At 37.9% G+C, this 57,671-nt stretch carries 48 protein-coding genes (2 of these 48 cut by a window edge); 16 read left to right on the forward strand and 32 right to left on the reverse strand.

Annotated elements, in window-relative coordinates; all coding sequences use genetic code 11:
- The 10 genes from ACAN52_RS01785 to ACAN52_RS01830 form a co-directional block, all read right to left on the reverse strand.
- Positions 1-740, reverse strand: the 5' portion of a protein-coding gene (locus ACAN52_RS01785) for an L-fucose/L-arabinose isomerase family protein (RefSeq protein ID WP_378951303.1). Its footprint begins 691 nt before the window's first position; the window shows 740 of its 1,431 coding nt (coding positions 1-740); its start codon is at positions 738-740; its stop codon lies beyond the left edge, outside the window.
- 30 nt (positions 741-770) lie between these two features.
- Positions 771-1,790, reverse strand: a complete 1,020-nt coding sequence (locus tag ACAN52_RS01790) for a LacI family DNA-binding transcriptional regulator (RefSeq protein ID WP_378951306.1) — start codon at positions 1,788-1,790, stop codon at positions 771-773.
- Positions 1,791-2,104: 314 nt separating this feature from the next.
- Positions 2,105-2,713, reverse strand: a complete 609-nt coding sequence (locus tag ACAN52_RS01795) for a guanylate kinase (protein WP_378951309.1) — start codon at positions 2,711-2,713, stop codon at positions 2,105-2,107.
- A 17-nt stretch (positions 2,714-2,730) separates the two neighbouring features.
- A complete protein-coding gene (locus ACAN52_RS01800) occupies positions 2,731-4,203 on the reverse strand; it encodes an aminotransferase class I/II-fold pyridoxal phosphate-dependent enzyme (RefSeq protein ID WP_378951312.1) in 1,473 nt (490 codons plus the stop codon).
- A gap of 191 nt (positions 4,204-4,394) precedes the next feature.
- Positions 4,395-5,525 carry a sensor histidine kinase gene (locus ACAN52_RS01805; protein ID WP_378951315.1) on the reverse strand — a complete coding sequence of 377 codons (1,131 nt, stop codon included), beginning with the start codon at positions 5,523-5,525 and terminating at the stop codon, positions 4,395-4,397.
- A gap of 155 nt (positions 5,526-5,680) precedes the next feature.
- Positions 5,681-6,880: a CpaE family protein gene (locus tag ACAN52_RS01810; protein WP_378951318.1), complete on the reverse strand. Its 1,200-nt coding sequence runs from the start codon at positions 6,878-6,880 to the stop codon at positions 5,681-5,683.
- Between the two features lie 257 nt (positions 6,881-7,137).
- On the reverse strand, positions 7,138-8,283 hold the full coding sequence (locus ACAN52_RS01815; RefSeq protein WP_378951321.1) for a type III PLP-dependent enzyme: 1,146 nt from the start codon (positions 8,281-8,283) through the stop codon (positions 7,138-7,140).
- 158 nt (positions 8,284-8,441) lie between these two features.
- Complete coding sequence (locus ACAN52_RS01820) at positions 8,442-9,134, reverse strand: response regulator (protein WP_378951324.1); 693 nt, start codon at positions 9,132-9,134, stop codon at positions 8,442-8,444.
- Between the two features lie 39 nt (positions 9,135-9,173).
- Positions 9,174-11,864 (reverse strand): ATP-binding protein, encoded by a 2,691-nt coding sequence (locus ACAN52_RS01825; RefSeq protein WP_378951327.1) that lies wholly within the window; start codon positions 11,862-11,864, stop codon positions 9,174-9,176.
- 100 nt (positions 11,865-11,964) lie between these two features.
- The gene (locus tag ACAN52_RS01830) at positions 11,965-12,276 is read right to left on the reverse strand and encodes a helix-turn-helix domain-containing protein (RefSeq protein ID WP_378951330.1); all 312 of its coding nucleotides are present in this window, start codon (positions 12,274-12,276) and stop codon (positions 11,965-11,967) included.
- A gap of 319 nt (positions 12,277-12,595) precedes the next feature.
- Here ACAN52_RS01830 and ACAN52_RS01835 point away from each other — a divergent pair, with 319 nt between their 5' ends.
- Both ACAN52_RS01835 and ACAN52_RS01840 read left to right on the forward strand, forming a co-directional pair.
- A complete protein-coding gene (locus tag ACAN52_RS01835) occupies positions 12,596-13,288 on the forward strand; it encodes an ATP-binding cassette domain-containing protein (protein ID WP_378951333.1) in 693 nt (230 codons plus the stop codon).
- On the forward strand, positions 13,281-14,030 hold the full coding sequence (locus tag ACAN52_RS01840; RefSeq protein WP_378951336.1) for an ABC transporter permease: 750 nt from the start codon (positions 13,281-13,283) through the stop codon (positions 14,028-14,030). Before ACAN52_RS01835 ends, ACAN52_RS01840 begins: the two co-directional genes overlap by 8 nt.
- 5 nt (positions 14,031-14,035) lie before the next feature.
- On the opposite strand, the gene ACAN52_RS01845 is transcribed toward ACAN52_RS01840, so the two are convergent.
- From ACAN52_RS01845 to ACAN52_RS01860, 4 genes are all read right to left on the reverse strand, one after another.
- Entirely contained in the window at positions 14,036-15,058 is a 1,023-nt protein-coding gene (locus ACAN52_RS01845) for an alpha-hydroxy-acid oxidizing protein (protein ID WP_378951339.1), read from the reverse strand.
- An 81-nt stretch (positions 15,059-15,139) separates the two neighbouring features.
- Positions 15,140-16,264, reverse strand: a complete 1,125-nt coding sequence (locus ACAN52_RS01850) for an ABC transporter permease (RefSeq protein ID WP_378951813.1) — start codon at positions 16,262-16,264, stop codon at positions 15,140-15,142.
- A 2-nt stretch (positions 16,265-16,266) separates the two neighbouring features.
- Complete coding sequence (locus ACAN52_RS01855) at positions 16,267-17,178, reverse strand: ABC transporter ATP-binding protein (protein ID WP_378951341.1); 912 nt, start codon at positions 17,176-17,178, stop codon at positions 16,267-16,269.
- Positions 17,178-18,149: an HlyD family secretion protein gene (locus ACAN52_RS01860; protein WP_378951344.1), complete on the reverse strand. Its 972-nt coding sequence runs from the start codon at positions 18,147-18,149 to the stop codon at positions 17,178-17,180. Before ACAN52_RS01860 ends, ACAN52_RS01855 begins: the two co-directional genes overlap by 1 nt.
- 222 nt (positions 18,150-18,371) lie before the next feature.
- On the opposite strand from ACAN52_RS01860, the gene yedE reads away from it, so the two are divergent.
- Together yedE and yedF are read left to right on the forward strand one after the other, a co-directional pair.
- Positions 18,372-19,571: a selenium metabolism membrane protein YedE/FdhT gene (yedE, locus tag ACAN52_RS01865; RefSeq protein ID WP_378951347.1), complete on the forward strand. Its 1,200-nt coding sequence runs from the start codon at positions 18,372-18,374 to the stop codon at positions 19,569-19,571.
- A 4-nt stretch (positions 19,572-19,575) separates the two neighbouring features.
- Positions 19,576-19,812 (forward strand): sulfurtransferase-like selenium metabolism protein YedF, encoded by a 237-nt coding sequence (gene yedF / locus ACAN52_RS01870; protein ID WP_378951349.1) that lies wholly within the window; start codon positions 19,576-19,578, stop codon positions 19,810-19,812.
- A gap of 61 nt (positions 19,813-19,873) precedes the next feature.
- On the opposite strand, the gene nirJ1 is transcribed toward yedF, so the two are convergent.
- Positions 19,874-21,040 (reverse strand): putative heme d1 biosynthesis radical SAM protein NirJ1, encoded by a 1,167-nt coding sequence (nirJ1, locus tag ACAN52_RS01875; protein ID WP_378951352.1) that lies wholly within the window; start codon positions 21,038-21,040, stop codon positions 19,874-19,876.
- Between the two features lie 232 nt (positions 21,041-21,272).
- Entirely contained in the window at positions 21,273-22,025 is a 753-nt protein-coding gene (locus ACAN52_RS01880) for a YdcF family protein (RefSeq protein WP_378951355.1), read from the reverse strand.
- Between the two features lie 114 nt (positions 22,026-22,139).
- On the opposite strand from ACAN52_RS01880, the gene ACAN52_RS01885 reads away from it, so the two are divergent.
- Entirely contained in the window at positions 22,140-23,207 is a 1,068-nt protein-coding gene (locus ACAN52_RS01885) for an HD-GYP domain-containing protein (RefSeq protein WP_378951357.1), read from the forward strand.
- A gap of 59 nt (positions 23,208-23,266) precedes the next feature.
- On the opposite strand, the gene ACAN52_RS01890 is transcribed toward ACAN52_RS01885, so the two are convergent.
- Positions 23,267-24,520, reverse strand: coding sequence for an NAD(P)/FAD-dependent oxidoreductase (locus ACAN52_RS01890; RefSeq protein WP_378951360.1), 1,254 nt, complete (start codon positions 24,518-24,520; stop codon positions 23,267-23,269).
- A 260-nt stretch (positions 24,521-24,780) separates the two neighbouring features.
- A complete protein-coding gene (locus ACAN52_RS01895) occupies positions 24,781-26,166 on the reverse strand; it encodes an NAD(P)/FAD-dependent oxidoreductase (protein WP_378951363.1) in 1,386 nt (461 codons plus the stop codon).
- Positions 26,167-26,539: 373 nt separating this feature from the next.
- Here ACAN52_RS01895 and ACAN52_RS01900 point away from each other — a divergent pair, with 373 nt between their 5' ends.
- From ACAN52_RS01900 to ACAN52_RS01910, 3 genes are all read left to right on the forward strand, one after another.
- Complete coding sequence (locus ACAN52_RS01900; RefSeq protein WP_378951366.1) at positions 26,540-27,964, forward strand: ammonium transporter; 1,425 nt, start codon at positions 26,540-26,542, stop codon at positions 27,962-27,964.
- A gap of 25 nt (positions 27,965-27,989) precedes the next feature.
- Positions 27,990-28,358, forward strand: coding sequence for a P-II family nitrogen regulator (locus tag ACAN52_RS01905; RefSeq protein WP_378951369.1), 369 nt, complete (start codon positions 27,990-27,992; stop codon positions 28,356-28,358).
- Between the two features lie 291 nt (positions 28,359-28,649).
- Complete coding sequence (locus tag ACAN52_RS01910) at positions 28,650-28,904, forward strand: hypothetical protein (RefSeq protein WP_378951816.1); 255 nt, start codon at positions 28,650-28,652, stop codon at positions 28,902-28,904.
- Positions 28,905-29,139: 235 nt separating this feature from the next.
- On the opposite strand, the gene ACAN52_RS01915 is transcribed toward ACAN52_RS01910, so the two are convergent.
- The 5 genes from ACAN52_RS01915 to ACAN52_RS01935 form a co-directional block, all read right to left on the reverse strand.
- Complete coding sequence (locus tag ACAN52_RS01915; protein WP_378951372.1) at positions 29,140-29,742, reverse strand: nitroreductase family protein; 603 nt, start codon at positions 29,740-29,742, stop codon at positions 29,140-29,142.
- A 31-nt stretch (positions 29,743-29,773) separates the two neighbouring features.
- Positions 29,774-30,472 carry a pirin family protein gene (locus tag ACAN52_RS01920; protein ID WP_378951375.1) on the reverse strand — a complete coding sequence of 233 codons (699 nt, stop codon included), beginning with the start codon at positions 30,470-30,472 and terminating at the stop codon, positions 29,774-29,776.
- Positions 30,473-30,547: 75 nt separating this feature from the next.
- On the reverse strand, positions 30,548-31,174 hold the full coding sequence (locus tag ACAN52_RS01925) for a nitroreductase family protein (RefSeq protein WP_378951378.1): 627 nt from the start codon (positions 31,172-31,174) through the stop codon (positions 30,548-30,550).
- 273 nt (positions 31,175-31,447) lie between these two features.
- Positions 31,448-33,604, reverse strand: coding sequence for a DNA topoisomerase (locus tag ACAN52_RS01930; RefSeq protein ID WP_378951381.1), 2,157 nt, complete (start codon positions 33,602-33,604; stop codon positions 31,448-31,450).
- Positions 33,605-33,606: 2 nt separating this feature from the next.
- On the reverse strand, positions 33,607-33,816 hold the full coding sequence (locus ACAN52_RS01935) for a hypothetical protein (protein ID WP_378951384.1): 210 nt from the start codon (positions 33,814-33,816) through the stop codon (positions 33,607-33,609).
- 273 nt (positions 33,817-34,089) lie between these two features.
- Between ACAN52_RS01935 and ACAN52_RS01940 the strand changes: the two genes are divergently transcribed.
- On the forward strand, positions 34,090-34,230 hold the full coding sequence (locus ACAN52_RS01940) for a hypothetical protein (RefSeq protein ID WP_378951387.1): 141 nt from the start codon (positions 34,090-34,092) through the stop codon (positions 34,228-34,230).
- A 13-nt stretch (positions 34,231-34,243) separates the two neighbouring features.
- Positions 34,244-34,981: an oxygen-insensitive NADPH nitroreductase gene (gene nfsA / locus ACAN52_RS01945; protein ID WP_378951390.1), complete on the forward strand. Its 738-nt coding sequence runs from the start codon at positions 34,244-34,246 to the stop codon at positions 34,979-34,981.
- A gap of 38 nt (positions 34,982-35,019) precedes the next feature.
- Here the strand turns inward: nfsA and pgaD are convergent, their stop codons facing one another.
- Genes pgaD through ACAN52_RS01965 form a run of 4 tightly spaced genes read right to left on the reverse strand, consistent with a single transcriptional unit; the run spans position 35,020 to position 43,859 of the window.
- A complete protein-coding gene (gene pgaD / locus ACAN52_RS01950) occupies positions 35,020-37,758 on the reverse strand; it encodes a poly-beta-1,6-N-acetyl-D-glucosamine biosynthesis protein PgaD (RefSeq protein ID WP_378951393.1) in 2,739 nt (912 codons plus the stop codon).
- Between the two features lie 40 nt (positions 37,759-37,798).
- The gene (gene pgaC, locus ACAN52_RS01955) at positions 37,799-39,031 is read right to left on the reverse strand and encodes a poly-beta-1,6-N-acetyl-D-glucosamine synthase (protein WP_378951395.1); all 1,233 of its coding nucleotides are present in this window, start codon (positions 39,029-39,031) and stop codon (positions 37,799-37,801) included.
- 37 nt (positions 39,032-39,068) lie between these two features.
- Positions 39,069-40,952 carry a poly-beta-1,6-N-acetyl-D-glucosamine N-deacetylase PgaB gene (gene pgaB / locus ACAN52_RS01960; protein ID WP_378951398.1) on the reverse strand — a complete coding sequence of 628 codons (1,884 nt, stop codon included), beginning with the start codon at positions 40,950-40,952 and terminating at the stop codon, positions 39,069-39,071.
- A 12-nt stretch (positions 40,953-40,964) separates the two neighbouring features.
- Positions 40,965-43,859 carry a tetratricopeptide repeat protein gene (locus tag ACAN52_RS01965; protein ID WP_378951401.1) on the reverse strand — a complete coding sequence of 965 codons (2,895 nt, stop codon included), beginning with the start codon at positions 43,857-43,859 and terminating at the stop codon, positions 40,965-40,967.
- A gap of 283 nt (positions 43,860-44,142) precedes the next feature.
- Between ACAN52_RS01965 and ACAN52_RS01970 the strand changes: the two genes are divergently transcribed.
- The 3 genes from ACAN52_RS01970 to ACAN52_RS01980 all read left to right on the forward strand — a co-directional run bounded on the left by ACAN52_RS01970 (position 44,143) and on the right by ACAN52_RS01980 (position 47,018).
- A complete protein-coding gene (locus tag ACAN52_RS01970) occupies positions 44,143-44,697 on the forward strand; it encodes a hypothetical protein (RefSeq protein WP_378951404.1) in 555 nt (184 codons plus the stop codon).
- 196 nt (positions 44,698-44,893) lie between these two features.
- Positions 44,894-46,111: a tyrosine--tRNA ligase gene (gene tyrS, locus ACAN52_RS01975; RefSeq protein WP_378951407.1), complete on the forward strand. Its 1,218-nt coding sequence runs from the start codon at positions 44,894-44,896 to the stop codon at positions 46,109-46,111.
- A gap of 40 nt (positions 46,112-46,151) precedes the next feature.
- Positions 46,152-47,018: a fumarylacetoacetate hydrolase family protein gene (locus ACAN52_RS01980; protein WP_378951410.1), complete on the forward strand. Its 867-nt coding sequence runs from the start codon at positions 46,152-46,154 to the stop codon at positions 47,016-47,018.
- Between the two features lie 166 nt (positions 47,019-47,184).
- Here ACAN52_RS01980 and dcuC read toward each other — a convergent pair whose 3' ends face one another.
- The 4 genes from dcuC to ACAN52_RS02000 form a co-directional block, all read right to left on the reverse strand.
- Entirely contained in the window at positions 47,185-48,456 is a 1,272-nt protein-coding gene (gene dcuC / locus ACAN52_RS01985; protein ID WP_378951412.1) for a C4-dicarboxylate transporter DcuC, read from the reverse strand.
- A gap of 19 nt (positions 48,457-48,475) precedes the next feature.
- On the reverse strand, positions 48,476-50,812 hold the full coding sequence (locus ACAN52_RS01990) for a hydratase (RefSeq protein ID WP_378951415.1): 2,337 nt from the start codon (positions 50,810-50,812) through the stop codon (positions 48,476-48,478).
- A gap of 288 nt (positions 50,813-51,100) precedes the next feature.
- Complete coding sequence (locus ACAN52_RS01995; RefSeq protein ID WP_378951418.1) at positions 51,101-51,778, reverse strand: GntR family transcriptional regulator; 678 nt, start codon at positions 51,776-51,778, stop codon at positions 51,101-51,103.
- A 109-nt stretch (positions 51,779-51,887) separates the two neighbouring features.
- Complete coding sequence (locus ACAN52_RS02000; RefSeq protein ID WP_378951421.1) at positions 51,888-52,571, reverse strand: GGDEF domain-containing protein; 684 nt, start codon at positions 52,569-52,571, stop codon at positions 51,888-51,890.
- 662 nt (positions 52,572-53,233) lie between these two features.
- Between ACAN52_RS02000 and ACAN52_RS02005 the strand changes: the two genes are divergently transcribed.
- The 3 genes from ACAN52_RS02005 (at position 53,234) to ppdK (ending at position 57,388) form a co-directional block, all read left to right on the forward strand.
- Positions 53,234-53,839, forward strand: coding sequence for a helix-turn-helix transcriptional regulator (locus tag ACAN52_RS02005; RefSeq protein WP_378951819.1), 606 nt, complete (start codon positions 53,234-53,236; stop codon positions 53,837-53,839).
- Between the two features lie 61 nt (positions 53,840-53,900).
- On the forward strand, positions 53,901-54,731 hold the full coding sequence (locus ACAN52_RS02010; RefSeq protein ID WP_378951424.1) for a pyruvate, water dikinase regulatory protein: 831 nt from the start codon (positions 53,901-53,903) through the stop codon (positions 54,729-54,731).
- Positions 54,731-57,388, forward strand: a complete 2,658-nt coding sequence (gene ppdK / locus ACAN52_RS02015) for a pyruvate, phosphate dikinase (RefSeq protein WP_378951427.1) — start codon at positions 54,731-54,733, stop codon at positions 57,386-57,388. The genes ACAN52_RS02010 and ppdK overlap by 1 nt, the downstream gene beginning before the upstream one ends.
- A gap of 65 nt (positions 57,389-57,453) precedes the next feature.
- Here ppdK and pgl read toward each other — a convergent pair whose 3' ends face one another.
- On the reverse strand, positions 57,454-57,671 hold the 3' portion of the coding sequence (gene pgl / locus ACAN52_RS02020) for a 6-phosphogluconolactonase (RefSeq protein ID WP_378951430.1). 526 nt of this gene lie beyond the right edge of the window; only the last 218 of its 744 coding nucleotides appear in the window; its start codon lies off the right edge, out of view — the gene reads right to left on this strand; the stop codon is at positions 57,454-57,456.

Consider the following 57,671-nt stretch of genomic DNA (forward strand, 5'->3'; position numbering starts at 1 on the left):
GCTACCCGTTTGATAGAAGATTCATCAACTTCACTGCAATCTAGTTTTGAGACAATCAATTCAATTGTATTTTTCAGTTCTATACTATTTTCAGCTTCCGCCTCTTCTGTTAAATCTTTAATATCTTGTAACGTGACTGGATAAATTTCCACACCAAATTTTTCGAGAAGTTCCCCTTCATTACAAATCATTGTCCAAAAGCCAGCAGGACGTGTTGATACTTGCAATATTCTTAAATTTCTGATTTTTTTAACGACATTACTGGCAGCAATAAAATTCTTAAATCCTCTAGTGAACACTGGGTCTTCTAAGGTGCTATTTACAATATAAGTATATGGGACATTAAAACGTCGTAGTACTTTACCTGTCGCGAATAATCCACATTGAGTATCACGCAAACGACTACCATCTGCCAGAGGCGCCTCATCTCTTGGTCCCCATAAAAGCACGGGTTTTTGCAAGGCTTTAGCAATTCGTGCTACAGTATCTTCTGTACCAAAATTACAATGGGGGAAGAAGACGGCATCAACATCGGCTTCTTTAAAACGTTTGATAATTTTTTTTGCATCCTCATCATTATCAAAGAGCAAACCTTCTTCATTGATGCCTTCAAGATCGATAATTTCAATATCAAATTGAGAAATTTTATCTAATATTAGGTTCTTAAATTTATGGGCATCTTCTTTACTAAACACGAAACGTCGTGTAGGTGCATAGCCAAGCTTAAACTTTTCTCCCATATCATCTACCCCTTCTATATTTTTTTACATTCATATTGATGATTTCAATTCTAATACACTATCTCGAATCATCAGTTCTGTATTAACCTCAATCTTTTGTGTAATTCGGTCTCTGCCAAATTCGATATTATAAAGTAATCTTCGAACGGCTGCTCCGCCTATATCCTGTTTGAACACTTTAATTGTCGTCAGACGCGGGCTCGTAATTTCACAAAAAGGCATATCATCAAAACCCACAATGGATACATCCTGGGGAATTTTAATGTCTCTCTCCTTCATCGCCCGCATAGCACCAAAAGCAATAATATCATTATCGGCAAAAAATGCTGTCGGCAATTTGATGTCGTCTTTTTCCAATTGTATCTTCATATCACGATAAGAACCTTCCATAGTAGGTTCTAAAAAGAAATCAAACTGTGGATTAAAATCGATTTTACAATCATATAATGCATCTCGAAAGCCCATTTTACGCTCATTGAAGTTATTAATAAAAACTGCGCTATGAAGATGGCCAATTTGCCTATGACCCTTTTCAACTAGATATTTTGTAGCTTTATAAGAAGCATCCATATTATTAATCAGCACACAATCAAAATCTTCGCCTTTAAAATGGCTATCCAATAATACGATTGGTATGCTAACCTCGCGGAAAGAAGTTAAATCATCTAGCGACATTTCCGTGGCTAGGATAATCAGCCCTTGAGAATGATCGGCATGAACCATATTGATAATGTCTTCACACTCACTATGATATACATGGGAAATCAATAGATGATATCCTTGGTTTCTACACTCATTTTCTATTCCTTCAATCAATGATGAAAAGAATGGGGTATCAGAAACAACAAGACCATGTTTTTTGTAAATGATAAAGCGAATACTTTTTTGTGTGTTATTGATAGTAGATTCTTTAAAATAACCTGACTCTTTAGCAATTTTTAAAATTTTTTGTTTGGTGTCCTCACTCACACCTTTTCGATCATTCAATGCATTGGATACTGTCGCTGGCGATACGCCGACTATATTTGCTATATCGGTAATATTCATCATCTTGCTCCTCTTAATTTGGATAGTCATACTACACATATATTAGCATTTATCCATACCGCCCACCAACCAATATTTAAAAACTAGCAGGCAAACTATAAATCCACCTCCGTTAATTATTAATTCTTTTTATTCACTCAATTCAAACTATTTTCTTGTTGACTTCATTATAAAATATAAACTAAAAACTAGCAATACTTTTAATTTAAATTTTAGTATTTTTTAATCTTATTTTTAGTGTATTTTTATCTTTTTTTAATGTTATTTTACATATTTCACTACAACTACTCTTTATAAAGAAAAACCACCATTTCCCATTAGGGATAAATGGTGGTTTTAATCACTCGCGAGATATCGAGCTTAATACGATTCATACATTCTTTCAATTTTTCATTCCGATAACGCTTTACGATTCCACAATCCTGTAATCTTTTAGTATTAAAGTCAATACTATCCGCCAGAAATCTTCGACATAATTCATCATAATTAGGAACTTCTTGTTTCTTCTCTCTTTTTAACGCTCTTTCGAGCCTGACTCCATCATCAACTGTAATATAAAAGGGAACCACTTGTTCAGGACCAAAATAACTACGTAGGCTTTCATATGCTTCCAGGGTTACAATCAACAAATAAAAGGCCTGCTCCTTTAAATCAATTTGTCCATCATCAATTGTGCAATAAGACCACGTACCATTGATGGTTTTATACTCCCTTTTCTCAATAATTTTTCCTGTTTCTTCATACTGTCTTAGCATTTCTTCATCGATGAAATTGTATTCAATACCTTGTTTTTCATTTTGTCGAATGGGTCTTGTGGTATAAGATATGACAGGCTTTAAGTTTAAGTCTTTTTCTTTTACTAATTTTTTAAAAATCGTATCTTTCCCAGAACTACTTTTACCAATGATGCAAAATATTTTCCCCATAAAAACCTCCTTATTTTTCAGGTGCAACTTACTACTTTTATGATCTTTAATGTACAATCTTCTGGTCCTGAAATATGCATACCACCTTGTTGTAACCGACGACAGTAATCAATAATCTCTTGAGTAATACGTTCACCTGGACATAATAAGGGAATACCTGGCGGATAAAAGGTCACGATTTCGGCACAGATCATACCCGCTGATTCATCAAAAGGAATCATATGGGTACTACCAAACAAAGCATCCCGTGGCGATAAAACACCTTGAGGAGCTGCGGGATAATGAGTATTCTCCCATTTTTCTTCTATAGGTTCAATTGGTTTTGTATACTTTAGAGCTAGATCGGCCAAAGCTGCTAGAAGCACCCTCACTTCATCCTCATCATCACCTAAGGTTATCATAAAAAGAAGATTATAAATATCGGAGAGTTCCGCTTGAACTTTATATTCATGACGTAAGATTTTCTCAGCTTCAGCCCCTGTTAATCCTAGGCCTTTCACTGTCACTGTCACTTTTGTTGGGTCAATCTCAAAAACACCAGGATTACCGATCTTTTCATTACCAAAACAATATAAACCAGCAATTTTATTGATTTCTTCTCGCACCCAATTTGCCAAATCAATGGATTTTTCTATTAGTTTTTCCCCTTCTACCGCCATTTGCATGCGAGCGACGTCTAAGGAAGCTAACATAATATAGTTTGGACTACTGGATTGGGTCAGTTGCAACATGGATTTTAAATGTGGAACACGAATTCGTCCTTCTCGGCAATGAACTAAAGACGATTGAGTCAAAGCACCGATAATTTTGTGACTACTCTGAGCACAAATATCAGCTCCAGCATCAAGAGCTTGCAGCGGCAAACGAGGACTAAATTTAAGATGCGGCCCATGAGCTTCATCCACCAAAACCACCATCCCACTCTGATGAACAATCTCCGCAATTTGCTTTAGATCCGTTGCGACTCCATAATAAGTCGGATTGATGATAAGTACAGCTTTGGCATCAGGATGCTCAGCCACAGTCGCCTTTACTGTTTCTGGCGTAACCCCCATGGCAATCCCCAAATCATGATCAATTTCCGGTTGCATAAATATCGGAATAGCACCGCTTAAAATAATACCACCAATAATAGAACGATGAGCATTGCGTGGCACAATAATTTTTTGGCCTGGCCCAGCCGTTGCTAAAATCATAGCGTAAATACCGCCTGTTGTACCATTAATGACAAAAAAACTATGATCAGCACCATATAACTGAGCGGCTAGTTCCTGGGCATCTTTTATACAGCCGTAAGGTTCATAAAAATCATCTAATTCTTCAATTAGCGCTAAGTCTAAAGCCAAGGCCTCTTTGCCAATTAATTGTTCTAACTTGGAATGCATACCCTTTCCTTGCTTATGCCCTGGCGTATGAAAAGGAACGACCCCATCATTTACATAATATTGCATGGCAGCCAGCAGAGGAGTATCTGTTTGCTTAAACCTCAAAATCTTGCCTCCCCGAACAGTTAATTTTTTTACTTTGCATATTATACCCTAAATAAACTCCAGAATGATACTCTATCTACATTGATTTTAATATTATCGATGGAATACCAATAAAACTATGGGATATTCCAATCATAACCAGAGCAAACTGGCTGACTAGAATACCCCATATCAATCTCCTACTACTATTTCTATTGCAATTTTACTTTAATTGTTATTTTAGTACCTGTCCCCTTGACAGATTTAATTTGTAAATCACCATTTAAAAGAGTGATTCGTTCACGCATTCCAACTAGACCAAAACTCTCACTGCCTACATTCTCTACTGTATCAAAACCTTTTCCATTATCTTCAATAGTCACAATAAACATATCCCGTCGAAATTCCATTACAATATTAATGACACTGGCCTCTGCATGCTTCTCAACATTATTAATCGCTTCTTGAATGGTTCTAAATAAACCAACTTCCACATAGGAATCCAGCCGCCGTTCTTCCCCAAGCACTCGCACTGCTGAGATAATACCACTACGCTCTTTACCCATATCCAAAAACCGCTTGACAGTAGGTATTAATCCTAAATCATCTAATGTCATCGGCCTTAGATCAAAGATAATTTTACGTGTTTCTTTAAGACAGACTCTTACTTGTTCTCTTAAATCAGCAAGTTCCTTTTTGGTCCGTACCATATCAATGTCAATCAGTCTTTCGCAAACTTCTGCCCGAAAAACGATATTAGCCATGGCCTGAGCTGGTCCATCATGAATTTCTCTAGACACTCTACGTCGTTCTTCTTCCTGTGCTTTAATAATTTTGGAGCCAAATAGCTGACTTTGCTGCATGGACTCAATTTTCAGTACCACACCGCCCATCTGATCTCCTAAATAACCTAAAACTGCCCCTACTTGAGTTGTTAACCCTTCAGCCTTGGCCACAGTTTCCTTCATCGAACGTAGCCTAATTTCCATTTCATCTCGTTGCCGGCGTAAATATTGCTCCTGAGCTCTGGCTACTGCTAATTCCACCTGAATATTTTTAGCATCATCATAAGCTGCCTTAATATCATCTTCTGAATTTACCCGAAAATTGCGACTGACCTCCATTAACCTAAGCCTGGTACGTCTTTCTTTTTTTTCTAATTCATCCACGATAAAAATAACGTTAATGGTTTCTTGCTTGATACGTTCTACATCTTTTTTTACATTTTCTACTTCATTGCGTGCAGCTTCATAAATTTCATAAATCTGATTCTTACTTGCTTCTACAGCAGTGATTGTTTTTTTTACAATAGCATCTAGTGTCTTTGTATCTAATTTTTCCATAAAGTCACCCTAACAATCATTTATATTAATAAATTGCCATTCGCTAAAATATAGCTTTATACCTGCTAGATTTTCTACAATATAATACTTCATCATCACTATTTTATATTATATATCAATATTAATAATTTTTCGAATAACCTTTATGATTTTCCTTAGCAAAATAGCTGTTTCATTCGACTAACTACGCCTTCTGAACCTACTGAAGCCAATGGAAAATCCAACTCTACATTGGCAATTACCATCGCCAGTTTTAATACTTTCTGGGCGATTAAAGTTTCTGGATGACTCATTACAAAAGGAATTCCTCTGTTGACCGACCCTAATACGGTTTTACCGTCGCTAGGTAAGGTAGCAATAAATTCATAGTGTAAATTTTCTTCTACCTCATGCGTCTGTATACCACCTTCAGAGTTTTCTCGATTAAGCACCACTTTTATCCGTTCTGATGAATAGTTTAGAGATTCCATAATTTCTAAACATAACTTTACATTTTTTATCGATGGCAAATCAAGAGATGCGAGCACTAATATACAATCAGCAGCATCGAGGGAACAGAGAACTGTCTCGTTAAAAACTGGAGGAGTATCAATAATGATGTAATCAAACATATGACTCATTGTTTTTAAAATCATTGCCAGATGCTTACCTGTAATAAAACCAGCCTGTTCAGGGCGCAAAGGCGCTGCGAGAACTTTGACCTTATCATTGTAATCAGTCAAATATTTTTCTAGGAGACTAGGGTCTAGCTGATCAATATCTCGTACCAAATCAAAAATCGTGACCTGTGGTACGATATTTAAAAATAAAGTCACATCACCAAACTGTAAATCAGCATCAATAATTCCTACACGGGCCCCTAAGCGATTGGCTAACGCAGCTGCCAAATTAGTGGTAATTGCGGTTTTACCCACACCGCCCTTCGTACTGAATACAGTAATGATTTTACCCTTTTCAGGGTTTTTCATTTCATTTTTTGATCTATCTCTACATATTTGCTTTATCGCATGTATCAATTCATCACCAGCAAATGGTTTAATTAAATAATGTTTAGCACCAGCAATCATAGCACGCCGTAGATATTCTTCTTCTCCCTGTACACTCATCATAATAATATTAGTACTAGGCACCTCAACACTGATGATTTCAGTAGCAGTAATACCATCCATACCAGGCATATTAATATCCATTAAAATTACATCAGGTTGAGTTTGTTTTGCTTTTTCAATTGCTTCTACAGCTGTTGCAGCCTGCCCAATCACAGTTACTTCTGAATGAAATTCTAATAATTTGCAAATATTTTCTCGAATATCTTGGACATCATCAACAATTAAGATCTTTATTTTTTCCCCCATCTTTGTTCCCTCCTAAAAGGTCCTCTTTTTGAAATTTTTTTATTTCAATTTTAGCTTATTATCAATATGTATTTTCATTTCTTTCGATCTGTCCTTCTTTATTATAAATGTTTAGTAACATTTAATCATGAACATATGGTCTTAATTTTCCAGAAAATGATAGGTCTTTTATCCTGATCTAACATAATTTTTTTATTAAAAGGATACTAAAAAAGGGAGCAAATCCCTTAACGAAATTTGCTCCCTTTTTTAGTATCTTATTTTAAGCCCAAAGTATCTTTTACTTCTTCCCATATCACGATTGGTGTTTTGGCAAAACCGTTAAAGACAGTTGCTGATGCGGAGGTATAAGCCCCACAATTTGGTACCAAAATTAAATCACCAATATCAAGAGGTGTAATCATCTTATCAAAAAACATAATGTCGAGAGAATCACAACTTGGTCCAGCAAAAGTAGCTGGTATTTTCTCTCCACTTTTAAATGTTTCTAACTCAAAATCCCAATGATCAAAAATAACCCCAGAGAAAGTCCCATATAAACCATCATCTAAAAAATACCACTGATTTCCATCACGCCGTTGAGTTCCAATGACACTGGTAATCAAATTAGATACTGTACCACACATAAATCGTCCTGGTTCAGCCCATATTTCAGTGTCTGGAAAATACTGAGTAACAGTTTCACGAATCACTTTAATCATGGCACTTATGTCAATGGTCTCAGTAATGGATGGAATCGGAAAGCCGCCTCCAATATCAAGGATACGCATATTAAATCCTGCTAACTTTGCTTCATCAAATAAACGACGGCAAATTTTCAATGCCGCAACATATGCATTTGCACTAGAAGATTGACTCCCTACATGGAAACATAAGCCTGCTACATCAAGGCCTTGCTCTCGAGCTAGTTTAAGTAAATGCAGCGCATCATCAGGATGAGCACCAAATTTTTTATTTAAATCAACTAATGCTTTTGGATTATCCACCCTTACTCGTAAAAGCACACTGCCACCAGGTATGGCCTTAGCCATTTTACTGATTTCACTCTCACTATCAAAGGTAAATTTATAGATACCCGTTTCTTTAGCGACCTTAAGTCCATTTGGAGTTTTAACAGGATTCGCATACACCATACGTTCTGGTTCAATACCAACCTCTGTCAAGAACTGCATCTCTCCATCTGAAGCCACATCAAAATACGAGCCGAGTTCAGCTAACTTCCGAATAATTCCTTCATTAGGATTGGCTTTTACCGCATAATATAACTTAACGCCTGGTAAATTTTCCTCCATAAAAGCATAGTTGCGTTCCACTTGTTCTGTAGACACCACTAGTAATGGTGTACCATATTGCTCAGCTAATTTTTCAACAGCCACTTGTGATAATTTCAAATAACTATTCATATCCCTCTCCCATCCTCGTTGTTATTTTTTTCTGCATAAAAGTCTCTTTGTCTATGTTGTCCATTCTATAAAAAAGTAACGATATGATTGTACCATACACCGCCAAAAGTGCAATAAAAATTTCATAAATAAAAGACTTCCATTTTCATGGAAGTCTTTTATTTGCCGGTCATTAGCCGATAACCAACACCAGATTCAGTAATGATGTATTTGGGCTGAGCTGGATTTTCTTCAACTTTGCGACGTAATTGCCCAATATACACTCTGATATAATGGGTATCTTCATTATAGGCATTACCCCATACAGTTTTTAATAAATACTTATGAGTTAAAACCTTGCCAATATTTTGAGCAAGAACTTTCAAAATTTCATATTCTGTAGGTGTTAATTTAATTTCCTTATCGCCTCTCATCACATGCCGTGCAACTAAATCAACAACCAAGTCACCACAGGTTAATATAGGAGCATTATCAGCGATTACAGCATGACGCAAAGCAACACGTAATCGCGCTAACAATTCGCCCATACTAAAAGGTTTTGTCACATAATCATCGGCTCCAGCATCAAGAGCCTCAATTTTTTCACTTTCCTGATCGCGGGCTGTCAGAATAATAATAGGTACCGTTGACCATTCTCGAATAACGGCTACTACTGATTTTCCATCAACATCAGGCAAGCCTAAATCTAGTAAAATTAAATCAGGTTTAAAAACGGCTGCTCGGTTAATTCCCTCCTGCCCAGTTTTAGATTCGTCTACTTCATAACCATGGGCAGTTAGGGATACTTTAAGTAGTCTCCTGATTTGGGGTTCATCATCAATGACTAAAATACGTGCCCCTTTTTCCAACATTCACACCACCTGTTTATATACAAAAACTACTTTTTCTTATTATAACATATGAAAATCTGGTTGTTCACCTAAGGGAATAGAAAATGTCATGATCGTCCCACCACCAAGCCTATTTTTCGCATGAATGTACCCGCCATGAGCTTCAATAATTCCTTTGCAAATTGATAAGCCAAGCCCTGTACCACTGACACTCTTAGGTTGTTCAACACGGTAAAATTTATCAAAAATTCGATTCAAATATTCAGGTGGAATACCCGCCCCTCTATCTGCTACGGACACTTCGACGACTGTTTCTTCCTGACTCGCGGTAATGGTAATTTCGCCACCGTTCATTGAGTACTTACAAGCATTATCCAGTAAATTAATCAGCACTTGTTCCAGTAAGACACAATCAGCTTTTATCAAGGGTAAATCTTCAGGTATATTAATTAAAAGTGATCGACCTTCAATACACTCTGCCACCCTCCTTAAAGCAATACCAATCACATCTTCCATATCACACCAATCCTTTTTCAATTGCATCATACCACTTTCCAAGCGAGCAGTATCCAAAAGATTAGCGATTAATCGATCCATGCGATTGGCTCCCTCTTTCACAGTTTCTAACAATTCTTTGCGATCTTCACCAGAATACACACCATCTGTATCGAGTAAACTAGAAATAGCACCAATAATGGATGCGAGGGGAGTTCGGAGTTCATGAGAAATCGAATTAAATAATGCCGTCCGCAGTTGATCAGAAGCTACCAATAACGCCGCTTGCCTTGCTTGTTCAGCTAAATTAACACGTTCTACAGCAATAGCTGCCAAACCCGCCCATGCTTCAATTAATCGTCTCTGAAAAGGATTTAGCATCTTGCCTTGAATATGAATACCCAGTACACCGACAGTATTGCCACTTGTCATTAGGGGCACATACATATACCTAGCACCTGGTAGTGTTTCAGTACAACTTCCAGCAACTTCGCTATGTTCATAAGCCCAACTGGCTACGGATAGTTCATTTTCGTCAATCCCAGTTCCCCTCGTACCAGCTTCTGCTGTTAACATCAATTTATTATTTTTTTGTGGTAAAAATACAGCAATAGGCCGTTCCAAGGTTTGTAAAGCTTGGTCAACTAAATTGCGTACAATCACATTAACATCTACGACAGCTGCAATTTCACGACTGAAATTATATAATCCTCTTGTGGAAGTTTCTCTTTGTCTGGCCAGTATAGCTTCTGTTCGCAATTTTTCAGTCTGTTTGCCAGTAATAAAAGCTACCAACAAAAAAATCGGCAGATTCCAAATATAGCGAAAATCTGAGATAGTAAAACTAAAAATAGGCGGAATAAATAAAAAATCAAAAACCAATACACTTGCGAATGCAGTTAAATAAGAAGGGCCTTTCCCCCACCAAACTGCTGATAACAGCACAGGTAATAGATATAACATGATGATATGTACAGGCTCTACATAATCAAACCACCACCAATTGGCAATGGTAACTAAAATGACCATCAGTAATCCTGTAACATAATTTCGCCATGGAACAGCAGGAGAAACTGGTAACGTTTTAACTTTAGGCTCATCTTTCGCCTCTGTTTCACCCTGGATGACATGAATATTCATCCCGCCGCTGTAGCGAATCAGTTTGTCAACGACAGCTCCGCCACTTAACCACTCCTGCACGCGCCCTTGCAAGGGTTTACCAACGACTAAATGAGTGACATTATGTTCCCGAGCAACAAATAAAATTTCCTCCGTCAAATCCTTACCACACACACTGAGGGTTTTTGCACCCAATTCTTCTGCCAACTGCATATTGCGAAAAATACGATCTCGTTCCTTCTCACTCAGACCTAATCGTCGCGGTGTATCAATATGTACTGCCAATAATTCTGCCTGCAACCCTCTAGCCAAACGTCGGGCAGCTCTAATGAGCTGTGCTGAAAAGGGACTGGCACTCACACAAACCATGACTCGCTCACCAGCTGGCCATGGTCCTGTAATATCATGTTCCTGCATATATTGATGTAAATCTTTATCTACACGATTTGCTGTAAATCGCAGGGCTAATTCTCGTAAGGCGTTAATATTACCTGGCCGAAAAAATTTATCTAACGCCACCTCTGCCTGCATAGGCATATGAATTTTGCCTTCTTTTAACCGTTTAATCAGTTCATTGGGAGGAACATCAATCAGTTGAACTTGATCAGCCTGTTCGACAATACGATCAGGAACGGTTTCTAGGACTGTTACACCAGTAATCTGAGCCACAATATCATTTAAGCTTTCAATGTGCTGTATATTTAAGGTGGTGTATACATCAATCCCTGCATTTAATAATTCTTCCACATCCTGAAACCTACGAACGTGGCGTGATCCAGGCATATTGCGATGTGCGAGTTCATCTACAAGCACAACCTTGGGTCTGCGCTCCAAAATAGCATCAATGTCCATTTCTCGCAATATTTCACCTTGGTATTCCATCTCTTTGACGGATAGACAAGGTAAGCCCTCAACCATTCTTTGTGTCTCTGGACGATTATGAGTTGTTATCCAACCAATAACAACATCCATACCATCTTCGAGCATTTCATGAGCCAACTCTAACATAGTATAGGTTTTACCCACACCTGCCGCCGCTCCTAATAACACTGTCAGTTTACCTCGACTATCCTTATTCCCTTTACATGATGACGAATCAAAATCGGTATATGGATGTTCCTTACTCTCGTCAGACATATTATGGCCTCCATCTTACTTATAACCAAATACAAATAGCACAAAGGAGAAAATTATCACGTTCCTTTGTGCTTTGTGGCTTTTCATTCAATTATACTACTTAATTTTCAATTAGGCACATCTTTTGCATTTCTTCTTTTATTCGACCTAGAACTTTTATTTTGTTGCCAGTATTAGTACAAACAAGAAGCATTTCACCATTTTCATTATGAAAAATGGTACATTCTTCAACAAGCTCGGTTAATTTCACGCCAAAAGCATGAGCTAAGCGTACAATGATCTCAGTGCCAGGACGCCACTTATTTTCTTCATAATAATGAATTGCCATGGCAGAAACACCTACTACCTCAGCCAATCCTTCCAATTCCAATTTTCTTTCTAATCGGAACATGCGTATCTTATCACCTAACATCTTTAAGCCTCCATATTTTCATCAAATGGTACGGATTAACAGCATACAAAATAACAATGGATAAAGACAACTGTTAAGTCTCAAAATCTATCTCATTTAATCTTAATTACAATAAACTCTTGGAGTTTATTGTAACCTAATTTTCAGTAAAGATGACATCAATAAAACTCCTATTGATGTAAAGAAAACATAAAGATTGCCTTCTTTATGTTCAGAATTTTATGTGAAATTACGTTTTTAACCAATGCTAAGCCTTCTTTATTATCTACTATAATTGACTATGGTATTATATAGTAAACTATGTCTATGAGGTGCTAAGATGAATCTTCTTGAATGCAACAATGTCGAACTGATCAAAAACAACCAAAGGATTCTCACTGATATCTCCTTTACAATACAGTCCGGTGACAGCATCGGTATTATGGGTCCCTCAGGTTCAGGTAAATCTTCCCTACTTCGCTTACTTAACCTACTCACAAGTCCTACCCAAGGTCAAATCATGTACAAAAATAAAAATATACAAGACTATGATCCTATTGAACTTCGCCGTAACATTGGCTACATTCCACAAAAACCTTATTTATTTGGCACAACTGTACAAGAAAATGTAACCTATCCCTATGAACTACGTGAGCAAAGACCTGACTTCATAGAAATTCACCGTTATTTAGATCAACTAAGACTCGAAAAAAATATTTTACAAAAAAAGAACACCGCCCTCTCTGGCGGTGAACAACAACGCATTGCACTCATTCGTTCTTTATTAATGAAACCTAACATTATACTCCTCGATGAAGTAACAGCTGCGCTTGATGAAGAGAATACTCTACTCCTTGAACAATTTATTCTTCAGGAACAACATCTTCATCACTTAACCCTCTTATTCATTACCCATAATTTACAGCAAGCGAGGCGCCTAGGGCACAAAATGCTCTACCTCGAAGCAGGGCGCATTACTTTTTGGGGCTCGGTAATGGAATTTACTAAAGAAAAAGGAGAACAGAATGAATAATCTATCACTTGCTCTCACATTTAGTTTAGTCCTCATTGCTCTATTTTTATCTTATAAAGAAAAGCTTGGCCTAGAAAAGGATATGCTCATAGGTAGTGCCCGAGCTGTCATTCAACTCACAGTCATTGGTTTTATTCTCAAATTTGTCTTTAATCTCGATAACATATTATTTACAACTCTTATCCTACTCGTTATGGTTTATAATGCCTCTACGGTCGCTAGGAAACGTGGGACAAGTATTGAAAATTCTTTGCTCATTTCCTTTGTATCCATCCTCAGTGGCCTTGTTATCACTTTGGGAAGTCTGCTCGCTTTTGGTGCTATCACCTACCAACCTAGCCAAGTCATCCCCATCAGCGGCATGGTGGTAGGCAACTCCATGGTTGCCATCAGTTTATTATTTAAAAGTTTATTGACCAATTTCCAAACCAAAAAAGATGAAGTTGAGGTCAAACTATGCCTCGGCGCTCCAGCAAAAGAAGCTTCAATCAATCTTATTCGTGACAGCATCAAAACTGCGATGCTCCCCACTTTTGATTCCATGAAAACCCTTGGTATCGTTCAGCTGCCTGGTATGATGACAGGTCTCATTCTAGCGGGAGTAGCTCCAGAATCAGCTATTAAATATCAAATTATGGTCGCTTTCATGCTCGCTGGTGCAGTCACAATTTCATCCTTTGTTGCCAGCTATTGGGCCTATCGCAGTTTTTTCACGACACTATCACAACTTAAAGACATATAAGATTTTTATTTATGTTTAAATAAGACTTCCGGGCTGATATCTTTAAGATTTTTACAGCCTGTTAAAATCATGGCAGCCCGCAATTCTGCTGTATACTTTTCTAACAAGGTTTGTACACCTTCAGTTCCTCCACCATAGGCAGCCACAATCAAAGGTCGACCAATTAGAACACCTTCTGCCCCAAGCGCCAACAATTTCAATACATCGGCCCCTGAACGTATACCACCATCAACAAGAATGGTAATTTTACCTTTGACAGCCTTAACGATCTCAGGCAAAACATCTGCAGCACCTGGAGTATGATCCAGCACTCGACCACCATGATTTGATACGACAATTGCTTTTGCTCCTGCCTTCACACATTTGATGGCATCATCAGCAGTCATAATTCCTTTCACAATAAAAGGTAAGGAAGTCGCTTCAATTAGTTCTTTTAATTGCGACTTGGTTTTCGGACCGACAGGTTGTCCTTTAAGAGCCATTGTTACGAGACCAGCTCCATCAAGATCCACGCCAAGTGCCACTGCGCCAGCTTCTTCTGCTAATTTAAATAAGGCTAGTATTTCTTTACTATCAATCCGTGGTTTTATAATTGCAATCCCTTGTTTACCGGCTCGAATCGCTGCTAAACCATCTTCATACAGACTAGCATTTGCTGGATCACCAATCCAACCTAGGCTACCTGCTAAGGTACTTCCTTCTACAATGGCTGTAACCATTTCCAGTTCACTAATTGCGCCCCCTGCATTAATTCCTGAACCAGTGATGGGTGCCCCCATAATGGGTGTTTTAAGCAGCTGACCAAACATTGATACCGTCGTATCAGGTTCTAAGGCATCATGTATGGTGCGCATATTCAATTTGATATTTGCAAGGGCTCGTACATTTTCTGTGAAGGACTCACCAGTACCAGTCCCCCCCATTCCAGGCACTTCCCCAGCACAAACCCTACCATTACAAATAGGACATACTCGGCAAGTTCCATTCATGTTTTTTTTAGCAGTTGCACGTATTGTTTTTAAATCCACTGAAATCACCCTCCTGTTGTCATTTTAAATTAAATAGAGTACCTTTCTATTATACTCCCCTATCTAAATTTTTCCTGCCTTTTACAATTTCTTTTGAAATTTCATAATGCTAGCCATCAATACAGCAATAATAAAGACTGTCAAAGCAAAGAGCTGAGACATGAGATACTGAATACCAATTCCTTTTAAAATAATACCTCTTACAATCTCCAAGTAAAAAGTGAGAGGTAATACATAACCCATAGCGTAAAAGATATCTGGCATAGCGGCACGCGGGAACATAAAACCTGATAATAAAACACTCGGCATAAAAATGAAAAACGACATTTGCATGGCCTGCATCTGAGTTTTAGCAAGATTGGAAATCAGTACACCTAAGGATAGAGAAGCAATAATAAATATAGTTGTCAGTCCATATAATAGTCCAATACTGCCGCGCATCGGTAAATCAAAGACTAAAATTCCCACAATAAGAGCTAAAGTCGCCTGTACATAACCTACAAAAATATAAGGGATAATTTTCCCAAGCATGAGCTCATACACTTTTAGCGGTGTGACAATCAATTGTTCAAGAGTACCTCTCTCTCGCTCTCTTACGATCGCCATAGAAGTAATCATCACCATGGTCATGGTGAGTACTACCCCCATAATTCCCGGCACCATATAATAGGCTGTGATAAAATCCGGATTATACCAAGGACGAATTCGTACATCATAAGGAATATCAACTTTACTCCCCGCAGATCCACCTTGACTACGGCGTAGAAGTATTTCTTGAGATTTATTGAGCCCCACAATTTGAGCTGTATTAATAGCCGAAGAGGCTGACATAGAATCAGAAGCATCAACAATCACCTGTACAGCAGCGCTACGTCCATGTTTCAAATTCTGAGAAAAATCGGGCGGAATCACAATACCCACTTTTGCTTTCCCACTATCGATTGTTTCATTCACTTCATTAAAATTACCAGCAATATACTTAATATCATAATATTCGCTAGCCGTTAAGGCTGAAACAAAATCTCGCCCTTCTTGCTGCAAAGATTGATCGAAAATGACTGTAGGCAGATGTTTGACATCTGTATTAATGGCAAAACCAAATACCAATAACTGTACAACGGGAAGCATGACCATCATCGCAAAGGTCACTCGATCCCGCCCCATCTGGATAAATTCCTTAATTAATACAGCCTTTAAACGTTCTATCGTCATACCGTCAGCTCCTTAGAATTCAATTTTGCATAATAAACAAATACATCCTCTAAGGTCGGACTCATGACTTGGGCTGAAAATTTTTCGAAATCCCTTTCCTGCCCATTGTCCACTAATATCCGCAAGCTAGCTCCACATATATAAGCATCTTTAAAGACTACCTGGCTTGACCGTAACTCTTCTAATAATTTCATAGGGTTTTCTGTCCCAATTTCAAGCATTTTTCCCGGGATAGTCTTTTTAAGTTGTCCAGGCGTCCCTGTAGCAATCATTTTACCTTCATAAATAAACCCTAACTCATCACAATGCTCCGCTTCATCCATAAAATGTGTACTTACCATAAAGGTTGTACCTGTTGCCGCTAAACGATAAATAATTTCCCAGAACATCCGTCGTGATAAAGGATCGACTCCTCCTGTGGGTTCATCTAAAAATACCATAGCAGGTTTATGAATAATAGCGCATCCGAGGGCTAATCGTTGTTTCCAACCACCTGATAAATTACCCGCTAGTTGTTTCTGCCGCGCTGACAGTCCTGCCATCTCTAGCATTTCCTCAATTCGCTTACGCCTTACATCTTTGGATAAATTATATAAACCCGCATAAAACTGCAAATTTTCTAAGATTGTCAAATCCTCATATAAACCAAACTTCTGAGACATGTAGCCAATCTTACTTTTTATGGCTTCACTCTCCCTTGCGATATCAAGACCTAGCACCTGACCATTTCCAGAGGTGGGTTCTAAAATACCACATAACATGCGAATCGTCGTTGATTTTCCCGAGCCATTAGGTCCCAAAAAGCCATAAATACTACCATGCTTGATCTTCATGCTGACTTCATTAACAGCAATTATATTGCCAAATTGTCGTGTTAGTTCATCCGTAGTGACTGCATATATACTCATTACTGAATCACCACATCTACAGGCATACCTGCCTTCAAGATGCCCTCCGCATTATCGATTCTCACCTTCACTGCAAATACCATATTAGCCCGTTCTTGAGCAGTAATACTTTGGCGAGGTGTAAATTCCGCTTGCTGGCTAATTTCTTTAATTTCTCCATTAAATTCACGTTGCGGGAAGGAATCAACCCGAATCTCTACCTTTTGTCCCACCTGAATAAGCCCCAATTGAGCAGAAGAAACATAAACTTTGACCCAACAATCCCGCCAGTTACAAACAGTGCCAATTGAAGATCCAGCATTGACATACTCGCCTTGCTCAAAATTTTTACTCAAGACCAAACCATCAAGAGGACTCTGAACGATCGTATCATCTAAGGCAATTTTCGCCAGCTTCACAATGGCTTGGGATCGTTCTACTTCAGCCTGTTGAGTTGCAATGGCATCAGGGCGATTTCCTTCCGCCACTAGATTGGCACGAGCTTGATAAGCATTGAGCGTACTGAGAGCCACTTCATAAGCCGAACGGGCAGCATCTAATTGCTGAGAAGAAATCGCCCCCTGCTGAAATAACTCCTGTTGCCGAATATAGTCTTTTTGAGTTTTTTCATAAATGGCTTGCCCACTGGCAACCGTCGCTTGCGCTTCACTTAATTCTTGAAGGCGAGCACCCTTTTTCAAATCCACTAATTGCAGCTCAGCCTTAATCAACGCTGCTTCATCCCGAAGTTTTTGCGCCTCTAAATCCGGTCTGGAAATATGGGCTATGACCTGACCAATGGTTACAGAATCCCCTTCCTTAATGCTTAATTCTCCAATATATCCACTGACTTTGGGCGCGATATCTGCTCTCGTGATTTCAATTGTCCCCGTGGCTGCAATACCTAGAACTTTATGGCTTTGTATCTTATAGATCGCAAACCCAGCAAACACTATAATGATACCAATGACGGCCAATAGTTTTTTAGACACCCAAATCCCCTCCGCATATTTCTATTTGTGTTACTGTATATGCCAAAAATTCTAAAATCCCTGCCGCCAACTAGAGAATTCATGATCACTATACAACACAACTAAGATTATTGATTGTGCAAATAAAGATTCTGATATAAAATGGTTTAACATCTGCATATTACATCTATTCATACAAATTAATGAGTAGTATTAATTTGTATGCGAAAGGAGATTCATTCTGTGTTATTGTTATTAAAAAAATATTATGATCATGTAGTCGTCGGATTCTGGAATCAGTTATTTGCTATTGTTGCTTTAGGGATCCTAGGAGGTTTATACTTTGGTTCTTTAGGGATAGCTTGGGCCGTAACTGGAGAATTCACCCGTTGGGGAGCTCATCTATTGCAGTTTATGAACTTAGATGTCAGCCAGTATACTTATTTAAAATTGATTAATTTTACAGGTACCCCTCTAACTCGTATTGATGGTGTTATGGTGATTGCAATGTTTGGCGGAGCATTCGTTAGTGCTCTACTCGGTCAAAATGTAAAATTTCGGATCCCCACTGGCCGAAGAATTGCCCAAGCACTCGTTGGCGGAATCATTGCAGGCTTCGGAACGCGGCTTGCTATGGGTTGTAATCTGGCAGCTTTATTTACTGGTATTCCACAATTTTCTTTTCACGCATGGTTATTTACTCTGGGGACAATTGCAGGTACTTATTATGGTATAAAATTAAGTCTTCATCCTTTGATTATGGGGAAACCTAAGTTAGTCGCAGTAAAAAAAGTGGGAGAAACAATTGAAAACCCTGCTTATTATCGCATTCAACCTTATTTAGGCATGATTGGACTGGCCTTCTTTGTTTATTTTTTATTAAATTTAGTCAGTGAAAATTATCCCCTCAATTTATTTCTAGCTATTATCTTTGGTTTTTGCTTTGGTTTTTTAATTCAAAAAGGGCAAATTTGTTTTACATCAGCCTTTCGCGATTTATGGCTGATCGGACGTGCTAATACGGCTAAAGCCTTGGTATGGGGCATCGTTGTACAAACCCTAATTACCGCTGTGTTTTTAGCTAAGGGAATGCCGCCAAAAGTGATTTGGTGGGCTGGACCAGGTGCTTTACTTGGTGGTGTACTCTTCGGTATCGGTATCGTAATTGCTGGTGGTTGTGAAACAGGTTGGATGTACCGCGCTGTCGAGGGACAGATTCAATTCTGGTTTGTAGGTCTTGGCAATGTAATTGGTGCTACGATTTTGACAATTGGCTGGGATTCTGGCGTCTTTGCTCTCTTAGTCGAACCATTTCCTCGAATTGATCTTGCGAAAAATTTCGGTTATGCGGGAGCAATCACATTTACAATGTTGATGTTATTTGCTGTATATCTATGGGCCGACTGGCGTCAAACATCCAAACGTCGTATGCTTGGGAGGTGATCATATGAATAATAAAATGTATCTATTAGATTTACGCGGAGAACCTTGCCCTTATCCTGTGGTTTTTTCATTGGAAACTCTGAAAAAACTTGATAAAGGGACCATTGTAGAGATCCTAGCAGATTGCCCACAAAGTTTTATTTCAGTACCGGAAGAAGTTCTGAAAGCAGGATACGAAATGATTGAAGCACCTCAGAAAATCGGTCCTACATTACGCTTTCTCGTTAAAATTCCAAATTAGTCGCTAAAAAGAGGGATTTTCGAACCATGATGGTTCGAAAATCCCTCTTTGCAACTTTTATTTATCGAATCCCAATTTCTTCATCGGTTAAATAACAAGCAGGATCTGATTCCCAGAAGTCGCCGGTTGTCGCTTCAGCCCTAGCACGGAAATTACCATTGCAGACATTGAGCCACTTACAAATACCGCAACGGCCTTTAAGTAAACCTTTACGATCTTTTAGGCCAGCAAGAATTGGATTTGATTCATCAGTCCAAATTTCGCCGAAAGCTCTCTCTCGCACATTACCGAAAGTATAATTTTGGGTAAACTGATCTGAATGAACATTACCTAAAGGATCAACATTCCCAAAGGCAATACCAGAGCGATTGCCCCCATTGCGCATCATAAGTTCCCATATCTTTTCAGCACGAACTGGATCTTTCTTCAAATACTGTAAATATAAATAGACAATATCAGCATGATTATCAACGGTTAGAATTTCACACTTATCTTTAAACTCTTCAGTTTTTCGAATAATAAGGTCCATCGCTGCGCGAGATTCAGCATGACTGACATCATGTTGCATCATCTGAGAAGCTCTGCCAGAATAGACTAAATGATAAAAACAAACCCGTGGAATTTGTTCTTCTTTAATCAGCTTAAAAATATCTTCAAGATCATGAAAATTATAACGATTGATCGTGAAACGAAGTCCAACCCGTTGGCCAACTTCTAGACAATTTCGAATCCCTTGAAGCGCTCTGTCAAAAGCACCAGACTTACCGCGAAATTTATCATTCGCCTCGCCTAATCCATCAAGACTAATTCCTACGTATCCTACCTCTAAAGCTTTGATATCTTTAGCCATTTGCTTATCAATCATGGTACCATTTGTAGAAAAAGTAGCGCGGATATTTCGTTTTTTCGCATGTTCAACAAGTTCAAACACGTCGGGCCTGATTAGCGGTTCCCCACCTGACATCAATAGTACAGGAACTTTAAAGTCAGCACAGTCATCAATAAATTTTTTCGCTTCAGCAGTTGTTAACTCACCATCATAATTTTTGCTATCAGAATCAGAATAACAATGAACACATTTAAGATTACAGGTTCTTGTGATATTCCAAGAAAGTACTGGTCCCATACCAGCGGCAGCACCATGACGCTGACCGTGGACGCCTTTGGCATAACGAAGACTATCTCCGAAATTCTCTGTATCACAAAGCAATTTGCTTACACCAATCATTTTCTCACTTCTTTTCTTTATATATTTTCCTACGAAAAGACTCGGTTCATGCCAAATCCTCAGACACAGGCAAAAGCCTTAGTCATTCCTACTTGAAATCAAAAAACTATTCTCTTTTCCGATTCCATCATGAAAGTTCATTCTTTCACACCTTATTGTAACAGCCTTGCATAGAAATTGTCTAGACAAGATCCGACTATACAGAGTAAGAATCGACAGTTATATTTTATTTCTAATACCATTTTATAGCTAAAATTCCTGTATATTCTTTTAATGCCAAACTCATATCTAACAATGCACTTGCTGAAGGCCACAACTGATAGAGTTCAAAACTCCAGTGAACATTCGTCTGATAATCCGTCGGATAAGGAATCACTGATAGACCCGCTTTTGAAAATTGCAATATAGATCGTTCCATATGAAAAGCCGATGTAACTAAAATCGGTTGTACAAAACCATGCTGATCGATTATTTTTTTTGTGTAGGTAGCATTTTCTGTCGTATTTAAACTTTGATTTTCTGCTATGATCTGATCGGCTGGAACACCAAGGCCCATCAAAATTACTTTTGCAATATCCGCTTCTGTACCTGTACTCTCTAGTACCTTGCCACCAGACACTAAAATCGGAACATGCAGGCTATGATAAAGCTGAGCACAAGTCAATAAACGGTTGGCTGCAAAGCCTGATAAGTGCCCTAATCCATGAACATTGGGAGTATCAAGAGTAGCTCCACCACCAAGCATAACAATTACATCTCCTTGTACGTAGCTAGGAGGCTCATGTCTCGCCTCTAAGGAGCGAATCAATTGACCAGAAATCAAAGGAATTGACGATAAGTAAAAAATAAAGAGTAGTAAAAAGCCGACTCGTACACCACTGCACCGTCTTTTATAGAGATGAAGGAACAGCAATAGCAAGGCGATAATGATAATGCCAGGGGGAAATAAAAAAGTACTGTACAAGAATTTAATAAAATATACCAAGATCTTTTCCTCCATGTTACAATAGTACTACATATTACATCTATTATAAACTTTTAAATTACAAAGGTAAAATAAGCAGGCACTTAATTTAAAAGGAATAAAAAGGAGTTGATTGTGATCCCAACGATAATGATTGCAGTTAAAGATTTAACACCGGGCCTCATGTTAAGCCATCCTATCATCACTCCTGATGGCAAAATCCTCTTAGATCGCGGTGGTATCATCAATCAAAGGACAATCGAACTCCTGACCATATGGGACATCAACTACGTACACATTAATAGCAATGATCAGGTATCAGAAACCTCACTTCAAGAACAATTTCCTTCGTATTCTACAGATATCTCTGTAGAATGTAGACGTTTTTTAAATAATTATGATACCCTTGTTACTTCGGTAGCAAATTCATTTGATTTTATACGCAATCAAAACAAATTACCTATTCTTGAATTAAAAGATACTTCCTTTACGATCTATTCATCGATTTTGACTACCGGTCCTGCAATTATGGATTATCTGCTCATCGGTGATCACCAATTAGCAAACGAAGTCAGCCAACATAATGTTATGGTGGCCTATATCAGCGGACTCATTGGGCGCCAATTAAAAATGAACGAATCCGAATTACAAACATTAACCTTAAGCGGTTTACTTCACGATATAGGAAAAATGGTGATTGCTAAAGAAGGTCTTGCTGAGCCCCACGCCCACGTCGTGAATGGGGGACAATTATTACGAAATGTAAGAGGGCTCCCTGAAGAAGTCATGCTTAGCTTACTGCAACATCACGAATATCTAGATGGCACTGGTTTTCCCATGGGCGTTACGAGTCATAAAATCCACCCTTATGCCAAGATTATTACCATTGCTAATATTTTTCATGTTGAAACATATAAAAACGATCTCTGCAATCCTTTTGCTGCCCTTACTATTTTATCGAACGATTTATTTGGTAAAATTGATCCAATCATCTGCCAAATTTTAATCCAACAAATTAGGGCTTCGTTACTACATACTCACGTCATGCTCAGCGATGGTCGGCAAGCAGAAGTATTTTACTTTCCTCCATCTAATTCAAATTCTCCCATTGTACAAACGCTTGATAAAGAAATCATTGATCTTTCAGAATCTGAAGATCTTACAATTCATTACTTAATGAATTCAGATTACATGACTTCATAAGCACCTAAAAGAAAAGTAGCAGTAAATAGAATTAAATTCTATTTACTGCTACTTTTCTCTTATTTGCGAGTAATAATACGTACTACGCGTTCATAGACCAAATAATCCCATACCCATTTTGAAAATACGACTGCCCGATTGCGGAAATTGATTAAACGTAAAACATGTACAAAACACCATATCGCCCAAGCAAAGAAACCGTGAGTTTTAAAGTTACCCATTTGTACAACTGCGGCATTACGACCAATTGTTGCCATACTACCAACGTCGCGATAGGCAAATTTTTTGAGTTCTTTATTTTTAAGAAGATTATCGATATTCTTAGCAGCCACATCAGCTTGTTGCATAGCCACTGGAGCAATCATTGGCAAAGGACGTTCATCTTGCATAAAGTGTGCAGCATCACCAATAACAAAAGCTTCTGGATGATTTGGGATTTGCAAATACTCATTGACCACGACCCGTCTCATGCTACCTTGTTCAACACCTAAGTTATCCATCAAATCAATGGCACGTACTCCAGCTCCCCATACAACGGTATTAGTTGGAATGACCTCGCCACCTTTTAAAGTTAAACGTTGGCCATCATAATCTGTTACTTGCACACACATGCGCACTTCAACACGTTTACTGATTAAGGTTTCAACAGTGGCTTCCCGCAAACTTTCCGGCATAGCAGCAAGCAATTTATCTGATGCCTCAACCAATACAATTCGAGCTTCTTTGAAATTGATATGGTGGTATTCTTTCGTTAATACATGATAAACCAATTCTGAAAGAGCACCTGCCGACTCAACTCCAGTAGGACCACCACCAACAATCACGAATGTCAAGAAAGCTCTCCTCTTGTCTGCATCCTTTTCATGAGCCGCTAATTCAAACATGGATAATATATGATTTCGAATAATAACAGACTCATCGAGAGTTTTCATACCAAAACTATTTTCCTCGACAGACTTCATACCAAAATAATTCGTCATGCCACCAGCAGCAATGACAAGATAATCATAATTAACAGTACCTGTATCCATCAGAACTGTTTTATTTTCAAAATCAACACCTGTTACTTTCGCCAATCGAAAATCAATATTCTTTTTTTCTTTGACAATAGCGCGTATGGGGTAAGCGATATCATCTACTGACAAACCAGCTGTTGCAACTTGATAAAGTAAAGGTTGAAAGAGATGATAATTGTAGCGATCAATGAGTGTAATCTTTACACCATATTTAGATAATGCCAAAGCTGCCCGTATTCCACCAAAACCTCCACCGATCACTACAACACGAGGTTTCGTTGATTTTTGATTTTCCATAATCTATATTCCTCCATTACTGTTAGTTATAAGAATCACACATCCTAAACATTAGTTATAAGAATAACATATCTTAATAGAAAAGACATCTTAACAAAACCTTGATTTTCTTTGATTTTTATGTTTTTTCACACCAAAGCCCAATATTTCTTATTTTTTTATCATTACAAAAAGCTATTTCAATTATAGCTTTTTGTAATGATAAATGCTATTTTTTTCACGTATTGGCATAATCCATTGATTAGTCCTTCGATTTAAGCTTATTTTTTCATCCTTTGTCCAATGGTCCGAGCTACATGAACACCACTCGCACTAGCTTGCGATAATCCTCGTGTTACACCAGCACCATCTCCAATACCAAACATATTAGGAATTTCAGTCTCGAGCTCAGCTGTTAGTTTTAAACGTGAACTATAAAATTTGACTTCCACACCATAAAGCAATGTATCATCATTTGCCATCCCTGGAGCAATTTTATCTAAGGCATAAATCATTTCAATTAGATTATCTAAATGTCGTTTAGGTAACACTAAACTTAAATCACCAGGCGTCGCTGCTAATGTTGGTTTTGTAAAACTTTGAGCCAAGCGATGTTCATTCGTTCTACGACCTTTAATCAAATCTCCAAAACGTTGGACTAATACTCCACCACCAAGCATATTAGAAAAAGAAGCAATCCGTTTACCATATTGTTGTGGTTCTGTAAAAGGTTCTGTAAATTTATTACTGACTAATAATGCAAAATTTGTATTTTTGCTATGCAACTTTTCATCACGATAACTATGACCATTAACCGTAATAATTCCATCTGTATTTTCAGATACAACGTAACCCTTCGGATTCATACAGAAGGTACGTACTAAGTCCCCGTATCCCTTAGTACGATACACTAATTTTGCTTCATATACTTCATCAGTGATATGTTGAAAAATCTCAGCTGGTATCTCGACTCGCACTCCAACATCTACTTGATTGCTAATCATTTGCAGTCCCAACTTACGACATTTATCGGAAAACCACTCAGATCCAGACCGCCCGGGCGCTGCAATTAAATAGTCACATTGAATATGCTGCTCTTGATTTTTTACCTTCAATATAAAGCCTGCATCTTGCTTCTCAAATTCTTCCACATGTTGACCAAATGAAATTGTAATTTTTTCTTTTAAAAATTCATAGATACATTTAAGAATATGTAAGTTATTTTCTGTACCTAAATGGCGGACTTTTGCCTGCAAAAGATGCAAATCAAAATTTAATGCCGTTTTACGAATACTACTATTTTTAGTTGTAAAAAACTCCGTTGGTGCTCCATAACTCAAATTAATGGAATCCACATAATCAATTAATTCTTCTACTTGTTTATTGGAAATATATTCATTAAGCCAACCGCCAAATTCACTTGTAAAGTTATATTTACCATCCGAAAAAGCCCCTGCACCACCAAAGCCCCGCATAATATCACATATTTTGCAATTAATACAATGAGAAACTTTTTTAGTTGCAATTGGGCATTCACGATGGTAAATATCATGACCTTCTTCTATCATTATAACACGAATAGCCGGGTTATTTGTTACTAGTTCATACGCAGCAAAAATCGCCGAAGGACCTCCGCCAATAATAGCAACATCATATTTATTGTTCATAATCTGGCTCCTTTTTTGCTTTTATATTGATTAATTCTTAAGCCGAAACTTATTATACACTACATTAACCGAATTATATATATGTTTTTTTTATTTTTGTTCGTGTTTTCATTAAAACAAATTTGTTTATTACTGTTTTTTACGATTGACATCATGAAAAATTCCTGTTATTATATACCCATAAACTTTATATTAAATAGGCAATGACGCCTTCGCATCTAATTGCGGAGGTATTTTAAGTCTATCAAGGACAATGACGTCTTAAGGGTATGATAATTACCTTTAGGCGTTTTTTTCTTTATTTGCACAAAATATAAAGCCTTGGAATATTACCTTTTCCTAAAACTAAAAAACAATACGGGAGGAATTTAACATGAAAAAGCTATTTACCATTATGATTTCCTATGTTATGGTTATGATACTTAGTGCATCAACAGTCTTTGCCGAAGCAGTAGAAGCGGTAGAGCCTGCCAAAATTGACACGGGGGATACTACTTTTGTTCTAATCAGTGCTGCCCTTGTTATGATCATGACTCCAGGCCTTGCCTTATTTTACGGTGGTATGGTCAGAAGTAAGAATGTATTAAGTACAATTATGCAAAGTTTTTTTGTCATTGGTCTTATTTCAGTACAATGGGTTCTCTGGGGCTACTCTCTTTCTTTTGGCCCTGACATGAATAATATAATTGGTAGCCTTGCTTGGTTTGGCTTAAATGGTGTCGATCAAACAGTGAATGCTGATTATGCTGCAACAATCCCTCACTTAGCTTTCATGATATTTCAAGGAATGTTTGCCGTAATTGCCGTTGCACTCATTACTGGTTCTTTCGCTGAACGTATGAAATTCCCTGCTTTTGTTTTATTTACTCTTTTGTGGTCTACCTTTGTTTATGATCCTTTAGCTCACTGGGTATGGGGCGTAGATGGTTGGATGCGCAATATGGGTATTTTAGATTTTGCTGGTGGTACTGTCGTTCACATTTCTTCAGGTATTTCTGGTTTGATCGTTGCCCTTATGATCGGCAAGCGCAAAGGATACGGTAGTGAAATTATGCTGCCTCATCATTTGCCAATGACCATTATTGGAGCTTCCCTCTTATGGTTTGGTTGGTTCGGTTTCAATGCCGGCAGTGCATTATCTGCAAACGGTCTTGCTGCCAGTGCCTTTGTAGTGACCCACGTAGCAGCAGCTGCTGCAACAGTTTCCTGGGTAGTGGTTGAGTGGTTATCCCATGGTAAACCTACAATCTTAGGGGCTGCCAGCGGTTGCGTTGCAGGTCTTGTCGCCATCACTCCTGCTGCGGGTTTCGTTAGTACTATACCTGCTGTCCTTATCGGCTTATCTAGCGGTATCATCTGTTTCCTTTCTGTCAGCGTAGTCAAAAACAAACTGGGTTATGATGATTCTCTTGATGCTTTTGGAGTCCATGGCGTAGGTGGTACTTGGGGAGCGATTGCCACTGGTTTATTCGCTTCTAAAGCAGTCAATCCTGCAGGTGATAATGGGTTATTTTTCGGTAATCCTGACCTTGTTGTCAATCAATTAATTGGTGTTGGTACTACTTGGATTTTTGCGATTGTTATGACCTTTATCATTTTGAAACTTATCGGTCTATTTATGGAAATACGTGCTGATGAAACCGATGAAGAAGTGGGTCTGGATATTACTGAACACGGTGAACGGGGTTATATCTACCAAGATGTATCTGCTGGTTCTTCCCTATCCTTCGCTACAGCTTTACAGCCATCAGCAAAAGTAACAACTGCAAGCTGGGAAACAGCTCAACCTCGTCCCTAAATTTGATAAAAAGGGGTAATCATTTATGAAACAAATCACTAAAATTGATATTATCACTCGCCCTGGTAAATTAGAAGAATTGAAAGAAGCCTTAGCAACCATCGGCGTCACAGGAATGACTGTAAGCCAAGTATTTGGTTGCGGATTACAAAAAGGTCATACTGAAGTATACCGTGGCAAAGAATATACGATTAATCTGTTAGCTGGTATTAAAATTGAAATTGTAGTATGTGAAGTACCCGTTGCTACAGTGGTCGAAACAGTAAAAAAAGTATGTCGCACTGGAAAAATCGGCGATGGAAAGATTTTCATCTACCCAATCGAAAATGCTGTTAGAATTCGTACTGGAGAAGAAGGCGATATTGCCATCATCGATCCAAAAGAAACTCCGTGATAATAAAAAGTCAAATAACCTGACAGTTTATACTGTCAGGTTATTTTTCTTGTAAAAGTAATAAATATTCTACTTTTTTTATAACAATTATTGACGTAGTGGTACTACAACGGGTATAATGAGCCAACAAAAAGTTATATATGGAATCCATTAAAGAACTTCTAGCTTTATTGATAGTCTGCACGCCGCCATGGTCTTTGATCTCATCTCCGACGATTGCTTTTATCAATGTATAATGGATTCTATATGGCCAAAATATACACATCCATTTCATAAAGATAGGTGAATAACATGAATGAAGAATTACTACTTAACTTATTAGATAAACTAGCAGCTATCGACAATCGACTGCAACGTTTAGAAGAATCAACGACCACTGAACTACAAAAGCTGCATGCAACGGTCGAAATAATCTCTGCAGATCAACAAGAAGAAGTACTCCCGACTTTACATCGCATTGATGCTAAAATGACAGCAATATTAGAAGCGCAAAAACTGAATGTTGAAATTCTGAGAGTTTTTTCAGGCGATCTAGTACAACACTAGGTAAAGCAAAGACGGAGGGGCTATGTTTCATGTATGAAACATAGCCCCTCCGTCTTTTTAAGATTGGCCCCATAAAGTTCTTTCCATCCCATCATGACAATGACTCTGCCAGTGGCAATAAAATCTTCTTCAACAGGTTTTATTTCAACGCGAGTTGATTATAAACATGGATCGGATAAAACTGGAATATAGCTTAATGGAATAGGCTGATCATACGTCCAGCCTATTCCTTCAATTACTTGTATATTTTTACACGTTGTTCTAAAGCTTGGAACTCTTTAGGAGCAGCTTCGGCAACTGGCTTGCCAAAAGGCATCTGAGCAATCATCTTCCAGTGAGTTGGAATATTCCACTCTGTTTTGACCGCATCATCAATCACTGGATTGTAATGCTGCAAAGATACACCCAAGCCTTCTATTTCTAAGGCCGTCCAAATAGTAAACTGCAACATTCCTGATGATTGCTCTGACCAAATGGGAAAGTTGTCTTTATAAAGAGGAAAACGTTGCTGCAAACTTTCCACAACACTTTGATCTTCAAAATAAAGAACCGATCCATATCCACTGCGAAATGCACCGTTGATTTTATCTTCAGTAGCTTGGAATCCTTCTACAGGTATAATCTTTTTCAATTCCCCTTTAACAATATCCCATAACCGCTCATGTTGTGCACCGATAAGAACGACCACGCGAGCACTCTGGGAGTTAAATGCTGATGGTACGTGCTTCACTGCCTCGTTCACAATCTCTTGAATTCGCTCATCTGTGGTTATTTGCTCGTTACTAAGGGCATAATAGGTTCTTCTTGCTTTTACCGCATCAAAAAAAGTGTTTGTCATAATATATTCCTCCATTTTTTTATAGTAGTTGTTAGGCTTTTTTCATTTCTATGATCAATACATGGGTTGTTTCCAATGCTTTGATTCGAAGGGGCTCCCCTACACTTTCTAGAGCATCTTTTGCGTTTAATTCTACACCATTAATATCAGAACTTCCTTCAATCTGAACTACATAAGCTTGTCGATCCTTTTTAACATTAAAATCTCGTTCTAGCCCTTTATCCAGTTCTAAAGCGTAAAAGTTGGCATCTGCATTTAACCGAACTGGCGCTCCCCCCTCTTCTGATGAGACTAGGTGTAATAATTTGTTTTTTCTTAAATCCCACTCATATCTGTAATCTCCATACTGGGGATTTAATCCTTTTTGATTAGGTTTTATCCAAATTTGCAAGAAACGTGATGTCTGTAATCCTAAATTATGTTCACTATGAAAAACGCCTGTACCAGCACTCATATACTGGATGTGTCCACGAGAAATGGTATTCTTATTACCCATGCTATCGCCGTGGGTTAGTTCGCCATCGATGACATAAGATACAATTTCCATGTCACGGTGGGGGTGCATTTCAAAGCCAGTATGGGATTCCACTAAATCATCATTCACAACCCGTAAAACTCCAAAATCCATCCGCTCTGAGTTATGGTATTCAGCAAAGGAAAAGTGAAACAGGCTTTTTAACCAACCGTGATCTGCTCTTCCATGCTTAGCTGCTGGATATTTCTTTACCATATTATTTCCCTCCTTATCTTGATCAACGATAATCCTCGTTATACTAAATTACTAACGTATTAGTAAAAAATCTTATTATAAGCTGTTGTACGAAACATATTCTCCAATAGGTTTTCTGTATCCCCGCATTCTCCGTTTCCCAGGGTTTTCTTTCCCCATTGTTACCAGAAGGGCAATTTCATATCTCTCAGGAATGTTAAAAATTTGCCGCACTTCCTCTGGATTAAAACCAATCATCGGGCAAGTATCCCACCCTTTGTCTTTTGCGATAAGCATAAACATCATCGCTGAAAGAGAAGCATTTCTGACTGCCTCCATTCGTAGAAATTCATCTCCACCACTTTCATAGAGATTGTTTATTCCTTCAATCGTGCTATTGTACTCATAGTTGTCCATAATACCTAGGTTAAGCATACCCGAATAAATTTTTTCAGCATTTTTATATGCTAATTTGTCACCTAAGACGATTATGGCAGCAGAAGCACTGTGTATCTTATACTGTTTAAATGCAGCATCACGGAGTTTTTCCTTTTTTTCTTCATCCGTAATCACTAAGTAATGGGTATGTTGAAGATTAAAACATGACGGTGAAAGCTTTAATAAACCAAAAATATCAGCAAAGTCCTCTTCAGGAATTTTTAATCCTTTTTCAAAGTTATTTGCCGAACGTCTTTCCTCAATAATTTTTTTAAATTCTGACATAACATTTCCCCCTAATTTAAAGTCCAATTTTTTTTAATCCAATTAGGATTTTTTCATTTCAATAATCGTAGTCCCTTTATCAACCAATGGTTGTATTCTATAATCTTAGTCAATGTGAGGTCTAGAAAAGATACGGGTATTATCTATTTTTTTATTATCTAGGAACCTTTTAGTAACCATTTGACAAGAAACGAGCTGGATCAATGATCCAACTCGTTCCTTGTATTTACGATTATTTTTTTTAACATTTCTCTGCTTGTATTTGGTACAATTTCAATTATCAATAAACTCCATGCTCCAGTTGTAGCGACTTGTGTTTTCATCTTTTGTATAATGAAAATAGGCTGCAAAGGTTGTTCCTTTTTTACTTTTTAGCCCCCGAAAACCTACCCGACCATTTTGCAGTAATAACTTAACCATTTCTGGCGAAACTTGTTTACCAAAACCCGTAATGTATCGATCATCTTTCCATATGGCAAATTTACAGCCATTTTTCCAATTGCTACAACCAAAACTTTTAGCCGTTTCCACTACAGGACTATTGCATTCTGGACACTGGCCCAATATTTCCACATCACTGGACACAGTACCTTTCGCGCCGAAATTTGGATCTTTTTTTATGGCATTGACTGATTGATTGATAAACTCTACGATCATATTGATAAAATCGCTTTTTTGAAATTTCTTTTTTTCAATATCGGACAGTGTTTTTTCAAGTTTACCAGTATACTCTAAATCAAACAAATCTGGTACGGGAAAACTTTCCACTAGCATTTTGCCAAGTTCAGTGCAAACAAGGCTTTTTCCTTTGGCTCTGACATAGCCAACATCTTTTAATTTTTTTATTGTCTCAGCCCTAGTCGCCGGTGTGCCAATACTAAATCCACTCAGTATGGCGAGCATCATTTCCTCAGAATCTTCCTTTTCATAACTTTTCCCACAGGTCTCCATAACCCGTAACAAGGTTTTTTCGTTATGAGCTTTAGGGGCTTTACGCTTGATTTCTGTTACCTTTCCATTTTTGACTACCAGCGGTTCCTTTTCTGTAAGTCTTGGCAAATTTACTTCTTTGACAGTTACCTTCTCTATCTTTTTCCATCCTTCAGTAAGCTGAACTTTGCCTTTACTGATAAATATTCCTTTTAGGATTTCATCATCAATCTTAATGGTTAAAATAGTTTCCTCACTCTCAGCAACAGGCATAAATTGGGCTAGAAAACGATTTTTTATTTCATCATAGACAATCTTTTCATCATTAGTTAAATTTCCTGGTACCATATATGTGGGAATGATCGCAGAATGGCTTTCAACCTTTTTACTATCAAATATCCTTTTAGCCGTGTGAAATATGATTTCACTCGCAAAGGGATTACCCTGCTTATGAGCATTTAATACTTTTTCAGTTTTCTCGATTAAACTTTCATCTAGAACTTGGCTAGCCGTACGTGGATAAGTAATGGCTTTTTTTTCATATAAAGATTGCGCTGTCTTTAATACTTTATCCGATGTCCAGTCTTTATATTTACTGGTAACAGTCCCCTGTAGGTTAGACAAGTTAAATAAAAATGGTGGATATTCTTTTTTCTTTTCCACTGTCTTAGACATAACCACAGCATTTTTGCCCTTTATTTTGCCATTTATAACATCGAGATACTCTTGCTGCTCAAACTTTTCATTATCATCTTCATAATAGGTACCTTCGAACGTAATCTTTTGGCGTGTATTAAATTCTGCGATCAGTTTATAATATCTAGATTCTTGGAAGCTTTCGATTTCCTTATCACGATCATAAATAATCTTCAATGTTGGCAATAAAACCCGACCAATATTTAAAACTTTTATTTTTTCGTCACCACGATATTTTACAGTTGCTACTGAGGTAAGATTAATGCCAATTAGCCAATCGGCCAATTGACGTCCTAGTCCCGCATCCTGCAGCGATTGCATCTTACTATTAGGTTTTAAATTCTGTAGTCCCCTTTTGACTTCGTCAATTGTCCACTCATTTAGCAGTAATCGTTCAACTGGCTTTTTGGTTTTCAGGTAAATTGTTATTTCGTCGAAAATTACCTGCCCTTCACGATCGTCATCTGTCGCAGCAATGATGCCTTCAATATCTGATCTTGCAATCAAAGAATTGATAATATCAATTTGCTTTTGCGCTCCACTATCTACTTGCTGTTTATTCATCCCAGAGGTTTTGACTTTATATTTAAATTCCTGGGGAATATAAGGGAAATTTTCTAATCTCCAGCCTTTTAAGGATGGATCATAATCTTTTACATCGTATAATTGCAAGAGATGTCCGAAAGCCCAAGTGATTACGTAGTCATTTCCTTCAATAAAACCATCTTTTCTAATTTTTGCATTGATTGCATCAGCAATATTTCTTGCTACAGATGGTTTTTCTGCAATAATCAATTTTTTCATTTTTATTCAATAACAAAAAATTTGTTATCTCCTTTATTAAGTATTTTCATTGGTACTGTATTTCGATTAGACATACTCATAATGATTTTATCTTTATCATTTATTATTTCATGCAACGCATAAATACGAATATCTTTGCGAACCATAGATCCTGGCAGACATTTTGCACTTTCATCTGCCATACTCGGTTTTTTAGCAATAAATAATCTCATCTAATCTTCTGGTTATCTATTTTTCGATTTAATCGTTGTAAGATCCTATGTGATTCATCCGGCATTTAGCATAGCATAAATCATAGGGGCAAGCAACTTAGATAAAAACTTGAAAAATAATCCTACTAACCAAAAGCTAAGTAACTTTTTTCCACCATTAATAAAGGATTTCTATCAACTAAAATCGAAAATAAACCCTATGAAACAAGCTTTCTTAGCGCAAGTAATTATGGCTTATGCGCTGTACTCATTAATAACGAAGGAGGAATAAATATGGATTTAATGGCCCTTGTACTTGAAAAGAAGAAAAAAGCAATGGAAAATAATAAGGCTTTTCAAAAAGCTACCAATGTAAAAGGCACTAATGCTGCAAATCACAAAATGCCTATGCGAAAAGCTGGTCGCGGAAAATAGTCAGGAGGCTTATATGGACAGTGTTTTAGAACTATTAAAAAGCCATACCTCGGTTCGAAACTTCACTGAAAAACAAATTGACGATCAATTGCTCAATCAAATTATACAGTCTAGTCAATATGCCTCTACCTCTAGTCATATCCAAGCCTATACCATTATACGTGTCAAAGACCAGGCAAAAAAACAAACATTAGCGGCTTTAGTTGGCGACCAAAAATATGTAGTAGAATGTCCTGTTTTTCTAGTCTTTTGTGCTGATTTAAACAGACTTGAAAAAGCTTGCAACATGAACAATGTAGAAATCGAAAAAGGCTATACTGAAACTTTTATTCTTGCTACTGTGGACACGGCTTTAGTGGCGCAAAATATCATGATTGGAGCAGAATCGGTTGGACTCGGCGGAGTTTATATCGGAGGAATTCGAAACAATCCCCAAGAGGTTTGCCAATTACTTCAGATCCCCCATCATGTATATCCTGTCTTTGGTATGTGCCTTGGCTATCCAAAAAAAATCAACGGCACAAAACCTAGACTCCCTCTATCTCTGGTACTTAAGGAAGAATCCTATAACACTGATGGAGATGAGGAACGATTGAGAGAGTACGATACTCTCATTAGCAATTACTATAAAAAACGAACCAATAACGTTCGCAGCACAACTTGGACAGAAGGCGTTTCAACACTGCTGGCAGGAAAACAGCGCCCTCATATGCGGGAATTCTTAGACAGTAAAGGTTTTAGTATGAAATAACTGGCTAAAATAAGAACAGGACCACAACGGTCCTGTTCTTATTTTTTCTTTTTTTTACGAGAAGTAAACATCATTTTTCCTATGACAATAAAAGCCGAAATACCAAGAGCCAATAAAATTGGTCTTTGATACTGCTCAGCGAATCCTATCATTTTGTCAAAGAGTGTAGTAATCGGCACCATCCAAGAATAGCGAGAATCCTCTTCATGACTATCCAAAGGACGATTACTAAAAGAAGAGATCTGATTTTGTTCATTAACAATAAAAATATTTCCTGCCAATTCATCATAAGTTCTGGAATTCTGGAGATTTCTAATGGCATTAGGTAAGGACTGGAGCTGCATATTTGCAGAAACGCTAATGAGAGGTATACCATGATAATCGCCGATTTGCCCCAAGATGGTATTCCCAACAGCTTGATAGCGATAAGCAACGGTTCCGCCATCCTCTCTATATAAAGTATAGTCCTTACTCCGTTGTAAAGGAAGAGCTTGCTGCATTTCCTCAGGAATATCTTGAGCCAGACCTAACATCATCAGATAATCAGGAGTCATTTTACTGGAAAATTGGCTCACACTGTTGACGCTTGGATAAGCAAATACTCCTGATGGCAATTGCTTATCCATGAGAAGAACCATTTCTCCTAGTGAGCGCACCAAATCGGGTGACGATTGATCACTGAGTAAAATAAGTCCTTTTTTATTAAATAACATACCAACATTTGACCAACTAAAATGATTGGTTGAAAACTTGTCAATTCCAGAAACATAACTTGATTGAAGAATTTGGACAGATTGTACCATGCCTTTCACTTTACAATACCCATGGTCATCTGGATATTCAAATACAACACTCAAAGTATTATGTGCTTTGAAATCCTGGGAACTCGGTAAGATAATATCTTGATTGAGCACTCCAGAAGAATCCAATAATTCACTATGAATTAATTTACGGTTCAAAAATACGTCTAGACGTACTTGTTTTCCTACAATATTACTTGGACCATATCGTCCTTCCAAGTGAAACTTCATTTTTTTGGGGATGGCTGAAAGCATCCCAGGATAAATTTCAAAATCGACAGGTACAGATAAGATCCCTTCTTGCGCGACACGATTCCCAAAATGTAACCTTTCCTGAGGAGTTGCCAGTCCCTGAGTTTGGCTTTGATGACTCACATAAATATTAGAACTCGGCACAGCTTCCATGACCGCGAGTTGAGCCAACTGCTTAGTCATCCCTTGTAAGTTTTCATCATCTTCAGCTGCCATGACTAAGGTATCAGGAAAAGGTAAATGTAATCCTTGTGTAAAACTACCAAGTGCGCCAGGCAAGTGATTGATTAGCCCAATCCATATCCGTGGAAGAGTTAAATATTTGTTTCGCTCATTCGCAAATATCAACTTTACGGGTACATGAGGATATTGTTTTTGTAATATACCATAGGCCCAGGCTCCATTGGCCATCTCACTCAACGTTGGATTATCAGGAATAATAATCACTAAACCATTTCCTAAGGTATTAAAAAACTCTGGTATTGTTTTCGGAGCTGGTGGTGTAAATTGCATGGTTAATGCCGATGACTGACGCACAGTATAGAAGAGATAACCCCTTTGATAATCTGCGCAAAGATCATTTGTTGCAAATACATTGGCTACAATTCCTACTTGTGCCTGACCTTTATTAACAATATCATTAGGCAAAGGGAGTTGTACATTTGGTTTAACACGCAACTGACTTGCAGAAAAAGTAGCAATCTGTTGGTCATTCATATAAAAAGTAAAATTGCTCAAATCATTGACATTTCTACCTGGTTCAATAATCAAATTAACCATACTGCCTGCAAGAGGAGTTATTTTCGGTACAGGAAAGGGCAAAGTTAGATTGGTTTTTGCACCTGTTACAACAAGATCTTGATCATAACCAAGAACAGACATGGATGTGGAAAAAGTCGCTGCTAAACCTTGACTTGGAAACGATAACAACAAGAAAAGCAGAGCATATACACAAACTTTTTTCATATCATAGTTGCTATTTTTTTCAAAATTAATAAATCCTGGTCCAACAACAACATGAGCAAATTTAACAGATTGGGCTTCTTGAACAGTCGCAAGAGGAACATCAAAAAATACTGCTAAATCAGTGGTTGATACAAGAGGGCGCGCCCCACGACGATTCAATCGACCATAACGCCAATAATTCCATCGAGACCAAGACAGTAAAATTAAAAATACAAAAATCCCAAAATAAATAGAGGATTCAATCATGATCAGAGTTCCTTCAATTGTCGCTAAGGAAAATGCATTTCCTTCCATTAAATTATATCCTTGCCACCATAGAATTGTAGTCATAAACGGTTGTATCAGATTTAAAAAAAATGCCCATGCAGAAATTGAAAATATGGATTCAAGACCACGAATGAATGCATTCTGCAGCCGTGGTCTATCAATCACCATGACTTCCTTCTTCCGTCCGCTAGCCCTTTCATCTTGAGCTTTTCGAATTTCCTTCACTGCATGTTTCCGCTCTGCCAGCCAAAAGTTGCATTTCTTCACTAATCGAAGGGTTAAACTAATCATAATGATGCCAAATAACAACAATATACATACAGCAAGCAAGGTACTTCCATTACTAATGAAAGGCTGAGATAATATAGGAAATAATAATATACTCAAAATCCCAATCAGTACAATTACGCAACGAAAGAACCTTTTTCTGCAGATCATCGACCTATTTTTTCTGCGATTTTTTCGCAATTGGGTCACAGGTATATATGCCATATTTCTCCCCCCTTTTTGTGTTACCTAGATTATTTTCTATTTATAGCCCTCGATCTGGACTACTCCAAACAGCCAGTTTACCCATTTTACGAAATAGAGCTTTCGGTGTGGCAACGACAGTCGCTAAAGCTGTCAATAACCAATAAAATAGAGGGTACCAAATTACCCAAAAGTGATACCAAATAATATTTTTTTCATAACGGTTATCAATATATAGAGCAATCATCGATTGAACCAAGCATAAAGCGACGAGGATTGTCCCCTTCCAATCGGGTAAAAGCTCTACTGTAGGCAAAGAATGAGGAATTATAAAATGAATGATCCACAACAATCCAAATACTACATAAGCATAGGACCAAAATACTGACACCACATATTCAATATAAATCGGCCATAAACGCCGTTGTTTCCAACTAAACCAAATATCAACGTGACGACGAATGACTTCTCCGCCTCCCTGTGACCATCTCAAACGTTGTTTCCACAAACCACCAATGGTTTCCGGTACTAATATCCAGCATAAGGCATTGGGTTCATACCGAATATCCCAGAAACCCTTCTCTAGTTTCCACGTCACATTAATATCATCCGTAATCATATCGATATCCCATAATCCAACATCAAGTAAAGCACGTTTGCGAAAAGCAGCGATCACTCCGGATACAGTTAATATTTTTCCTAATAACCGTTGAGTTCGTTTAATCATACCAATAATCGATGAATATTCTCCAACTTGAATCTTAGCGAGTAATGTTGTCCGGTTACGCACTCGAGGATTACCAGTGACGGCTCCTACACGAGGACCTGTCACAAAATGTCCCACCATCCAGCGCATAGCATCAGGCTCGACATAAGCATCAGCATCAATTGCAAAAATTATTTCGCCCAGACATGCTAAAAATCCATAGCGCAGCGCACTAGGCTTACCCATATTTTGTTTCATAATTAAAACTCGAACTTTTGGATGCTCCCTTGCTAATTTTTGCAAAATAAGGGGTGTTCGATCTTTGCTGCCATCATCAACAACGATAACTTCGAAGTTAGGATAATCGGATTCCAACACACCAAGTATTGTACTTTCAATGGCATCTTGCTCATTATGAGCAGGGATAATAACGGAAACCATTGGATAAGATGACAATATAGGTATAGATCGTTTGCGACCTGCCTCATGACGAAAATAAAAATAAAGAGCACCAATAATCCACACGATACTCATGGCTAAGGGATAATAGAAAACAAAATCTGCAATAAATTGAATGATGCTACTCATGTCTTGTCACCTCGTTTCACGAAAAGCGTAAACTGCTCTAGAAGAATAAGGGTTTCTCTTGTACCGAATAAATATTTAATGGATAATAAGCAAGGTTAAAAGCACCTTTACTTTTTAATATAGCCACCTGTTTCGACAATACCAAAGAAGAAATCCATTTTTGTTTATCCCAATTATAACTTTGTAATTTAAAAATTGTTTTGTCAGCCGCCCCAGATTTACTCATCGTAAACTGAGTCAATTGGGCGAGCCACTGATTTGAATCAGGAACTTTTTCCATAAAAGGATAGGCCATAATCACTGTATAATCATAAAGTTTTAGATATTCTTCATAATCCTGAGCCATCCATTCTTTGGATTCAGGAGTAACAATTACATTAGGATAAATATTACGAGCGACCTTAGCCCGCGGACGATATTGGTATACCTCTTCCATTAACTCCATTGTGATATCATTTAACACTTTGCTCTTCATATTTGTCCATTCTTGCATAATCTCTTTATTTTTTAATAGTTCTGTTGTTAACTCTTGATGAAATTGTTCTTGAAATGTTTTTTTTGCTGCAGGTGACAAATCTTCAAAATCATTTAGATAAAGATCATCTTGAAATAAGATTCCATCAATCGTACTATAAACCGCTAAATCCCTGAACAGTTTTTTTAATTCTTCCCGCACTCTCAAACTAAAAGGTGTTGCACGAGTATACCAACCTTCTTTCAAAGGATCAGAAGCTTGTACTCTATCTTCTGAATGACCTTTTAACAGCCATTGGCAAGCCAACGTAGGGACCCAAGCATATACCTTCATCCCCTTGTCTTGCAATCTCTGTACAACATGACTAAAGACGTCTTGTTTGACAGGGGCAACAGTGGTGTAAAAGTATACGCTTTCAATATTTCCTGTCCCTTTATCATCGGCAAAGGCTTGCAGGAAAACAGTATTAACACCTGAACTTTCCAAGAATTCAATAGCCATATCAATATTATTCTCGAATTGTATGGGAGATGCATCATATATCAAATCAATATCCAGTTGGCCAACTTTCAAGGGAGCCGGCTTAGCTGATTTTCTGGATAATAACTGCAAAAATTCTTTTTCTCCTGGATTATCATAAATAATCTCTCGATTGACACCTAACCCTTGGTGCATTGCAGTATTGATATCATCATCAAGAGTAAAAAGCAGTTCCATGCCAGCCCTTTGAGCAATTTCAGCACCGACCTTAGTATATGCACCAAAGGGCCATACATAAAATTTAACACGATGACCAAGATTTTGTTCAAATACACGTTGATTTAAATCCATATCAATCATCATGCGTTTTTGATAGTTCTCTCTCGTCTCATACCCATCCTTACTATAGACTAAACTAGCTGCTTCCTGACCCCAATTAGTAAAAGAGTTATTCACAACAAATTTATGCATGTTATGAGAATGTGAGGCAATTGTTACTAGTCCTGATGATTCCATTTCCCTTACCTGATCCCAATTCACTAGGGAGCCAACAGATGGCGCTGCTCCAAATTGCTGCCAAGAAGTAACTAAAGCAAACATGGCAGGATAGTTAAACTCCTTTAATAAAGGAAATACATCCTTATAAAATGAGATGTATCCATCATCAAATGTTAACATAACTGCTTTTGCGGGCAGAGATACTTTGCCTTGTTTCGCCTCTAAATACTGCTGAGCAGAAATGGGCTGAAAACCCATTTTTTTCAATAAATTAAAATGAAGCATTAAATTTTCTTTCGTTACTGTATACTGATTTATTCCTTTTTCCCCATTTGTTGTTTTCCCCACATCATGGTAACACAATACAATGACATCCTGTATTGCAGTTCCAGCAGCGTAGGCAGGAGATAGCATCATAAAAAGCACAGCAATTATCATCAAACACAAGCACTTATACCCTGCAAACATTAACCATCCCTCCTACCATGTTATTGTATATAACGCATCAAATTGTCGGTGTTCAAAATGAAACCCGCCCTTACCCAATGCATTCTCAGTCTTGAGTCCATATTCAGCTCCAATCATTAAACTGTGATTCTCTGAAAAATCGTGATGATATTCTAATCTTGCATAAGGATTAAAAGCCAAACGATCAGGATAATCTCGATCCCAATTGGCAACGATCTGCCCTTGCCAATATCCCTTTTCCGCATTTCGCTTGAGGGTCCAGCCCGCACCAAGACTTTCTCTAAGAGCAGGACTTTCATAGACTAAATCCTGCATCCCAAACCAAGTCCTATTCCAGTATAAATTACGAGTTAAGGTATCATCTCCCCTGATATATAGGGTGTAATTATGATCTAGAGAATATCCGCTGCTTTGATTACCATCATTATAGAGAGAACGATTGATTCCAATCTCTATATTCTCTCTCTTGCTTAAATTTTTAGTTAAAGTCATACCATAATTATTGAAAAAAACAGGACCACTAGCTTGGCTTAAAGCCTGTACATCACTAACTAAGGAGCGCCCTACTTCCAGCTTAATACTTAATTCACCAGGTAAACTCTGTTCAGAACTTAAAGTAAAGGTACCAAAAGAATTTCCAAAATCATTCATATCGTAACGCAGTTCAGTTTTTTGATACAAATCATTGTAACGGACAGCAAGCATTTTGTTCTTTACTACTTGATGTTCATTTGTACTAAAATCATCAAAGCGAGTACTTCCCATACCTGTCATTATCGAGTAATTCTCCTTAACATACTGCTTAGCCGTTACATCCCAACTCCTCGTTTGGGTCTGCTTATAGCTCGTATTAGAGCTAAAAAATTGATCCACTTGCCCTTTCTTCTGTTCATCATATTGGTTAGCCACGGCAGCGACAGCCTTACTGCGTCCATAGTTTTTTTCTAATGTTTCTAATAGTATTTTGGCTTTTTTATAGTCATCTAAAGCCAGAGCCATCCTCACCATGCCCGTTAAACCGATTACTTGAAAATCAGGAGTACGAGAGACGGATTCATATTGTGTATAAGCCGATTGATACAGAGAATTTTTAGCTAACATATCAGCATATTGCCGTCGATACAAAGTATTACTCGGAAAGAGATTACTAATTAATTCAAATAAGGACTTACCAATCACATATTTTTCTGTCGCCAATAATAAGGTGGCATCCTGAACTGCGATCATCGCCTGATCCGGCTGTTTCATCATGAGTTGATGATAAACCTCCAGTCCCTGAATTAATCTACCCTCTAACATAAGATTGAAAGCCAAGTTCCTCTGATCAGTTAGATCATCAGGCATTATGGCTATCATTTGTTGATATAATGCAATGGCTTTGGGAAATTGCTTCAATTGTATATATGATTCAGCCACAGTTCCCAAGGCAAATAATGGTGCTTTAGCATAGTCAGGCCAAAGGCGCTTAGCTTCTGCTGTAACCAACTTATAGTTACCCATTGTTTTCAAAGCAAGGATATAATCACCCTGCATGGAATTACTTGCAGTTTTATCATTGATATAAGGAATAAGCAAAGAAATTGCTCGCGTTGGCTGATTAAGTCTAATATATTCACTGGCTAAATCAGCTTTGATTTGACGAATACCCATTTCATTCTTGGGAACCCGTGGAATAAACCGAAGAGCCTGTTCAAGATTCCAAGCAGCTTCCATAGAAACTGTTAAGGACGCTCGACTCAAATATACTTCAGCATCTTTAGGATCAAGACTAAGAAGCTCTTCATAAATAACTTGAGCTGTCGATTCTTCCCCAAGACGCATTAAAAATTCAGCTTCCCTCAATTTAGTTTTCCGATTACTTTGATCTGGTAAAGAACGTAAAACAATAAGAGCTTTATGATAATCACCACTATTATCATAAGCATCAACCATGTTTTGCTGTACATAATCAGGTATTTGGCTATTCGGCAATTGTTCATACAGTTTTATTGCCGCTTCCTCATTACCAGACCAATGCAGTACTGTGATATAGTCGAAGGTTATGCTTTCATCAGTAAGCTCAGTTTCATGTAACCAACGTAATATCGATAGGGATTCAGAAAATTGTTGCGCCCTAGCCAACTCAATCGCCTTCTCGTGACGCTGGCGACGTTGCTCGCTTTCTGGGATATTTTGAACTTTAGCTAATTTTTTATATTGAGTTTGGACGATTCCTTCCATGTTATATATGGCCAAAGTATCAGCATAACGTTGTCGATACTCTATTTTTTCAGGGCACAGCGTCAGTATATTTTCAAACAACGAACGACCACCAAGGATATTTCCTTGGGATAACAATGCGATAGCATCCTCCACAAAAATCCCTGCCATATCAGGATGATTCCGTAGTAATTGATTATAGACTCCTAGGCCTTCAAAAGTTTGTCCGCTGTAAACCAAGGTATAGGCTAAATTAGCTTTTACATCCTGATCCTGGGGTTGTGTCTCTGCTAGCGTTCGGAAAATAGTCAATGCTTCTGTACTCTTTCCTAAACGAAGGTAGCTCTCAGCTAACATCTTTTGCATAGAAACTGGCATTTTTGCTCGTTGAGGCCAAATGCGATTTCCTTCTTCTATGACAACGTCATATGTACCACTTTTAAAAATAGCCTCCATATAAGTTTCTTGTACAGAATCAACACCAATTTTATCCTTCATATATGGTTGAAGTAAAACAATGGCTTGTTCAGGAAGCCCCTTGTTAATCAGTGCCGCGGCCTTAGTAACAATAGAATCTATCGAGACCTTTCCATTGTTTGCAATCGCTACCTTTTCTTCTATTGGCGGTGGCGTCGCTGCATCAACAGAATGAGTATTACTCATTAGTATTGTTGAGAATAAAGACCATACTATTTTATTTTTCTTCATGACCTCACCTCAATACAATTCGTTTTAAAATAAACATGTTTTTATCTATTCGTTTCAAATATAAAAATACCTTTTTTTTACATAAAAGTAATTTAATTGGTCTTGTTTGCAAATTTACAAAATTTGTTTTTTTATAGAGTAAGAAATTAATTTTTTTCAAAAAAAGAGGTATTTGTTTGTAAATGAATAATTTACAAACTATATACGTTGAATTAAATCTTATAAATAACGCTAATTCTCTTATGCCTGGCATATTATATTTTTTTATAAAGGAGTCCTACTCATGCAGTCGCCAACCCCACCAACAAAGCCCATACCACCTACGCCACCTAGTATGAAAACGTCTTCTGGAGTTCATTCGACTGATACACAAACTCCAACAACCGTAAATTCCCAAACTCTCTCGCCATCTAAAGGAGAGCAGTCTCCACCCGCCTCAAATGTAAGTTCCCAGACCAATAACACCATCCCACCCATGACTACTTCTGGAACTTCCAATAGTACATCAAAAGAGACGACTTCCGAAACAGCTATTCCCCCTACAACTCAATTGCCTAAGGCGACCTCTTCATCTTCTGGTTTCACGTTCTTTTTTGCCTTTATCTTTTTAATGACACTGACTTTAATTGCTGTCCACTGGTGGAAAAACAATAATCAAAAACAAAAAACTTCTGTTGATTATTCTACAGAAAGCAGTGATGATATTGTAAATCTCATTCTCTCACAAAATAGTCATGAGTCAACACCACAAATGTTACCAAGAATAGCGAGCAAAAAAAATGTTGTAAAAACAGAGTCAACAACCAAACCAAAAGGTGGTTTTGAAGTTCGAATTTAATTGTATAAATCGCATCTCTTCCATTAAAAGAAGATGGTTTGGGTAACATTGACAACAGCAGTCGTTCCTGCTATATTACAATTAGGATTTATCGATTCAATTGTAGTAAAAGTACCTAGGAGTTCTATCCGTCCTTACTAAGGACGTTTTTTTTTACCGGATGCCAGATCCGAGATATAAGGAGGTTTTCCAATCAATGTCTGTACTTGATATCTTAAAAGAACGTGGTTTTATTCAACAACTAACCCATGAAGATGAAATTGCTGAGCTTTTGGCAAAAGAAAAAATTACTTTTTATATCGGTTTCGATCCTACTGCTGATAGCCTGCATGTAGGACATTTTCTAGGAATGATGGTTATGGCGCATATGCAGCAAGCAGGTCATCGTCCTGTTTGCCTTATCGGTGGCGGTACAACAATGGTCGGTGATCCTTCCGGCAAGACCGACATGAGAAAAATGATGACCCAAGAGGATATCGTTTATAATGGAGAACGCTTTAAAAAGCAAATGCAACGTTTCATTGATTTTTCCGATGGAAAAGCATTAATGGTAAATAATGCAGACTGGCTCCTTGAACTCAATTATATTGATTTCTTACGGGAAATTGGCATGCACTTCTCTGTCAATCGGATGCTCACTGCAGAATGTTTTAAACAACGTCTTGATAAAGGTTTATCCTTCTTAGAATTTAACTATATGCTCATGCAGGCCTATGACTTCTTAGCACTTAATCGCCAGTGCGACTGCATCATGCAAATGGGTGGCGATGATCAATGGTCTAATATCCTTGCCGGCGCAGACCTGATCCGTCGCAAAGAAAGTAAACTAGCTTATGGTCTAACCTTCACTCTACTCACAACCAGCGATGGACGAAAAATGGGTAAGACAGTGGCTGGAGCCCTCTGGCTTGATGCCGAAAAAACTTCACCTTATGATTTCTATCAATATTGGCGCAATATTGATGATGCAGACGTAGAAAAATGTCTTGCTCTTCTCACCTTTATGCCCATGGATGAAGTCCGTCGCTTAGGTGCTCTCCAAGATAAAGAAATTAACATTGCCAAGAAAACTCTCGCCTTTGAAGTAACGAAGCTGATTCACGGACAAGAGGAAGCTGAAAAGGCCCAGCAAGCAGCTGAAGCACTATTTAGCGGTGCTGGCGCTCTCGATAATGCTCCCACAGTAACCATTACACCTGATCTTTTAGGTTCAAAAATAATTGACATCCTAGCAACCACAGCTATTGTCTCTTCGAAAAGTGAAGGTCGAAGACTTATTCAACAAGGCGGACTTCATCTTGGCGATAGTAAGGTCACTGACCTCGATTTCGTATTAACTGCCGACTTATTTGAAAACGATAGCCTACTGATCCGTAAAGGTAAGAAAAATTTTCATCGTCTTGTTATAAAGTAATGATAAGGAATCCCTATTGATGCAAATATAGAGGAGGTCAATGATGAAATTTGTTAATTTTAAGGTAGAAGAACAAATTCGCCTAGGAATTAAAACAGAGCAAGGTATCATCGATGTTGCACAAGCTGCTACTGACTATTCCCTTGAAATTCCAGTAACAATCGAACAAGTCATTGCTGGTGGAAAACAAAGTCTAGTCCAGTTAGGTGAATTAGCCGAGAAAGCTGTACAAACCATTCCGGAAGACAATGTTATCCATGCACCATGTGTTACCAAACCCGAAAAAATAATTTGCATTGGTTTAAACTACGTTAGTCATGGAGAAGAATGTAATTTAAATCTTCCTACTTCGCCACTTTTATTTAGTAAGTTCAACAATGCTCTCGCTGCCCATAAGCAAAAGATTGTTCTACCTAAGACAGCAGAAAAATTTGATTATGAAGCAGAACTCGTCATTGTAATTGGCAAAGAGGCTATAAATGTTTCTAAAGAAGATGCCCTCTCTTATGTCTTTGGCTATACAGTTGGCAACGACCTTTCAGCCAGAGATTTGCAATTCCGCACGAGCCAGTGGTTACTTGGCAAGACTTGTGATCACTTCGCCCCTATTGGTCCTTATCTAGTCACTTCAGATGAAGTTGATCCCACGAATCTAGAAATTAAATGCACAGTAAACGGCCTAGTTCGCCAAGATGCCAATACCCGTGACATGATTTTTGATTGCGCCACACTGGTCAGCTATTTATCTCATCATCTGACCTTAAAACCTGGAGACATCATTTTTTCTGGCACACCAAGTGGCGTAACATTAGGTTATCCAGAAGATCAACAACAATGGTTAAAATCTGGAGATACAGTTGTTGTCTCCATTGAAAAAGTCGGTGTTTTAGTAAACACCTTACAGTAATTTTACAACTGCTTTTAAATAAAAAAAGATAAGGATTGCTCAAAAGCTGAAACCGCCTTTGACAATCCTTATCTTTTTAGTTTATCTACAATTCATTACAAATGGATAAATTGACTATTCATCTTATTTCCATACTACTTTCTGAGTTTGTTATATCTAAATTATTTTATCGGTATAATAATAATACCAATACAGCGATACAGGCCAAAATCATACCTGGGGCATTACGTTTGGCAACTTCTATTGGTGAAATACCAGCTAAGGTGGCGCAAATAATCAACCCACCAGCAACAGGTGACATGGTACGGCCAAGAGCGGCAGCAATCGCTGCCATGCTCCCCATATCAAGAGGAGACAAACCAAACTTGACGGCTTCAGGAGTGACTGCCTTATTAAAGGCAACTGCTGCTGCATCACCTGAACCACTCATGACTCCCAGCAGAAATGGTCCCGCCGCTGAACTCACTTTCGCAATGGATGGATTGGAAATCATAGCATTAATTAGTGCTTGGATCAAGCCAACTGACTTTAGTCCACTTACAAAAACCAAGGCACAAATAATAATCCCAAATACATGGCCAAAGGAATCTCCTACACCATGCCAAAATTCTTTGGAGATCTTGGCTGGGTTGACCCGCGTTACGAGGAAGGCGCAAAATACACCAATAATCATAGCGTGAGAAATCGCCAACTGCTTAAAAGCTGGAACCACATTCATACTTCCTAAAACAAGAAGAACAATTGGAAGAAGAGGAATCATCGCACGTATTAAACTAACCTTAAAAGCACCAGTTGTATCTTCTACAATTTGTTCAGGTGCTAATTCATAGCCTTTATTCTCCTTCCTAAAGTAAGCCACTACTAATAAACTAAAAGCACCAATGACTCCAGCAGTAAGTAATGCGGTAAAATGATTGGCCACAACAGCCACTGGTGTAGATTTTGCCACATCAACAACAATTGCGACTTGTGCATAGCCTGGATTGAAAATGGCACCGTATGTTCCAGCATAAATTGATGCTGCAGCAATCGCAGGATGAACACCAGCTGCCATGAGAAGAGGAATCAGAATAGATCCGACGGCTGCGGAACAGCCTGCTGAGCTAGTAATCGAAGTATTGATAAATAAGGTGACTAGAGTTGTCGCTGGAATCAGTAAAGGACCAGCTTTTTTCAAGGGCTTAATGAGTAAATTAATCAAATGTTTATCACATTCTGTGAGTTTCATTACCATGGCAAAACCCATAACGGAGATAATCGCTTCAAATAGTTTATTTTCTTGCATCGCATGGGAAAAGGCTTTTAAAGGTCCCATAAGGTCACCACCCAAAAGGGCTAATACAACACCTGAACAAAATAAAACCATCCGTGTCTCATATTGTTTAACTAAACAATATACTGTAAGAGCAACAATAACGCCACCAAGTAAAAGCAACATATGAAAAACCTCCCCCCTTTTATTTTGCGTAGTAATTAATCAAACACCCTGCTAAAATAATGTCTCGATCATCCTTGGATAAATTTTCAAGTTTTAATTCAATCGCAACTCTGCCTGCAGAGTTCACAATATATGCCTGTACTTTTTCATCACCTTGCTGCACAGACTGGCGGATACCTGGAATATAGAGTAAATCATCAATTCCAAATTTAGATAGATCTGCTTCAGTAATGGTGAAAGGAACCATTCCCCAGTTGATCAGATTACTGCGATAACGCTTAGTCGCATATTCAACGGCAACATTTGCATCTGTGCCTAAAACTTTTTGACAGGATGCTGCTTGTTCACGAGCCGAACCATCACCAGGTTTAATAGCAACGACAACACTTCCTAGTCCAGTTTCCTTAACAAATTGCCATAGCTGTTCAGGCGTTTTTTGTTGATCAGCTAAAACTGGGGCAAAGACATGGTCGATCTCTGTTATCGGCTCATCTACAGCCACAAGTTCTTGCCGTTTCAATTCAATGTTTTGAATAGCTTTTGCTCGCCCTACATAAGCAGGATCTTTACGTGATAGAGTAAATTCTGCAAGTTTCATTGGATTAGAACGGAATGATGAGGTTTCACCAGAAGGTATTAACTCATCCGTTGTCGTCACTGGATCATGAATGACGGTAGCGACTTTCAGCAATAAATTTTCTGGCAATGATCGCATCTTAGGCCATGGAATGATATTCGGACCAAACACCAGCTCTTCTTCAGCATGAGGATTACCAAATCCCTGGTAAATTCGATTGTCATAGACTTGTCGATTAAAATGATATTCTGGTATTGATTTGCAATTCTCAACTTCTGTAGCAGGCGTCAATAGGCCACCATTTAGAGCCGTAGCAGCGATTGACCTAGCATCCATTAATGCCACTGAAGCCAATTGGCCATGATCGGGTTTTGACCCTTCACGATTCATAAAATTGCGTGTCGTATGACGAATACTTAAAGCATTATTAGCTGGAACATCACCAGCACCAAAACAAGGTCCGCAGAAAGCAGTTCTTATGGTCGCACCCGCAATGGTTAAATTTTCAATAGCCCGATTATTCATCAGTTCTAAAAATACAGGTTGACTGGATGGATACACACTTAGGGAAAAATCTCCAAGAGATTTTTGTCCAATAATTTGAGACACTGCCACAATATTTTCAAAAGTGCCACCAGCGCAGCCAGCAACAACAGCTTGGTCGACTTTAAGCCGCCCATTAACGAGCTTATCCATCAGCTGAAATGTAATTCCAGGATTATCAATTTGCTGCCGGCCTTCAATTTCGACCTGGCGTAAAATATCAGCCGCATTTTGATTTAGTTCAGAAATAGTCCACGCATTACTAGGGTGAAAAGGTAAAGCAATCATTGGTTCAACACGACTTAAGTCCACTTTAATAAGACCATCATAATAGCTGACTTCTTTAGGATCTAATTGATGATAAGCCTCAGGGCGGCCATGGATCGCATAATAATCTTGCACTTGTTCATCCGTGCGCCAAATTGAAGATAGACAAGTGGTCTCAGTCGTCATGACATCAATCCCATTTCGGAAATCTACAGTAAGATGATTGATACCAGGCCCAACAAACTCCATCACTTTATTTTTAACAAATCCATTTTTAAATACAGCTTTAATGATTGCCAAAGCAACATCTTGAGGACCAACACCTAGGACAGGACGTCCCTCTAGATATACACCAATCACTTCAGGATAGGCAATATCATAAGTACGTTTTAATAATTGCTTAGCAATTTCTCCGCCACCTTCACCAATCGCCATTGTGCCTAATGCACCATAACGTGTATGGCTATCAGAACCAAGAATCATATTGCCACACTTAGCCATCATCTCTCTCATATATTGATGAATAACCGCCTGATGTGTCGGAACAAAAATTCCTCCATACTTTTGCGCTGCTGAAAAACCAAAAACATGATCATCTTCATTGATCGTCCCACCAACGGCACACAGACTATTATGACAATTTGTTAAAACGTATGGTACAGGAAATTCCTTTAATCCACTTGCACAAGCAGTCTGGATAATACCAACATAAGTAATGTCATGAGAAGCTAAGGCATCAAAACGTAACTTCAAATCTTTTTTGTTATCTGTCGTATTATGTTTAGTCAAAATTTGATGAGCAATTGTGCCAGTACGAGCTTGCTCCTGCTCAATGTTCTCGCTTACTAGCGGCGGTAACCCCTCAGAAGCTAACCGTTGATTAACTTTTTCTACACCCAATTTGTCAGCATCTTCTACAAGGATCTGTCCTTGTAGAAGATAAACTCCCTTACCTAATAACTCAACCATACAAATCACACTTCTTTCTACTTTTTTGAGGTAACTTATATAAAAATATGAACTTTCATATATTTATTAGGGTAATATCATTATTTTTGGCATACGGTATACCAAGAATGATTATAATTACTACATAAGTTGTACTAAAATATTTTATATAACAATTGATATTCTACATCTCATTTCTGATATACCGACGCGATCAATTTTCTATTTTTTCAAATTAGTTTTGGTATACGGTATACCAAAACTAATTTGAAAAAATGAGGTTTTCTAGAATTGTATTTTTTCGAAACCTCATTTATATAATTGACATTTTTTTAATAATTCATCTCTTGCATGATCAATATGCTCAATTGTAAGTCTCTCCGCTTGAGGTACATCACGATTAATAATTGCTTGTAAGATGGCTTTATGTTCACAAATGGCACTTTTACGCCTTGGGGCATTAGACAAGTTGATTCTTCGGTATCGAATCAAAGATTCTTTCAAATTGTAAACAAAATTCTTGAGCAAAGGCATCTGTGTCATATTTAAAATAACTTCATCAAATTGATCTAAACCCTTTGCTGTTGATTGAAGTTGATCCATTGTTTCTTCTGTCTCAAGTCCTTCTAAAATCCGTTTGAGCATTTGAATATCTTCATTTGTAATTTTACTAATGGCTTTACGTACAACTAAACATTCTAGTTCCTTACGAATATCGTAGATTTCTTCAATTTCTGTCATATTAAAACCACGAACAATTACGCCTTTGCGCGGTACATGTTCAACAAAACCCTCTGATTCTAATTTGCGTAACGCTTCACGAATAGGTGTACGACTGACATTAAGTTTGGTCGCTATATCTCTTTCAATCAATCGATCATCTGGTTTTAAATGACCATCAAGGATTTCTTGCCGTAAATGTTCAAAAATAATATCTCGAAGTTGTTTGACCTCCGAAATTTGTTCACTAATCATCAAATGATCCATTTTAATCTCCTGTTATTACATAACTCATTGATCGATCTTTGGTATACCATATTTAGTTTATTTAATTAGACAATGTTCTTATTATTCCTTCTTCTCTATAAAAATATTTTTATGAATAACTATCTACAACAACCAAATTTTTTGTTTTCTTAGCTTGGTATAAAGTTTCATCCACTAATTTAAGCAACTGAGTTACTTCTACATTTGCATGAACTAATAAAACACCAACACTAATTGTTGCTTGATAACACTCCCTATGATTTGCGATCATTTCCCTTAATTTTTCAGTAAGCAATGATGCACATTCTAAATTTGTATCTGGGAATAAAATGACAAATTCATCGCCACCGAGTCTCACGACGACATCATTTGCGCGCGTATTTTTCTCAAAGACACTTGCAATATTCCTTAAAACTTCATCGCCGATTAAGTGCCCATAAGTATCATTTATTTTTTTAAAATCATCAATATCAATCAGTGCCATACATGATGTCGACTGAGTGCGTTTTAATCGTACCATTTCTTTGGTGAGTTCAGAATGAAAATACCTACCATTCCAAAGACTTGTCAATTGGTCGCGATGAGCGAATTCATGCAAATTTTGTATTAGCTTCCCACATAAGGAACCAGCGAGAGCAGGAATGAGAATGCTGAATAGGCCAATTCCTGCAATTTTCGTAATTGGATCACTTAGCCTAACTACATCATGAACCATATAAATAGAATATCCTATTAAACTTCCTATCACAGCCAATATTATCGCGGTATATTTAAAAAATAGCACTTCCCACATAACGCCTATTTCCTCCTATTCTTTCCTAGCTCAATACGCTATACATCCTTAGGTTTTAATACTTGTTATCACAGGCGAAAGTACAGATCGCCCAAATACTTTAAAATACTAAAGAAAACTCGACTTCGGTCAAGCCTCAGTGCAGACCAAAGTCTTAGTTGTCCTTACATGTAATCGAGAAAGTGTTATGCTTTCTGATTACGTAAAAAAACCAGACTTTTTAGTCTGGTAGTACATTTTAGCCTTGGCTAAATTGACAACCTGGTAATCATAAACATACTTAGGTTTTTTAGTCCATAGCTTTTCACTTGAATTGAATGATAGAAATTCCTTATTATTCAATTAATTCATACTAATTATAGCAATAATTGGTATGTTTGTCCATTATTTTATAGGACAATAGTACTACACCCTCCTCCCTTAAGTCCCTCTGTTTCACTATATTAGCTCAACACATTACCCATTTAGCTATGGTAAACTAAAATTTTTTAGCAAAAAATATCAAAAATATAAATATAATGTAAATTTTTATTATTTTATTTTCTATTTATGCAGGTATTATTATTTAAATGTAGTATACTATATAATAAATAACACGATATAGTGTTTACTTTTTCTAAGAAGGTGACTTTATTATCCAACTTACAATACGACAAACTAACATATTAGAAATTATTCAATCTTTTGGTCCCATCACCGGCAGCCATATTGCTGAAAAGTTAAATCTGAGTCGTGCAGCCTTACGATCAGATTTAGCAATTTTAACAATGACTGGGCTGGTGGGCGCCAAACCAAGAGTTGGTTATTATTTTACCGCCCAAAATCTTAAAACCTTAAAAAACACTGAATTCGATAGCATTTTAGTCGGCGATGTTTATTCTCGTCCTATCGTGGTAAATGAAAGCAGCTCGGTTTATGATGCCATCGTTACCTTATTTATTGAAGATGTAGGTACTATCTTTGTAGTATCTGACAATAATTGCTTAGAAGGAGCTATCTCACGCAAAGACCTTCTAAAAGCCGCAATGGGTGGCAAAAATAGTAATGAGCTACCGGTAGGCATTATCATGACCAGAATGCCTAATATCATTTTGACCACACCGGAGGAATCCGTATTGGCTGCAGCACAAAAATTATTGCACCATCAAGTGGATGCTTTACCGGTAGTCAAAATAATAAAAGTAGGTGATCAAACAACCTTTGAAGTAGTAGGGCGTTTTACAAAGACTAATATTACACATCTGTTTGTAAAATTAGTCGAGAAATAAGGTCTCTGAAAGAAAATAAGCAGTTATTTTTTGAAGATGCCTAAGTTGAAGGAGATCTAATTTGCATACTTTATCGAACAGTCAAGTCTCTCTAATTTACATACTGTCTGATTCCATTGGTGAAACTGGAGAAATGGTCGCTAAAGCGGCTCTGAGTCAATTTGATGAAGGAAATATTAGAATTCGACGCAAACCTTATTTAAAATCAGCTGAACAGATCGAACTAGCCCTTAAGGAAGCAGCTCAAACTAAGAGTGCAATTCTGTATACCTTGGTGCGTCCTGATTTAAAAATGGTACTCGAGACAAAAGCAAAAGCATTGGGTCTTGTACATGTAGATATTATGGGACCAGTCGTCAATGCACTGTCATCAATCTCTGATTTATCACCGCGTAATGAACCAGGACTCATTCGTAAAATTGATGATGCCTATTTTGCCAAAATTGAAGCCATTGAATTTGCCGTTAAATTTGATGATGGTAAAGAGCCACGAGGACTATTACAGGCTGATATTGTCATTACAGGAGTTTCACGCGCCTCTAAAACACCACTCTGTATGTACCTAGCTCATCAAGGCGTCAAAGCAGCTAATGTTCCTTTAGTGAAAGAAGTCGCACCGCCGCCAGAGCTCTTTTTAGTACCGCCTCATAAGGTAATTGGTCTTATGATTAAACCGTCTTTACTCTACGAAATACGTCGTGAACGTTTAAAAGCTATGGGACTCCAACCATCTACCTCATATGCCAATATGGAACGTATTATTGAGGAACTTGAATATGGGCAAGGAATTATGCGTAAAATAGGTTGTCCAATTATTGATGTTACGAATAAAGCAACTGAAGAAACGGCTGCTAAGGTCATGGAAATTTACCGCAAAGGGGTTAATAATTGATGGAAAAATTTGTTTATTTATTTAACCAAGGTTCTGCAGATATGCGTTCACTACTCGGAGGCAAGGGAGCCAATTTATGTGAAATGACCAATATCGGGTTACCTGTTCCTCCCGGTATGACGATTAGCACAGCAGCTTGCGCTGAATATTATAAGGCAGATCAAAAACTGCCACAAAATATCATCGATGAAGTACGCGAAAATTTAACCACCCTTGAGACCGCAATTGGCAAAAAATTGGGCGATACGACAAATCCACTTTTAGTATCAGTGCGCTCAGGTGCTGTTTTTTCCATGCCAGGTATGATGGATACAGTATTGAATTTAGGTCTGAATGAAACAACAGTACAAGCTGTTGCTAAAAATACAGGAAACTTAGTCTTTGCCTATGACTCTTACCGCCGTTTTATTCAAATGTTTTCTGATGTTGTTTTGGAAATTCCAAAACATGATTTTGAACATTTACTCGCTGAACATAAAAAACAGCAAGGTGTCACTTATGACCAAGAATTATCTGCGGAAACCTTACGTGCTATCATTGACAGCTATAAAATTTTGGTCATCGAAAGGACAGGTTCCCCCTTCCCTGAAGAACCTATTGACCAATTATTTTTATCAATTGAAGCTGTTTTTCGCTCTTGGAATAATGATCGCGCTTTTATCTATCGTAATTTAAATAAAATTGACCATAATTTAGGTACAGCTGTCAATATTCAATCCATGGTCTTTGGCAATATGGGTAACGATTGCGGTACAGGAGTAGCTTTCACACGAAATCCATCAACTGGAGAAAATATCCTTTATGGGGAATATTTGACCAATGCTCAAGGCGAGGATGTCGTTGCAGGTATCCGAACCCCTCAACCGATCGCTAAATTAGAATCAGAAATGCCTGAAGTTTATGCCCAATTCGCAAATACAGCTCATATCTTAGAACAACACTATAAAAACGTACAAGACATTGAGTTCACCATTGAAAAAGGAAAACTCTTTATCTTGCAAACTAGAAATGGTAAGCGCACAGCCCAAGCTGGAATCAAAATTGCCCATGACTTAGCCATGGAAGGTTTGATTACCAAAGAAGAAGCACTTTTATTGATTGAACCTGGACAACTGGATCAACTCTTACATCGTCAAATTGATAGTAACGCTACATTAAATGTCATTGCCACAGGACTCCCTGCATCGCCAGGCGCGGCTTCTGGTGTTGTTGTCTTTGATGCTGATCATGCAGAACAACTCGGTAAGACAGGTGCAAAAGTTTTGCTCGTTCGTACCGAGACAACACCTGACGATATACACGGTATTATTGCTGCACAAGGAATCTTGACCAGTCGTGGCGGTATGACAAGCCATGCTGCTGTAGTCGCGCGCGGGATGGGCAAGCCATGCGTATGTGGTTGTGAAGCTCTAAAAATCGACTACACTAAGAAAACCGTTACTGTCGGACAAACCATCATTAAGGAAGGAGATCTTGTATCCATCGATGGCGCAACAGGTCGAGTCATTTTGGGGCTAGTGCCAATGGTTGATCCAGAGTTATCGACAGAATATCTGGCTATTTTAGCTTGGGCCGATGAGGTAAAACGTCTCGATGTTCGCGCGAATGCCGACACTCCTGAAGATGCACAAAAAGCCCGTGAATTTGGCGCTAAAGGTATTGGACTCACTCGCACTGAGCATATGTTCATGGGGCATGACCGTCTCCCTCATGTACAACGCATGATCTTGGCAGAAAATCCTGCAGAACGTCATGATGCCCTTTCTTACCTGCTTCCCATTCAAGAAAATGATTTTTATGGTATTTTAAAGGCCATGGAAGGCTATCCTGTATGCATCCGTCTGCTAGATCCACCGCTTCATGAATTTTTACCTAGTTTAGAAGATTTATTGATCGAAACAACCCAGCTACGAATCACACAATCTAATATGCCATTACTTGCTGAAAAAGAAAGCTTATTGAAAAAAGTTCGTGCACTGCACGAATCCAATCCTATGCTTGGACACAGAGGATGCCGCCTAGGTATTACCTTCCCTGAAATTTATGAAATGCAAATGCAAGCCATCTGCAATGCTGCTGTCCGCCTAACATTAGAAGGTTATACCGTATTACCAGAAATCGAAATTCCTCTGACAATTGGTAAAGCTGAAATGGCCTTCTTTAAAGAAAAAATTGATACAATTGCTAAAAATACCATGGAAAAACATCAAGCGACTTTTCATTATCTATCGGGTACAATGATCGAATTACCACGTGCGGCCCTCCTTGCAGGAGAATTGGCGGAGGTTGCTGAGTTTTTCAGCTTTGGTACTAATGATCTGACTCAAACCTGCTTAGGGTTTAGCCGTGATGACGCCGAAGGTAAATTCTTAAATCATTATTTAGATATGAAAATCTTAGCCGAAAACCCTTTTATTACCCTCGATCGCAAAGGCGTAGGACAACTCATGAAAATTGCAGTAACCAACGGTCGCCAAACACGCCCTGATTTGCTGATTGGCATTTGTGGCGAGCACGGTGGCGAATCCAATTCCATTGCATTCTGCCATGAAATTGGTCTTGATTTTGTTAGTTGCTCCCCTTACCGTGTGCCTATTGCTCGTTTATCAGCTGCCCAAGCTGCTATTAGCAAAGGTGAAAATTACGGAACTAGATAAAGAGAAAAACCCGTGTCATTATCGACACGGGTTTTCCTATTCAGAAAGAAATTAAATGACTATGCTTATGTATTGTTTATATCAGATTGCAAAAAACTAGCTGCTTCCTCATCAAGTAGCCAATATACTTCACCATGGGTAGGCCTAATCAACTGCGCAGGAAAGGATTGAGATGCAGATGTTTTTTCTAAAATTTTTTGAATGACCTGAGCTTTTCCCTGACCAGTAACCAAAAAAGCAATCATCCTTGCTTGGTTTAAGATTTCAGGTGTTAAGGTCACCC

It is taken from the genome of Pelosinus sp. sgz500959 (assembly GCF_042610375.1).
GTDB lineage: Bacteria > Bacillota > Negativicutes > DSM-13327 > DSM-13327 > CTSoil-075.

Bases quoted from the DNA above. Each gene is read 5' to 3' on its own strand.
- ACAN52_RS01935 (WP_378951384.1), bottom strand. From the start codon at position 33,816: ATGAGATTATTTATTGCTAAAAAACCGAGTATGGCAGATGAAAGTGCA.
- ACAN52_RS01890 (WP_378951360.1), bottom strand. From the start codon at position 24,520: ATGGAAAATCAAAAATCAACGAAACCTCGTGTTGTAGTGATCGGTGGA.
- ACAN52_RS01905 (WP_378951369.1), top strand. From the start codon at position 27,990: ATGAAACAAATCACTAAAATTGATATTATCACTCGCCCTGGTAAATTA.
- ACAN52_RS01915 (WP_378951372.1), bottom strand. From the start codon at position 29,742: ATGACAAACACTTTTTTTGATGCGGTAAAAGCAAGAAGAACCTATTAT.
- ppdK (WP_378951427.1), top strand. From the start codon at position 54,731: ATGGAAAAATTTGTTTATTTATTTAACCAAGGTTCTGCAGATATGCGT.
- ACAN52_RS01825 (WP_378951327.1), bottom strand. From the start codon at position 11,864: ATGTCTGACGAGAGTAAGGAACATCCATATACCGATTTTGATTCGTCA.
- ACAN52_RS01900 (WP_378951366.1), top strand. From the start codon at position 26,540: ATGAAAAAGCTATTTACCATTATGATTTCCTATGTTATGGTTATGATA.
- pgaB (WP_378951398.1), bottom strand. From the start codon at position 40,952: ATGTTTGCAGGGTATAAGTGCTTGTGTTTGATGATAATTGCTGTGCTT.
- ACAN52_RS01835 (WP_378951333.1), top strand. From the start codon at position 12,596: ATGAATCTTCTTGAATGCAACAATGTCGAACTGATCAAAAACAACCAA.
- pgaD (WP_378951393.1), bottom strand. From the start codon at position 37,758: ATGGCATATATACCTGTGACCCAATTGCGAAAAAATCGCAGAAAAAAT.
- ACAN52_RS01925 (WP_378951378.1), bottom strand. From the start codon at position 31,174: ATGTCAGAATTTAAAAAAATTATTGAGGAAAGACGTTCGGCAAATAAC.
- ACAN52_RS01830 (WP_378951330.1), bottom strand. From the start codon at position 12,276: ATGTTAGGTGATAAGATACGCATGTTCCGATTAGAAAGAAAATTGGAA.
- ACAN52_RS02000 (WP_378951421.1), bottom strand. From the start codon at position 52,571: ATGTGGGAAGTGCTATTTTTTAAATATACCGCGATAATATTGGCTGTG.
- ACAN52_RS01910 (WP_378951816.1), top strand. From the start codon at position 28,650: ATGAATGAAGAATTACTACTTAACTTATTAGATAAACTAGCAGCTATC.
- ACAN52_RS01930 (WP_378951381.1), bottom strand. From the start codon at position 33,604: ATGAAAAAATTGATTATTGCAGAAAAACCATCTGTAGCAAGAAATATT.
- ACAN52_RS01820 (WP_378951324.1), bottom strand. From the start codon at position 9,134: ATGTTGGAAAAAGGGGCACGTATTTTAGTCATTGATGATGAACCCCAA.
- ACAN52_RS01980 (WP_378951410.1), top strand. From the start codon at position 46,152: ATGATGAAATTTGTTAATTTTAAGGTAGAAGAACAAATTCGCCTAGGA.
- ACAN52_RS01920 (WP_378951375.1), bottom strand. From the start codon at position 30,472: ATGGTAAAGAAATATCCAGCAGCTAAGCATGGAAGAGCAGATCACGGT.
- ACAN52_RS01995 (WP_378951418.1), bottom strand. From the start codon at position 51,778: ATGGATCATTTGATGATTAGTGAACAAATTTCGGAGGTCAAACAACTT.
- ACAN52_RS01970 (WP_378951404.1), top strand. From the start codon at position 44,143: ATGCAGTCGCCAACCCCACCAACAAAGCCCATACCACCTACGCCACCT.
- ACAN52_RS01795 (WP_378951309.1), bottom strand. From the start codon at position 2,713: ATGGGGAAAATATTTTGCATCATTGGTAAAAGTAGTTCTGGGAAAGAT.
- ACAN52_RS01815 (WP_378951321.1), bottom strand. From the start codon at position 8,283: ATGAATAGTTATTTGAAATTATCACAAGTGGCTGTTGAAAAATTAGCT.
- ACAN52_RS01810 (WP_378951318.1), bottom strand. From the start codon at position 6,880: ATGGGGGAAAAAATAAAGATCTTAATTGTTGATGATGTCCAAGATATT.
- dcuC (WP_378951412.1), bottom strand. From the start codon at position 48,456: ATGTTGCTTTTACTTGGTGGCGTTATTGTTGCTCTTACAGTATATTGT.
- ACAN52_RS01840 (WP_378951336.1), top strand. From the start codon at position 13,281: ATGAATAATCTATCACTTGCTCTCACATTTAGTTTAGTCCTCATTGCT.
- nirJ1 (WP_378951352.1), bottom strand. From the start codon at position 21,040: ATGATTGGTGTAAGCAAATTGCTTTGTGATACAGAGAATTTCGGAGAT.
- ACAN52_RS01895 (WP_378951363.1), bottom strand. From the start codon at position 26,166: ATGAACAATAAATATGATGTTGCTATTATTGGCGGAGGTCCTTCGGCG.
- ACAN52_RS01990 (WP_378951415.1), bottom strand. From the start codon at position 50,812: ATGGTTGAGTTATTAGGTAAGGGAGTTTATCTTCTACAAGGACAGATC.
- ACAN52_RS01805 (WP_378951315.1), bottom strand. From the start codon at position 5,525: ATGGAAAAATTAGATACAAAGACACTAGATGCTATTGTAAAAAAAACA.
- ACAN52_RS01790 (WP_378951306.1), bottom strand. From the start codon at position 1,790: ATGATGAATATTACCGATATAGCAAATATAGTCGGCGTATCGCCAGCG.
- ACAN52_RS01855 (WP_378951341.1), bottom strand. From the start codon at position 17,178: ATGAGTATATATGCAGTCACTACGGATGAACTAACACGACAATTTGGC.
- pgaC (WP_378951395.1), bottom strand. From the start codon at position 39,031: ATGAGTAGCATCATTCAATTTATTGCAGATTTTGTTTTCTATTATCCC.
- yedF (WP_378951349.1), top strand. From the start codon at position 19,576: ATGAATAATAAAATGTATCTATTAGATTTACGCGGAGAACCTTGCCCT.
- tyrS (WP_378951407.1), top strand. From the start codon at position 44,894: ATGTCTGTACTTGATATCTTAAAAGAACGTGGTTTTATTCAACAACTA.
- ACAN52_RS01965 (WP_378951401.1), bottom strand. From the start codon at position 43,859: ATGAAGAAAAATAAAATAGTATGGTCTTTATTCTCAACAATACTAATG.
- ACAN52_RS01940 (WP_378951387.1), top strand. From the start codon at position 34,090: ATGGATTTAATGGCCCTTGTACTTGAAAAGAAGAAAAAAGCAATGGAA.
- nfsA (WP_378951390.1), top strand. From the start codon at position 34,244: ATGGACAGTGTTTTAGAACTATTAAAAAGCCATACCTCGGTTCGAAAC.